Source organism: Neobacillus sp. MER 74 (genome assembly GCF_023714155.1).
Genome location: NZ_JAMAUV010000006.1, coordinates 1 through 57,671, shown reverse-complemented (window position 1 = coordinate 57,671; position 57,671 = coordinate 1). Strand labels below are relative to the sequence as shown.

General features: G+C 38.6%; 61 protein-coding genes and 1 pseudogene. 40 read left to right on the top strand and 22 right to left on the bottom strand.

Annotation, left to right across the window (positions count from 1 at the left end; all coding sequences use genetic code 11):
* Positions 1-107: 107 nt before the first annotated feature.
* The 5 genes from M3610_RS12410 to M3610_RS12390 all read right to left on the bottom strand — a co-directional run bounded on the left by M3610_RS12410 (position 108) and on the right by M3610_RS12390 (position 6,242).
* Positions 108-311, bottom strand: a complete 204-nt coding sequence (locus M3610_RS12410; protein WP_180229964.1) for a hypothetical protein — start codon at positions 309-311, stop codon at positions 108-110.
* Entirely contained in the window at positions 308-3,280 is a 2,973-nt protein-coding gene (locus M3610_RS12405) for a DEAD/DEAH box helicase (RefSeq protein WP_251459475.1), read from the bottom strand. Before M3610_RS12405 ends, M3610_RS12410 begins: the two co-directional genes overlap by 4 nt.
* A gap of 612 nt (positions 3,281-3,892) precedes the next feature.
* On the bottom strand, positions 3,893-4,186 hold the full coding sequence (locus M3610_RS12400) for an RNA polymerase alpha subunit C-terminal domain-containing protein (protein ID WP_251459474.1): 294 nt from the start codon (positions 4,184-4,186) through the stop codon (positions 3,893-3,895).
* 118 nt (positions 4,187-4,304) lie between these two features.
* Complete coding sequence (locus tag M3610_RS12395) at positions 4,305-5,936, bottom strand: SWIM zinc finger family protein (RefSeq protein ID WP_251459473.1); 1,632 nt, start codon at positions 5,934-5,936, stop codon at positions 4,305-4,307.
* Between the two features lie 168 nt (positions 5,937-6,104).
* Positions 6,105-6,242 carry a hypothetical protein gene (locus M3610_RS12390; RefSeq protein ID WP_251459472.1) on the bottom strand — a complete coding sequence of 46 codons (138 nt, stop codon included), beginning with the start codon at positions 6,240-6,242 and terminating at the stop codon, positions 6,105-6,107.
* A 119-nt stretch (positions 6,243-6,361) separates the two neighbouring features.
* Here M3610_RS12390 and M3610_RS12385 point away from each other — a divergent pair, with 119 nt between their 5' ends.
* Positions 6,362-6,781 (top strand): hypothetical protein, encoded by a 420-nt coding sequence (locus M3610_RS12385; RefSeq protein WP_251459471.1) that lies wholly within the window; start codon positions 6,362-6,364, stop codon positions 6,779-6,781.
* 262 nt (positions 6,782-7,043) lie between these two features.
* Here M3610_RS12385 and M3610_RS12380 read toward each other — a convergent pair whose 3' ends face one another.
* Together M3610_RS12380 and M3610_RS12375 are read right to left on the bottom strand one after the other, a co-directional pair.
* Complete coding sequence (locus M3610_RS12380) at positions 7,044-7,475, bottom strand: hypothetical protein (protein ID WP_251459470.1); 432 nt, start codon at positions 7,473-7,475, stop codon at positions 7,044-7,046.
* Between the two features lie 120 nt (positions 7,476-7,595).
* On the bottom strand, positions 7,596-9,131 hold the full coding sequence (locus M3610_RS12375; RefSeq protein ID WP_251459469.1) for a multicopper oxidase family protein: 1,536 nt from the start codon (positions 9,129-9,131) through the stop codon (positions 7,596-7,598).
* A gap of 239 nt (positions 9,132-9,370) precedes the next feature.
* Between M3610_RS12375 and M3610_RS12370 the strand changes: the two genes are divergently transcribed.
* Together M3610_RS12370 and M3610_RS12365 are read left to right on the top strand one after the other, a co-directional pair.
* Positions 9,371-10,234 carry a ParM/StbA family protein gene (locus M3610_RS12370; protein ID WP_098571464.1) on the top strand — a complete coding sequence of 288 codons (864 nt, stop codon included), beginning with the start codon at positions 9,371-9,373 and terminating at the stop codon, positions 10,232-10,234.
* Complete coding sequence (locus M3610_RS12365; protein WP_098571463.1) at positions 10,227-10,457, top strand: hypothetical protein; 231 nt, start codon at positions 10,227-10,229, stop codon at positions 10,455-10,457. The genes M3610_RS12370 and M3610_RS12365 overlap by 8 nt, the downstream gene beginning before the upstream one ends.
* 33 nt (positions 10,458-10,490) lie before the next feature.
* Here M3610_RS12365 and M3610_RS12360 read toward each other — a convergent pair whose 3' ends face one another.
* Positions 10,491-11,111, bottom strand: coding sequence for a DUF47 domain-containing protein (locus M3610_RS12360; protein ID WP_098571462.1), 621 nt, complete (start codon positions 11,109-11,111; stop codon positions 10,491-10,493).
* Between the two features lie 204 nt (positions 11,112-11,315).
* On the opposite strand from M3610_RS12360, the gene M3610_RS12355 reads away from it, so the two are divergent.
* Entirely contained in the window at positions 11,316-11,912 is a 597-nt protein-coding gene (locus M3610_RS12355; RefSeq protein ID WP_251459468.1) for a YitT family protein, read from the top strand.
* Positions 11,913-12,042: 130 nt separating this feature from the next.
* Positions 12,043-12,834, top strand: a complete 792-nt coding sequence (locus M3610_RS12350; RefSeq protein WP_251459467.1) for a hypothetical protein — start codon at positions 12,043-12,045, stop codon at positions 12,832-12,834.
* A 117-nt stretch (positions 12,835-12,951) separates the two neighbouring features.
* Here M3610_RS12350 and M3610_RS12345 read toward each other — a convergent pair.
* Positions 12,952-13,035, bottom strand: a pseudogene (locus tag M3610_RS12345) (YjcZ family sporulation protein); the annotation flags it as partial.
* 887 nt (positions 13,036-13,922) lie between these two features.
* On the opposite strand from M3610_RS12345, the gene M3610_RS12340 reads away from it, so the two are divergent.
* The 4 genes from M3610_RS12340 (at position 13,923) to M3610_RS12325 (ending at position 16,371) form a co-directional block, all read left to right on the top strand.
* Entirely contained in the window at positions 13,923-14,390 is a 468-nt protein-coding gene (locus M3610_RS12340) for a GNAT family N-acetyltransferase (RefSeq protein WP_251459466.1), read from the top strand.
* Between the two features lie 77 nt (positions 14,391-14,467).
* Complete coding sequence (locus M3610_RS12335) at positions 14,468-14,815, top strand: hypothetical protein (protein ID WP_251459465.1); 348 nt, start codon at positions 14,468-14,470, stop codon at positions 14,813-14,815.
* 302 nt (positions 14,816-15,117) lie between these two features.
* Positions 15,118-15,354 (top strand): hypothetical protein, encoded by a 237-nt coding sequence (locus tag M3610_RS12330; protein WP_251459464.1) that lies wholly within the window; start codon positions 15,118-15,120, stop codon positions 15,352-15,354.
* Positions 15,355-15,945: 591 nt separating this feature from the next.
* Positions 15,946-16,371 (top strand): hypothetical protein, encoded by a 426-nt coding sequence (locus M3610_RS12325; RefSeq protein ID WP_251459463.1) that lies wholly within the window; start codon positions 15,946-15,948, stop codon positions 16,369-16,371.
* Between the two features lie 48 nt (positions 16,372-16,419).
* Here the strand turns inward: M3610_RS12325 and M3610_RS12320 are convergent, their stop codons facing one another.
* Positions 16,420-16,932, bottom strand: coding sequence for a GNAT family N-acetyltransferase (locus tag M3610_RS12320; protein WP_251459731.1), 513 nt, complete (start codon positions 16,930-16,932; stop codon positions 16,420-16,422).
* Positions 16,933-17,063: 131 nt separating this feature from the next.
* On the opposite strand from M3610_RS12320, the gene M3610_RS12315 reads away from it, so the two are divergent.
* Positions 17,064-17,585, top strand: coding sequence for a GNAT family N-acetyltransferase (locus M3610_RS12315; RefSeq protein ID WP_251459462.1), 522 nt, complete (start codon positions 17,064-17,066; stop codon positions 17,583-17,585).
* Positions 17,586-17,804: 219 nt separating this feature from the next.
* Here M3610_RS12315 and M3610_RS12310 read toward each other — a convergent pair whose 3' ends face one another.
* Entirely contained in the window at positions 17,805-18,266 is a 462-nt protein-coding gene (locus tag M3610_RS12310) for a DUF3291 domain-containing protein (protein ID WP_251459461.1), read from the bottom strand.
* A gap of 135 nt (positions 18,267-18,401) precedes the next feature.
* Between M3610_RS12310 and M3610_RS12305 the strand changes: the two genes are divergently transcribed.
* Positions 18,402-19,199: a putative protein N(5)-glutamine methyltransferase gene (locus M3610_RS12305; RefSeq protein ID WP_251459729.1), complete on the top strand. Its 798-nt coding sequence runs from the start codon at positions 18,402-18,404 to the stop codon at positions 19,197-19,199.
* Positions 19,200-19,269: 70 nt separating this feature from the next.
* On the opposite strand, the gene M3610_RS12300 is transcribed toward M3610_RS12305, so the two are convergent.
* Complete coding sequence (locus tag M3610_RS12300; protein WP_251459460.1) at positions 19,270-20,481, bottom strand: C40 family peptidase; 1,212 nt, start codon at positions 20,479-20,481, stop codon at positions 19,270-19,272.
* Positions 20,482-20,777: 296 nt separating this feature from the next.
* Between M3610_RS12300 and M3610_RS12295 the strand changes: the two genes are divergently transcribed.
* The 4 genes from M3610_RS12295 (at position 20,778) to M3610_RS12280 (ending at position 22,691) form a co-directional block, all read left to right on the top strand.
* Positions 20,778-20,921: a YwzD family small protein gene (locus M3610_RS12295; RefSeq protein WP_251459459.1), complete on the top strand. Its 144-nt coding sequence runs from the start codon at positions 20,778-20,780 to the stop codon at positions 20,919-20,921.
* A gap of 372 nt (positions 20,922-21,293) precedes the next feature.
* Positions 21,294-21,470 (top strand): hypothetical protein, encoded by a 177-nt coding sequence (locus M3610_RS12290; protein ID WP_180229960.1) that lies wholly within the window; start codon positions 21,294-21,296, stop codon positions 21,468-21,470.
* A gap of 58 nt (positions 21,471-21,528) precedes the next feature.
* Positions 21,529-22,107 (top strand): hypothetical protein, encoded by a 579-nt coding sequence (locus M3610_RS12285; protein ID WP_251459458.1) that lies wholly within the window; start codon positions 21,529-21,531, stop codon positions 22,105-22,107.
* 92 nt (positions 22,108-22,199) lie between these two features.
* A complete protein-coding gene (locus M3610_RS12280) occupies positions 22,200-22,691 on the top strand; it encodes a CBO0543 family protein (protein WP_251459457.1) in 492 nt (163 codons plus the stop codon).
* Positions 22,692-22,909: 218 nt separating this feature from the next.
* Here M3610_RS12280 and M3610_RS12275 read toward each other — a convergent pair whose 3' ends face one another.
* A complete protein-coding gene (locus tag M3610_RS12275; protein WP_251459456.1) occupies positions 22,910-23,836 on the bottom strand; it encodes a substrate-binding domain-containing protein in 927 nt (308 codons plus the stop codon).
* 126 nt (positions 23,837-23,962) lie between these two features.
* Between M3610_RS12275 and modA the strand changes: the two genes are divergently transcribed.
* Together modA and modB are read left to right on the top strand one after the other, a co-directional pair.
* Positions 23,963-24,754: a molybdate ABC transporter substrate-binding protein gene (gene modA / locus M3610_RS12270; RefSeq protein WP_251459455.1), complete on the top strand. Its 792-nt coding sequence runs from the start codon at positions 23,963-23,965 to the stop codon at positions 24,752-24,754.
* Positions 24,755-24,757: 3 nt separating this feature from the next.
* Positions 24,758-25,414, top strand: a complete 657-nt coding sequence (gene modB / locus M3610_RS12265) for a molybdate ABC transporter permease subunit (protein ID WP_251459454.1) — start codon at positions 24,758-24,760, stop codon at positions 25,412-25,414.
* A 51-nt stretch (positions 25,415-25,465) separates the two neighbouring features.
* On the opposite strand, the gene M3610_RS12260 is transcribed toward modB, so the two are convergent.
* On the bottom strand, positions 25,466-26,950 hold the full coding sequence (locus M3610_RS12260; RefSeq protein ID WP_098571445.1) for an aldehyde dehydrogenase family protein: 1,485 nt from the start codon (positions 26,948-26,950) through the stop codon (positions 25,466-25,468).
* Between the two features lie 374 nt (positions 26,951-27,324).
* On the opposite strand from M3610_RS12260, the gene M3610_RS12255 reads away from it, so the two are divergent.
* Entirely contained in the window at positions 27,325-28,473 is a 1,149-nt protein-coding gene (locus M3610_RS12255; RefSeq protein ID WP_251459453.1) for a processed acidic surface protein, read from the top strand.
* Positions 28,473-29,069: a class D sortase gene (locus M3610_RS12250; protein ID WP_251459452.1), complete on the top strand. Its 597-nt coding sequence runs from the start codon at positions 28,473-28,475 to the stop codon at positions 29,067-29,069. The genes M3610_RS12255 and M3610_RS12250 overlap by 1 nt, the downstream gene beginning before the upstream one ends.
* 424 nt (positions 29,070-29,493) lie before the next feature.
* Here M3610_RS12250 and M3610_RS12245 read toward each other — a convergent pair whose 3' ends face one another.
* From M3610_RS12245 to M3610_RS12220, 6 genes are all read right to left on the bottom strand, one after another.
* Positions 29,494-30,216 (bottom strand): DUF421 domain-containing protein, encoded by a 723-nt coding sequence (locus M3610_RS12245; RefSeq protein ID WP_251459451.1) that lies wholly within the window; start codon positions 30,214-30,216, stop codon positions 29,494-29,496.
* A 441-nt stretch (positions 30,217-30,657) separates the two neighbouring features.
* Complete coding sequence (locus M3610_RS12240; protein WP_251459450.1) at positions 30,658-32,040, bottom strand: L-cystine transporter; 1,383 nt, start codon at positions 32,038-32,040, stop codon at positions 30,658-30,660.
* 420 nt (positions 32,041-32,460) lie between these two features.
* The gene (locus M3610_RS12235; protein WP_251459449.1) at positions 32,461-33,228 is read right to left on the bottom strand and encodes an SDR family NAD(P)-dependent oxidoreductase; all 768 of its coding nucleotides are present in this window, start codon (positions 33,226-33,228) and stop codon (positions 32,461-32,463) included.
* Positions 33,229-33,559: 331 nt separating this feature from the next.
* Positions 33,560-33,748 (bottom strand): hypothetical protein, encoded by a 189-nt coding sequence (locus M3610_RS12230; protein ID WP_251459448.1) that lies wholly within the window; start codon positions 33,746-33,748, stop codon positions 33,560-33,562.
* A 232-nt stretch (positions 33,749-33,980) separates the two neighbouring features.
* A complete protein-coding gene (locus M3610_RS12225) occupies positions 33,981-34,166 on the bottom strand; it encodes a hypothetical protein (RefSeq protein ID WP_251459447.1) in 186 nt (61 codons plus the stop codon).
* Positions 34,167-34,320: 154 nt separating this feature from the next.
* Entirely contained in the window at positions 34,321-35,775 is a 1,455-nt protein-coding gene (locus M3610_RS12220; protein ID WP_251459446.1) for an NADP-dependent glyceraldehyde-3-phosphate dehydrogenase, read from the bottom strand.
* Between the two features lie 613 nt (positions 35,776-36,388).
* Between M3610_RS12220 and M3610_RS12215 the strand changes: the two genes are divergently transcribed.
* On the top strand, positions 36,389-37,621 hold the full coding sequence (locus tag M3610_RS12215; protein ID WP_251459445.1) for an SH3 domain-containing protein: 1,233 nt from the start codon (positions 36,389-36,391) through the stop codon (positions 37,619-37,621).
* Positions 37,622-37,885: 264 nt separating this feature from the next.
* On the opposite strand, the gene M3610_RS12210 is transcribed toward M3610_RS12215, so the two are convergent.
* The gene (locus M3610_RS12210; RefSeq protein WP_251459444.1) at positions 37,886-38,404 is read right to left on the bottom strand and encodes a GGDEF domain-containing protein; all 519 of its coding nucleotides are present in this window, start codon (positions 38,402-38,404) and stop codon (positions 37,886-37,888) included.
* Positions 38,405-38,429: 25 nt separating this feature from the next.
* A complete protein-coding gene (locus M3610_RS12205) occupies positions 38,430-39,443 on the bottom strand; it encodes a cache domain-containing protein (RefSeq protein ID WP_251459443.1) in 1,014 nt (337 codons plus the stop codon).
* 284 nt (positions 39,444-39,727) lie between these two features.
* Here M3610_RS12205 and M3610_RS12200 point away from each other — a divergent pair, with 284 nt between their 5' ends.
* The 20 genes from M3610_RS12200 (at position 39,728) to M3610_RS12105 (ending at position 57,547) form a co-directional block, all read left to right on the top strand.
* The gene (locus M3610_RS12200; RefSeq protein WP_251459442.1) at positions 39,728-40,234 is read left to right on the top strand and encodes a CBO0543 family protein; all 507 of its coding nucleotides are present in this window, start codon (positions 39,728-39,730) and stop codon (positions 40,232-40,234) included.
* Between the two features lie 47 nt (positions 40,235-40,281).
* Positions 40,282-40,776 carry a CBO0543 family protein gene (locus M3610_RS12195; protein WP_251459441.1) on the top strand — a complete coding sequence of 165 codons (495 nt, stop codon included), beginning with the start codon at positions 40,282-40,284 and terminating at the stop codon, positions 40,774-40,776.
* Positions 40,773-41,249, top strand: a complete 477-nt coding sequence (locus M3610_RS12190; RefSeq protein WP_251459440.1) for a CBO0543 family protein — start codon at positions 40,773-40,775, stop codon at positions 41,247-41,249. The genes M3610_RS12195 and M3610_RS12190 overlap by 4 nt, the downstream gene beginning before the upstream one ends.
* A gap of 318 nt (positions 41,250-41,567) precedes the next feature.
* Positions 41,568-42,317 (top strand): YveK family protein, encoded by a 750-nt coding sequence (locus M3610_RS12185; protein WP_251459439.1) that lies wholly within the window; start codon positions 41,568-41,570, stop codon positions 42,315-42,317.
* Complete coding sequence (locus tag M3610_RS12180) at positions 42,307-43,008, top strand: CpsD/CapB family tyrosine-protein kinase (protein WP_285851112.1); 702 nt, start codon at positions 42,307-42,309, stop codon at positions 43,006-43,008. The genes M3610_RS12185 and M3610_RS12180 overlap by 11 nt, the downstream gene beginning before the upstream one ends.
* A gap of 88 nt (positions 43,009-43,096) precedes the next feature.
* On the top strand, positions 43,097-43,861 hold the full coding sequence (locus M3610_RS12175; protein WP_251459438.1) for a tyrosine-protein phosphatase: 765 nt from the start codon (positions 43,097-43,099) through the stop codon (positions 43,859-43,861).
* A 324-nt stretch (positions 43,862-44,185) separates the two neighbouring features.
* A complete protein-coding gene (gene galU, locus M3610_RS12170) occupies positions 44,186-45,079 on the top strand; it encodes a UTP--glucose-1-phosphate uridylyltransferase GalU (protein ID WP_251459437.1) in 894 nt (297 codons plus the stop codon).
* 29 nt (positions 45,080-45,108) lie between these two features.
* Positions 45,109-45,771, top strand: a complete 663-nt coding sequence (locus tag M3610_RS12165) for a sugar transferase (RefSeq protein ID WP_285851136.1) — start codon at positions 45,109-45,111, stop codon at positions 45,769-45,771.
* 459 nt (positions 45,772-46,230) lie between these two features.
* Complete coding sequence (gene pssD / locus M3610_RS12160) at positions 46,231-46,713, top strand: PssD/Cps14F family polysaccharide biosynthesis glycosyltransferase (RefSeq protein WP_251459435.1); 483 nt, start codon at positions 46,231-46,233, stop codon at positions 46,711-46,713.
* A gap of 58 nt (positions 46,714-46,771) precedes the next feature.
* Positions 46,772-47,251 (top strand): PssE/Cps14G family polysaccharide biosynthesis glycosyltransferase, encoded by a 480-nt coding sequence (gene pssE, locus M3610_RS12155; protein ID WP_251459434.1) that lies wholly within the window; start codon positions 46,772-46,774, stop codon positions 47,249-47,251.
* Between the two features lie 12 nt (positions 47,252-47,263).
* On the top strand, positions 47,264-48,046 hold the full coding sequence (locus M3610_RS12150; RefSeq protein WP_251459433.1) for a hypothetical protein: 783 nt from the start codon (positions 47,264-47,266) through the stop codon (positions 48,044-48,046).
* Positions 48,043-49,110 carry a glycosyltransferase family 4 protein gene (locus tag M3610_RS28510; RefSeq protein WP_396953646.1) on the top strand — a complete coding sequence of 356 codons (1,068 nt, stop codon included), beginning with the start codon at positions 48,043-48,045 and terminating at the stop codon, positions 49,108-49,110. The genes M3610_RS12150 and M3610_RS28510 overlap by 4 nt, the downstream gene beginning before the upstream one ends.
* 346 nt (positions 49,111-49,456) lie before the next feature.
* A complete protein-coding gene (locus tag M3610_RS12140) occupies positions 49,457-50,788 on the top strand; it encodes a hypothetical protein (RefSeq protein ID WP_251459431.1) in 1,332 nt (443 codons plus the stop codon).
* A gap of 18 nt (positions 50,789-50,806) precedes the next feature.
* Positions 50,807-51,844, top strand: a complete 1,038-nt coding sequence (locus M3610_RS12135) for a glycosyltransferase family 2 protein (protein WP_251459430.1) — start codon at positions 50,807-50,809, stop codon at positions 51,842-51,844.
* A gap of 21 nt (positions 51,845-51,865) precedes the next feature.
* Entirely contained in the window at positions 51,866-52,429 is a 564-nt protein-coding gene (locus M3610_RS12130) for an LbetaH domain-containing protein (RefSeq protein ID WP_251459429.1), read from the top strand.
* Positions 52,426-53,007, top strand: coding sequence for a serine acetyltransferase (locus M3610_RS12125; protein WP_251459428.1), 582 nt, complete (start codon positions 52,426-52,428; stop codon positions 53,005-53,007). Before M3610_RS12130 ends, M3610_RS12125 begins: the two co-directional genes overlap by 4 nt.
* Before the next feature lie 8 nt (positions 53,008-53,015).
* Entirely contained in the window at positions 53,016-53,732 is a 717-nt protein-coding gene (locus M3610_RS12120; protein WP_251459427.1) for a glycosyltransferase family 32 protein, read from the top strand.
* A 258-nt stretch (positions 53,733-53,990) separates the two neighbouring features.
* A complete protein-coding gene (locus tag M3610_RS12115; RefSeq protein WP_251459426.1) occupies positions 53,991-55,091 on the top strand; it encodes a glycosyltransferase family 4 protein in 1,101 nt (366 codons plus the stop codon).
* A gap of 62 nt (positions 55,092-55,153) precedes the next feature.
* Positions 55,154-56,350, top strand: a complete 1,197-nt coding sequence (locus tag M3610_RS12110) for a glycosyltransferase family 4 protein (RefSeq protein ID WP_251459425.1) — start codon at positions 55,154-55,156, stop codon at positions 56,348-56,350.
* Between the two features lie 177 nt (positions 56,351-56,527).
* Complete coding sequence (locus tag M3610_RS12105; protein ID WP_251459424.1) at positions 56,528-57,547, top strand: glycosyltransferase family 2 protein; 1,020 nt, start codon at positions 56,528-56,530, stop codon at positions 57,545-57,547.
* Positions 57,548-57,671: the final 124 nt, after the last annotated feature.

Below are 57,671 nucleotides of genomic sequence, written 5' to 3'. Positions count from 1 at the left end.
TCTATTATACTTGTGAATCTATTCACATAAAAGCGGTTACAAAATACACGGAATAGCAAAATTATATAGAAAAATGAGAGAGTTTAGGTAAATATCTTACCACCGTTTCAAGCATAAACACCAACAAAAAAAGGACAAAACCATTGCGGCCTTATCCTCTTTATAACATAGTAGTGGTGCCTGACACCAAAATCATTATTGTCACTATCCTCAACAAACAAATGGTGCCTGACACCATCAAGTTGTCCTCCCAGCATGGACAAAAGGGTGGAATGTCCACGAACGGTGCCTGACACTACCACTAACATCACCCCAGATACACCAAGTCCTTAAGTTCATCGGTCGATAATTCGGTGATCCAGTTTTCGCTTTGGATGATCTGGTCATTCAGGAATTGCTTTTTCTCGAGCATTGCGTCGATCTTTTCCTCAAGTGTTCCGGTACAAATCATCTTATGCACGTGGACGAAACGCGATTGCCCGATCCGGTAGGCGCGGTCTGTGGCTTGATTTTCAACGGCTGGATTCCACCAGCGATCATAGTGGATGACATGATTGGCTGCCGTCAAATTCAGACCGGTTCCACCGGCCTTCAGTGACAGCAAGAAAACAGGGAACTCTTGGTTTTGGAACCGCTCAATCATCTCGTCGCGCTTCGCCTTCGCAACACTACCGTTCAAAAATGGCACCTCGATGCCAAACTTCTTCTTTAGCGCGCTTCGAATCATTTCACCCATTTCGATATACTGGGTGAAAATCAAACAGCTCTCTCCCTGTTCTAAAACCGCGTCAATCAGTTCGACAAGCTTCTCCAACTTATTCGAACGCTCAAGCAGTTCGCGCCCGGCCGCCTTTTCCTTCAGATAGAGGGCAGGGTGGTTGCACAACTGCTTCAACCGGCTTAACATTTGTAAAATTAACCCCTTACGCTCAAAACCAGATAGTTTCTCAATTTCTGCAAACGTATCATGGATCAGCTGCTCGTATAGCGACGCCTGTTCAGCCGTAAGCGGACAATATTCCTTTTGCTCCAGCTTGTCAGGGAGATTCAACGCAACTTCCTCATCCTTTTTCGTGCGGCGCAATAAGAATGGCCGAATCAACGATTGCAGCTGCTGCACTTTTTCCTTCTTCTCATCTTTTTCAATCGGAATCACGAACTTTTTCTGAAACTGCCCCAAACTGCCAAGGTAGCCATGATTGGTAAAATCGAAAATCGACCATAGTTCGGATAAACGGTTTTCCATTGGCGTCCCTGTCAATGCAATGTGGTGGCGTCCGCGCAGCTTGCGGACCGCCTTTGACTGCTTAGTCTGGGCATTCTTAATATTCTGTGCCTCATCGATGGCAATCGAACTCCAAATCAGCGATTCAAACTCCGCCAAATCGATATGACTAAGTCCATATGAAGTCAAAACAATATCGGCATCTTTCGCTTTCTCGACAAAAGCTTCCTCCTTCAGACGATTCGACCCGTAATGCAGATACACCTTCATCTCCGGCGCAAACCGCTCAATCTCCTTTTGCCAGTTTCCAAGCACAGAAGTCGGGCAAATAATCAGCGCGGCTTTGGTCGGAACCTTCACCGCTACAGGCGCGGCAGTGGTATCTTCCTCTTTTTTGCGGCGCTTTTTCACCTCTTTTTGGGTGTCAGGCACCAACGTCAACTCATCCCCGACTACTTCTTTCACCTTCAATAAATAGGAGAGGAGCTGGACGGTTTTCCCGAGTCCCATGTCATCCGCAAGGGTGGCACCAAATCCGTACTGGCGCAGGAACCAGAGCCAACTCATACCGAGCTGCTGGTATGGACGGAGTTCACCCTGCAAACCAGACGGCACATCCTCGAGTGGAATTTCGTTCACTTCCGACAGCTGCTTGACCATCTGCTTCCATTGGCGGTTCAACTCAATTTGAATTTTGGCAAAGGCCTTTGGATTCTCGAGCTCATCTTCGGCTGCTTCTGACTCCATCAATTCCTGTTCAAGCAAATCGCGGACATGCAAGCCTTCCTTTTCAGCACGTTTCATCATATCCTGAATTTGTCGAATAAACTGCGGATCCAGCTTCACCCAGCGCCCTCGAATAAAGACAAGCCGTCTTTTTTCCTCGACAAGTTGCCCAAATTCATCTTCGGACAAGTCGACACCATTCATCGAAAAGCGCCAGTTAAAATCAAGCATGGCTTGAAGTCCGACAAAGGATGGCCGGTGGCTCGAGGTACCTTTCAGCGATGCTTTCACCTTCAAGTTAGCATTTTTCATCGCCTGCCACCAAGAAGGGAGGAGGATCTCGACATCCAATGCCACCAGCGTCTCACTCGCCTCCGTCAAAAACATCCACGCCTCTTCATCGCTCAGATGCGTTTTGAAAAAGCCGTCTTCGCCTAACCATGGAATCAAGCGGATCCAGCGTTCCCGCTCACGGTCGACTTTTTCCAAAAATGGCCGCCACTTCGCTGGGATCTTCGCGGAACCCTCAACATCATAAACATCATCAACATTTTTCTTTCCTCGTAAAAATAAATCCAGGCTCCATGCGCCTTCACCATCCAGCGGCTCATCCAGGCGGAGCCCAATGGTAAACGGCGTGTCGCTTTCCTTAATCCCGACCCATTCCAGCCAGCTTTCTTCATCAAAATAACGAGCGAGTTCACTCCCGGAGATATTTTGCTTGCGAAGTAAGTCGAGCTTTGGTCCAAATAGCTCCTTCATCGCGGCATTCCGCGTCAAGTAGCCATCAAGAGCATCATTGTACAAATCGGAAATGTAGTTTTTCGTTGTTCCAAGAGGAGAACCGGCCGTCCCTAGGTTGAGGTCGGTCGATTCATCAGCAATACCGGGTTCTTCAATCATTTGCTCCCAAAACGATGAGTCGAACTCGTCCTTGACGCGCTCAGGAAGTTTCCAGCGGAAATCGCCATGCTCCCAAACCGAAAAGTCTGGCAGCCAATCTTTTTCGAGAATCCCCTCATAAAGCTCAAGGCTGGCTGCAAGACAAATCTCAGATTGTTCATTCCAATCCCATTCGATAAATCGATTAAATGACTCCTTGGCAAAAAGCGAGACCAAATGCCAACTGCTCACAACAACACCTTCGACACCGTTCACAGTCTCGGTTTCAAGGAGCGTACCAAAGAAGCTTTCCTCATGACTGCTGAAAACGAGATTCTTCCACCTAAATGGGCTCATCACACGACCTTGTTCATCTTCAGCAGTAAGAAGAAAACGCCCTTCCCCGATTTTAGTTGTCAGCAATTTCATAAACCTTGTTTTAAGCATCGATACAAAACTCCTTTTAGTGGGGGGGAGAACATCATAGGCTATTTTACTAGCTGTTGGTTTCCAAATAATGTCTAATTGTACAAAACCCCTTAAAAATCGTACAAAACATATAAAAAATTGCACAAAAGCCCCTAAATTTCGTACAAAACCATAATAAAATTGCACTAAATCCAACGGAAACTGCACAAAACAAAAATAATATATAAAGCAATATCCATATACCTAAATAAAATCCATAAAAACCAGAAAACGTCCGTGACATATGGACAAAATTACGAGAAATGTCCACGGGCGGTGCCTGGCACCCACAATGAAATCCACAATGACACCAACAGTGACACCAATAATGTCACAAAGGGGGCACCAATAATTTTCACGGAAAAATCCATATTCCTTTATTATACCCAAAAATGTATGGTTAGAGGAGGGCGATGCCTGAATTATCTTGCAAGCGGGATGTTCAGGATTAAAATAGATCACTTTAAGGTGATACCGAAGCATAGCTCTAGTAAATAAAAACAAAATAAAAGCCCGCAGCACATTGGCGGCGAACTTCATATATACATCAAGGCATGGCGATACGTCACTAATCCAGCACCTGTTGCGATACTAGCCCCTGAATCCTAACCCATGTTCCTTCAAAGCAGCTCTAAGCTTAGGCAAAGAAGCCGACCCCATACCGTGAAATTGCAAAATCTCTTTTTCGGTATACGTTGATAGTTGCTGCAAAGTAGTAATCCCATTGTTTTCTAATGCCCGCCTTGCAGGTGCGGAGAGTACGGAAAGAAATCCATCTGCAGGTTTGCGTTCATTCTCACATGTGGGACAGGTCGGACAGTCACTGCTTTTATAAAATTTGTGTCCTTGATCGCAAGTCCTTAAACTTTTTTCGGAAGTGGCCATTGTAAAATGTCTCCTTTTTCATGAGATATCGGTTGGTTTTTCAAATCATGCGAACCCACAGGACTGAGGAAAACGCCAAAAACAAAAGGTGCCAGCAGGAATCGGCACCTTCTTTCCGCTACCCCTCAATCAACTTGCTCCGCTTACACTCCTCGTGAAACGCCCGCAGCCGTTTCGTCCGCTCCAGTAACGTTTCCAAGAAATACTCCCAATCATCGACCCGCTTCAATTTCTTATAAAGCGTCCGTAGTTTCTTCAAGTGCCGCACGGCCAAGCGGTAACTGGCCCGGTTCTTCTGATCGATTTCCTTCTGCGCCGTCTGATGCAGCATCCCGAGCAGCACCTCGGGCCGCTCCTTCTCAATCAACTTCAACCGGTCCTTCGGCAACTCATAATAATCCAAACCAATAAACGCCTGCAGCTCGCCCCAGCGGTCATACTGCTTCCGCTCAAACAACACATGCTCATAATCGCCAAAACTATAGGGAAGCATCGCCAGCAGTGCCCGTTCATATAAATCCACCCTGTCACTCTCCGCACAATATGGCGCCACCGCCCGCAGCGCACTCCTCACAAACGTCGCGCAACTATGATAACCGCCAAGCCATTCCAAATATCCCTTCACTTTTTGCAAAAATAACTCAACCACCGCGCCGACCCGTTTCCACGCCTTCTGCCCCGATAAATACTCAATCCAATACACCAGATAGGGCGCAATCTCGGCATCACTAAATGGCCGGACCAACTTCAGGGCCGCCTCATCATCCCCCAGCAAGAAATTCAAATGAATCCCCGCCAGCATCATTGGCGCTGGACTCTCCCAATCCTGCAGCTCCTTCAGCCGTGCCTGAATCTTCACCAACTCTTCTTCACGCCACGCCTTCTTTTTGAAAAAATGAATCCACAACAGCCGGTACAAGAAAATCCGCTCATACTCCAACCCCTGTGTACAGGTCAGCAGTTCAAACGTGTCCGCCCGCAATTTGTCCACAAACTCATCAAAATCAAATGGCAGCGACTGCGTGCCAATCTTAATCGATAGCTCCTCGGCATCGTCCATCAAATTATGGAACAAATGCAAATAAGCCCGCTTCACCGTATCATCATCATGATCCAGCTGATCACTCAGCCGAGCCAACTTCCGAAATGACACGACAATCCCGACCAACTCATACAGCAAGCGCCATTCCTGCTCCACTGGGGCACTCGCATGAATCCGGCGCTCATAAATCCCAAACAACTCCGGAATCACATACGGACTCGTGTACTTCTTCGTTGCCAGCAGCGTATCAAAACTGACCTCAAACGAATGAACCCAGCGCCCATAATCTGGCTTTGACGACCCATTCGCTTTAATCAAATCCTTCGCCGTCTGCAAACCCCAGTCAGAAAAGGACTTCGACTCCTGCATCGGCTCGCGCCACTCGGCTACCCAATCAGTCACACTACCAACCCTGGCATACGCACCAAAAAACACCGCCATCTGATGCCGGCAAAAGCCCTCCGCTGGACACGTACACTCACTCTGTGACAAATACTCAAAATTCAACTTCACATAACACGGCGTCACATCCTGAACCATCGCCGTAATCTGCTTCTCCCATATCTGTACCTGCTTCACCAGCCCTTGCCGGTACAACATCAAACCCTTCTGAACCAGCCGGGCATCCTCCGTCACTGTTGGGTGCAGCAATTCCCGCACCTGATCCCCAAAAAGCTCAATCTTCTCACTTGCAGGCGTCGACTCCAAAGCCACAACCCCCTTTACCAAATCCAGTCAATTATAAATAAAAAACCATATTCCACTATTATACCCAAAAAATCGGTGTCAGGCACCATGTGAAAATTTCACATGGTGCCTGACACCAAATGGACATCCAAAAAGAATCATCACCAAAAAAAGAGCCACCCCTCACAATCACGGGGTTGGCTCGGTCTTTGCCACTTCAGTTTTGGATAAACTAGAAAAATATTCAAATAAGTGCGTTATATAGCTGTTAAGTTCGAAACCATCCTCATTGGCAAACTCTGATAATAGTAATTTATTCTCCTTCATCCTCGTTCCCCCTTCGATTTTGAATCTATCATCATTATGGCCAAACTATCATTCTCTTATACCTGGAAAAAATATGGGTTAGCATTGAAATTAATAGTGTTCTACAATGGAGGGAAGGAGTGGTTACATTGAAAGACATCATACTCATGCTTACAGAGCTATTAAATAATATTCATGATTTTATTCAATTATATACAAATGATTATTTAAATCTTGGGTTAAATGATAAAGACTTACACTTTTGGATCATGGGGATCATCGGCATTTTTGTATTTGGGGTTGTCCTTATTTTTTCAAAAATTGTCTCTAAAATGCGGTTTGGGATTACGATTCTATCATTCCTCTATACGTTTACATTTATGGTCGTTTTAGTTTTTGCGATCGAAATACAACAAGCGATCACCAATAGAGGAAACATGGAATTCCAAGATGCGATTGTGGGATTATGGGGATACGTTGTATTTTTCATCGCTTTCGCAGCCATTGCGTGGGTATTCCTGCTGGCGAAGAGATTTTTAAATAAACTTTTTAAAAAATGATTCAGTTTACCTCTAAAAACCCAGGCTCAGAACACCTGGATTTTTAGAGACTCCCACTAATAATATGGATACCCATAATAAGGGTAACCATAACCAAAGGAATACGGACTGCCATACCATCCCCCTATGAAAAAGGGGCTTCCATAGTGGAAAGGATGGTAACCAAAAAGATGAGGCCGTAAAAATATTCGTCTGACATCATTTGCTTGAAATAACAATGGATTCATTCATAACCATTTCCTTTTTACAATATAGTTTAAGGCTAGGGAATGTACTCCTCTTCTTCCGCTTTCCTTATTTCCTCAAGAATGATTTGTGTACCTGCATTTGCTTCCAAAGTAACCCCTAAAGATTGCAGCCAATCCCCGAAATTGGTGACTCGCTGCGCTTCCAACGTGAGCGATTTTTCTTCATCCGTATACAGCTGTTTAGTTGTACCCACACCTTCAAAGAATTGTCCTGCGGTTTGAATCCATGCTCCCAGTAAAATCTGTCTTTCATTGGCATTCTCTCTGACTTCCTCACTAACCAACATGATCTTAGATAAATAAAATGCCTCCATGATTTGACCAATAAATTGAATCCAGACGGCAATGGAAACTTGTTTCTCAAGTTGTGCAATCACTTCTTCATTATCAGATTGACTATTTTCCTTGGCCTTGGCTGCCTTTGCCTTTTCTGATTGAGCATTCAATGTATTTCACTCCATTCACTATATCCTTATGCAAATAACTGGGGGAATGCCCTTAAAAAATTCATCAATTTTGCTTGCAAGCATGCAAAAAGCAGTGTGGAAAATACACACTGCCTCAGCTCAGCGGAGCACAATAAATGGCCGCATCATTTCATAATCCTCATGTTCCAGCATATGACAATGCCAGACATATAACCCGGTAAAAGGACCAAACTTCATCATTATCCGCGTGACCTGATTCGGGTCCGCACGAACCGTATCCTTCCAGCCGCGTTCATGGGGTTCGGGCGGTTTCGCTGGTCCAGTGTAATGGATTATTTTCTCCTTGTTATACCTGTCAACATCAAACCCCCGCCGATCTAAGACCTGAAACTCAACTAAGTGAAGATGGATCGGGTGAGAATCCTGAGTTAAGTTAATCAGGTACCATACTTCGGTGGAGCCCAGCTTCGGATTTTCAGAAATCGGGTCATCCCATGTCTTGTTATCCAATAACATCAATGGACGACCGTACTGGTCCATATTGTCATTTAAAGTTAAGTATCGTGACTTGGAAGCGGACTGTTCATTCATCAACCGATAAGGCATCAGATAAGCCGGAATCACACTCGTATCCACACTAGACAAGGGGAGGGTAACTCGAAACTGCATCACGCTCCCCGTTTGCTCATTGACTGGATGTCCGCTTGGAAAGGCGGCAGGCGCGTCGTTAGTCATGATAATCTTCCTACCCTCCAGATTGGTGAAATCAATGATCACCTCGACCCGTTCGGCAGGGGCTAAGAGGATTTCGTTGACCCCCATCGGCTGCTCCATCAAACCTCGCTCGGCCGCAATCAAATACATGCGCTGGCCCGAATCCAGCTTCAATCGATAGAAGCGGCTGTTAGAGCCGTTGAGAAGCCGAAAGCGATATTTACGGGGCTCTACGTTTAAAAAAGGAGATACTTTGCCATTCACCAAAAGGGTATCGCCAAAAAATTCAGGAACGATCGATGTTTCTACTCCCGGGACGGGTTTTTTCGGCTGCTTTGGATAAAAAAGCGAACCATCGTGATGGAAAGTCTTGTCTTGAATCAGCAGCGGCACGTCAAATTTGCCGCTTGGTAAATTCAATGACCGCTCCCGCTGGCTCCTGACTAAGTAAAATCCGGCCAATCCGGCATAAACATTAAGCCTCGTAATCCCCAGGGTATGGTCATGATACCAAAGCGTACAGGCATGATCGCAATTCGTATAGTGATAGACTTGCTTTTTAAAATAGGGCCCCACTTTTTCGAATCCCTTAGTAAACCAAGCCTCCGGGTAGCCATCGCTTTCCCATTCCACGCAAGCTCCGTGAACATGGACGACCGTGCGGACATCCGGCACATCCTTATGGGCGCCGTGAACCGTGTAGTCGATCGGCAGGAGATGCTTATCTGGGAGATCGTTGATCCATTTGATATACACATTTTCGCCGCTTTCCACCTCAATCGTCGGACCTGGATAGCTGCCCTCATAGCCCCAAACGGTTGTATCATTCAATTCACGATGGAGTGATTGCTTAAATTCCGTCATCTTCACTTCATAATACGTATAGTTCGGCCCTTTCCATCGGGGTCTTAAAATCGGAGGAATTGGGAGTTCGTCGATAAATTTAGAGAGATTTTTCAAAAGATACACTCCCTTCACTTAATCAGGTTGTCATCACAGTAATTTATGACGCAGATTTTGAGAATATATCAAAATTGGCAGAAATGGCCTAATCCAAAAGGGAAAAAGCATATCATGATCAGTTTGTATGACACGAGTGTGTCACATGTGGTACTCCGCACATATACTAGGTTTGAAATTGGGTTAGATATATGACACATATAGGCATCATCACAATATTGTTCAAAGGGGTAGGGAAAATGGAGCACAAATGGATTTTAGCGATCGATGCAGGCGCCTACGAGGTGAAAGGAAGAACGAGGGACCAGGTGTTTAAGTTTAGGTCAACAGTTGGCCCTTACCGCCATCTCCATTTGGTGAATGGGGAAGCCAACCAAATGGAAGCCGGGGACTACATCGTCGAGTATGAAGACGAGAAGTTGTTCTTGGGGAATATTGCTTGGCGGGAATGCCATGCCATAAGAGAGCCGAGAGATATTTCGAAAGCGCATGAAGAAACAAAGATCAGAGTGCTGGTGGCCGTTCATCAATATGGAAGAATAAGAGGGAATTGTATCGTGATTGGGCAGCCAATCCGCGGAATGGTGGATAAGGACAGGGAAATGATGGAGAAAATGCTGAAAGGGACACACACGATCACGGTGAATAATGTAAGGAAAACATTTTTCATCGACGATGTGAAGGTCGCACCTGAAGGGTCGGGGGCATACTTCAGCATGGAGGATCGGCCGGATGACATTGCGAACATTATCGACGCTGGAAGTAGTACCTTTAACTATTTAAGAGTGGAAGATGGTTATTTTATTGACAGAAAAAGCGGGACCCTTGCTTTCGGGGCTGAAACACATATGGACATAACAGAAAAGCAAATGGCAGAGGCGATCTTGGCGGAGATTCGAGGCAAATGGGACTTGTTCGACCCGACCTATCTTTGCGGAGGAATTGCTGAATATCTTTACCCGTATATTAAAAGGCATTTTAAAAATATCGAGCTAATCAAACCCGTCCTCTACCGAGCGAACGGGACCAAAGTATACAGTCCGCAATATGCCAACGCTTTCGGATATTATTCTATGGGGAAAGTGGTCTTTGCCGATGAATGAACTGAATCGCAAGGTCAAGTCAGTCCCTTTCAACCTGGATGATCCCTATGAAAGAGAGCTTCTCGAGCATTGTAACCAGTATATTCAGTTTGCCACATATATCAAACGTCTGATCCAACGGGATATGGAACAAGGTGTTGGTATCATTCGTAAAGAACATGAAAAGGGTATGAAACAGGAAAAGCCAATCGACAAATCGAAGTTGAAAAGTTTCGGTCTATGATCCCCCCCCATAAGGGGTCTTTTTTTTGGGAATCTAAGCATTCTTCATAATGATGGTTTCCAACGTATTTGCCACCGCTTTACAGCTGTTAGCGATTTCTTCTAGACCTTCATAGATTTGTTTGTGTTTAATAATTCGGATCGGGTCCTTCTGGGTGGTAAATAAATGCCTAATGGCATCACGCAGAATGTGGTCGCAATCAGACTCCATTTCTGTAATTTTGATGGTGTGTTCTCTTAAATCCAGCATTTTCTTTGCTGATAGGAGTTCAATAGCTGCATCAATTTCGGTTACACAATTTTTGATCTCATCCACAAATCTAAGCATATATTCGTCTATTTCTATTATAGAGTACATTTCAAATAGAGCCGCTGTATGGTATAAACCGTCCAATATATCATCCATGCTGATGGAAAGAGCTAAAATATCCTCGCGTTCAATAGGAGTGATAAAGGCATTATTTAGTTCACCAATGAGATCATGTACCATGGTATCCCCATAAGTCTCAAATTCTTTCATCTTCTCAGAAAAAATGACAAGATCACTAACATTTTTTAAGTTATAATCCGCAAAGTAGTTCGCACTTGCTTTTAAATTTAAAGACATACGAAGTAAATAGTTAAAGAACTTGTCTTTTCTTTTTGCCCTTGCCATCCATTTACCACCCCAAATTGTCCGATTATTGGTTATAAAACCCTTTAACCAAGTACTTTCAAGCAATTACTATATTAAATGCAGCAATTGGACAAGGCGTTCCGGCTTATGTTCTTTATTTATTCGACAAAAAAAGCGACAAACTTTAGTTTCCTATAACTAAAGGGGAATGATCATCAATTCTGAATTTTTAGATGGCGGCATATGTATAGATTAAAAAGACAGGACAAGGTGATGGATATTTTTCAGAGATTAATGGCTACTATTATTGGCAGCTTGCTGTTAGGAATTGGGGTAAATGGGTTTTTGGTGCCTAACCATTTAATTGACGGGGGAATCCTTGGAATTGCATTAATCCTTCATTACTTTTTTGATTTTCAGGCAGGGATTACAATGGTTGCTTTGAGTCTCCCCATCTGTATATACGCTTCAATGAATAAAAGGGGGTATTTCTTTAGTAGTTTACAAGGATTGTTAGTTTCTTCTTTGTTCATTGATTTGCTTGCTCCACTTCGATTCCAAATTTACCTTTCCCACCTTTTAAGTGCACTAATAGGAGGTGTCATCATTGGAACGGGTGTTGGTTTAATGCTCCGATATCAGACAAGTACTGGAGGGACCGACTTACTCGCTAAAATTATTTCTCGAACTTATTCTGTTAATATAGCTTTTGTCATTATCGCCATTGATGGTCTCATTGTTTTGGCAAGTTTGGTTTTACTATCATTAGACTCCGTTCTTTATTCATGTGTAGCTATTACCACTGTTGGTCTAACAACTTCCTTGATTGGAGGAAAGTAATCATAATTAATCATGTTGTTTTTTTACATATGGGTATATGTCTAAACCCTGGACAATCATGGAACATAGGATGAATTTGTAGTCATGAAAAGCCAGCATAGAAAAAAAGATGTGAGGGGTAAGTGCCGAAATGGAAGATCGAAAACAATACCGTGATGAATTGTTGGAATGGTGTAATAGCTTTAATTCTTATTGGAATAGTGTGAAACCGCATGTTTCAGACTGCTTGGACACGGATCGTGTAGAGGAGTGGGAAGGGGCTTGCCGCCAATTACGAGAGAAATTACAGGAAGATGAAACCGTGGAATTCGAGGACTATCTGACAGCAAAAAGCCTTTATGAACAGTGGGAACAGCAATTCAAAGGTACGGATGCCCCTCAGGAAGTGATGGATGTGGATTCCGGGCATCGTTTGGTAGTGGAGGCGCAGCCAAAAAGCCACGACGTATTATTGGACTTGGACGGTACTCAAGAAGATCTTGAAGTTGTTTATGACCATCGCATGGAAAAAGGGGAGCAAACGGAATTCTACGGTGAACTATGGGAATCGGATGTGACTCAGGAAGAGCTTGCAGTTGGTTCAGACCACCGTTTGGTAGTGGAGGAGCAGCCACAAATCCAGGATGAATTAATGGCAACCAATGCTTCTCAAGAGATCGTTGGGATGGAAAAATCGAAAGGGATGGCGTTGGATGAACAGCTCTATTACCGTGAAGATTTGTTGGAAAGGTGTAATCACATTTACTCCAATTGGGAAAGTATGAAACCCAGTTTTTCAAAACTTTTTGAGAGCTTAGTGGAGTGGGAGGTATCATACCGCCATTTTAAAGAGAAATTAGAGGCAGATATAAAAGCGGACTTCGATGATTATCAGAAAGCTAAACATCTGCTGGAAAATGGTATGCTTTTGGGGAAGAAATAGAGAGGTAACCCCGATTCCAACCATCTGAGGGTGTGCTGAGAATACAAGTTAAGAATAGGAAAAAGGACAGATTACGCCCATCTGTCCTTTTTTCCTTCCATCAAGTATCCTGTTATATTAGCCCCAGAAAGAAGTTCCTACAATGATCAACAAGATGAAAAGCACAACGATTAAAACAAAAGTGCTGCCGCCGCCATAACCACCGCCATAGCCGCCGCCGTAACCGCCGCCGTATCCAAATCCACAACTCATAGATGTTTCACCACCTTTTACTAATAATTTGGATGTAAAAATCATCCTCAAGGTTATTATATTTATTACTGTAGAAGGTGATTGGACAAGTTACTAATCATTCAAAAAATCCGCAAATATACTATATGAAGTTGGGAATAAGGAATGATACAGGAAAACCCACTCAAACTAGGCTATAATTTTTTTATCCCATGGCTCTGTTATTTTTCATTGTTGATTTTCGAGTAGGTCCTGAGATTCAATAGGCGGAGAATTTCCGGCTAATGTATATGGAGGAGGCTTTAGAAGCCGATATAAGCGGAGAATTTCCGCTTAACTGCTCGATATAAGACAAAATCCAAAGTTTTGGATAAGATAAGCGGAAAAACTTCCCTTATTTTTAAGGAAATACGGGTATTTCCCAATTTAACCGGAATTTTTCCGTTTATTTTTCAAACACAGTGAAATCAACATTCAGTTAAAATAGGCTCCTTCTCTTATAAAATTCATTCATTGATCAGCAGGTTTATTAGAAAATGCGGCGACCTTTAAAGAAGATAGCAAAGATGACAAAGAACGGTTAATGACGAAAAACAAAAAGAAGCGTATGTATAGGACATACGCTTCACCCAGAGGTGAAAAAATGTTTAGCTTGGCAGCGGATGAGAGATTCCTGTCTCTCCCTAATAAGCTATGCAAAGTGGATAAAAGAGAACTGGACAAGCGTGTAGAAAGGGTAAAAATTTTTTCAAAATAATAAAATAAAAAAACAACACCCGTTCCCGTTGGGAAAATTTTCAACTGAGGTATTATAATGACTATATAAATAGGGATTTCAATAGAGGGGGGATTCTAGAATGCAATTTTATTTTTATCATGAGCGCTTCAAGGATGCAATCGACCAGTATCAATTAGACGAGGAACAACTTCGTTTTACTGCCGAGCCAAAGGATTGTATTAAACTATCTAACGAAGATTCCGAGCGTTCTTCCATCTTAGCCATGGAAAACAATGAACTTGTCACATTTTTCGTTTTACATAGTAATGAGGGGGTCAAACCCTATTCGGACAATGAACATGCAATTTTGTTAAGAGCTTTTTCAACCGATTTCCGTCACCAAGGCAAGGGCTTTGCGAAAAAAGTATTAACGCGGTTACCTGCATTTGTAAAAGAAAATTATCATGAAATCAATGAAATTGTCTTAGCGGTAAACGTGGGAAACGAAGCAGCACAGGCATTATATGAAAAGTGCGGGTTTATTGACGAAGGCGAACGTCGAATGGGACGAAAAGGTGAGCTGATTATCATGAGTTACTATTTATAAATTTGGGGCATGTATCCACACTTTGATACAGAACGTATCATAGCTTATTTAGAGAGAGGTAGAGAGGAGGAAAATTATTGGAGGATAATGAACGTCAGCGAAAGTCGACAAGAGACAGGGACCATTTTTCAAAGGTAATGTTTGGCGACCGCCAGCCAAGAGGCACATCTCAATCTAAATACAGCTCGAAACCTAGAACAAACCGTTACGATAATTGGTTTTTTGGGCGCGGAAAAAAGCAGGATGAGCACAAGCAGCAGGAACAGTCCTTTCATGATAAAGTGGAAAACATCATGAACAATGTGGATCTAGAATTGTTATTTGATACGTATGACACCATTGTGACAACAACCGAACAATATAAACCATTATTTAAAGAAATGAAGCCATTCTTTAGTAAATTTACTGACAAATTTAAAAAGTAGTGGCGGTACAGCAGCAAATAAAATGGTGAAATATATTGTTGCAGGATGTTAAGAATTTATTAAGAATAATAAATTATGATAAAGACATCTTTTTCAAGACCCCCTTTGATATATTACTTGATGCCCTCGAGGATTGTTTTCCAACAGTCTGGAGGGCTATTTTTTTGCAAATCTTTAATGAAGATGAAATTTCACTGGAAACGATTAAACCATAGGGTTATGTAATTATTTTAAACTTCTTTGACTAATCACTTTCTTTTTTAGAAATAATTAACATATTGAAAAAAGTTGGGGGGGATAATATGCATCTTTTCCTTGCAATCTTATTTTTACTTGCGGCTATAAGATGGGGGGATTGGAGAAATTGGAAGAGGTATTACCCTACCATCCTATTTTTTATCGGCGGCGATCTTTTGAAGAACGCTTTACTTCATGACCATCGTATGTGGGAATATCAAGAAACAGTATTTGCAGAAGAGATATTTTATGGCCATCTAGTGATCAATCTCTCCTTGTCATGGCGGTCATTTATCCCATAACTGTTTGAAATAAGGGGAGTTTATGAGTATATCCGTTATATCATCCATCACTTTACTAATTCTCATTTCTTTTTGTGTGGCACCCAAAAAAATGCACATATTTGAGATCATTTTTAATTGGCTTGTTGTATGGCTTCTCATACACCCGTTATCTTGGATTATATATGTTAATTTAATGTGGTTAAAAGTATCGACAAAATTAGTGGATTTTTGGACGTATGCTTTTGATCGATTAATTCTTATTCCGCTTCTGATAATCATCTTTTTTGAGATATCGTTGAGGTTCGAGCGAAAGACAGCAAAATTTATCACTCTAACCGTGGCGATTTTTATTTTAATGATGGATGAATACGCTCTAATCCAAATGGGAGTTCTTCTTAAATTGAATTGGAATATTTACTATTCTTTTATTGAAAAGGCCTTTATTCTTCTTGTTTCTTATTTTTTATGGACGAAATTTAGGAGAAAATTTTTTTAAGAGGAGTTTAGGGGAGCATGTTTTTATATTTACCAAAACACTTTGATGAAAATGAATGGTTCATAATCATTGCCTTGGTTTTGAGTATTTTTTTGGTGAGGTTGCCCAAAAGAATGCCAACGGAAGTTTCTTACTTAATCGTGCTATTAAGTCTGGCTATTCCTAATATAATCGACCATAGCATTGCTGCCATCTCTCCTTTTGATGCCTATCAAATCACGGATTCGGAGAAGTATGAGGTATTTGATATTCTATTAAGCGGAGTTTATATTCCATTTGGGTATCTTTGTGTGTATTTTTATGAATGGTTTAGACCGAAGAAACTGAAGATTGCACTTTATATTCTTTGCTGGGCACTCTTTGCTCTTTGTTTTGAGTTTGTCCTAGTAAAATTGAATGTCTTTACTTACCGTGGTTGGAAATTGATCTATTCGTTTCCTACCTATTTGCTGGTCATTTCTCTATTCTTAATTTATTATGAGTTCCTGCTTTCTCAGCATAAAAAAAAGATCGAATCTGAATTTAATGAGAATACCTAAATCGTAAAGCGACCGATAAAATTACCTCGAGGGTGAAAAGGGACTGGATTACAACCCAACCCCAAACAACCTCAATTCCTCCGCATCATGCGGCAGCTGAATCATCCCTTCAAACTTCATTCCAATCTTCTCAAGAACCCGCGCGGACCCGACATTGTCCTCAGAAGTGATGGCTACAACCCGCTTCAGACCGAGTCCATCTCTTGCATACCCAAGCGTGGCGGCCGCCGCCTCAAAGCCATACCCCTTTCCCTGGAACCTTGATAAAAAGGCAAAGCCAAGATCCACATCATCCAGCCCATCTCGTTTGATCAATCCGCATATCCCAATCGGCGTCCTAGCTTCATCCTTTAATTCCGTCAAAAATAGCCCAAATCCCAGTCGGGAGTACATTTCCATCGGCCCCGTTACGATGTAGTTTCTAGCATCTTCTATCGTCCGCACCCCGCGATCACCGATGAAACGCACCCACGAGGGATCATTCAACAGCTCGAGAATAAACTCGGCATCATCTGGTGTTAACCAGCGGAGTACTAATTGATCTGTTTCCATCACTTTCATTAAAACGCACCTCATCTCATGTGAATTTCTATCTAAATCATACAATATCATGTATTCTGAAAAGGAAGATAGTGACAAATGATAGGGTCAGTTCCTCCTGATGGGAGGAAACATCAAAGGGGAGATCGCCAATGACAACGACGTTTATAAAATTAACAAAACCTACTGCAAGTATTGTAGAGGCAATGAATCGCTGGGAAAACGATCCGGCCATAATTGCGTTAACGCGCCACAACCAAAACCAAGCCGATTTGGATCGCCGCGAAACCTTGTCCCTTGAGGAGCTAACGAAACGGATGGAAGACCATCACATCTATCTAATTTACCACGATGACCAGCTGATAGGGGAATTGAATTATATGATCGATCCGCCGCACCTCTTCAAAAAAGAGCCGGGAACCGCCTGGCTGGGCATTACGATTGGTGAATCCGCAGGGCAAGGCAAAGGGATTGGTCATGCAGCCATTCGATATTTAGAGGAACAGGTTAAGGCGCAGGGAATGAAGCGAATGGAATTAGGCGTGTTTGAATTCAACGAGCGGGCAAAGAAACTCTATCAAAAGCTGGGTTACACTGAAATTGGCCGCATCGACAATTTTACCTATTGGCAAGGAAAAATGTGGAAGGATATTCGTATGGAGAAGTATCTATGATACATAGCCCGAATGAATCAGAAAAGAAGGCACCAGATAAATTATTTTGGTGCCCCAGGAGGATAGTAATAGGGCGGTAACCGTTTTAATACTTAACCCATTCTATCAGTTTTGTCCCTAAATAAAAACTATGTAGAAAGGGAGGAATCAATTGGAATCTTTGTCTATTATTTTTAATCGAAGAATTCCCAATAAAAAAAGAGCTTTCTTGCTCTTGCATTAGTAGTGGCAATCAGAACTATCCCCATGGTTCCACTTAAAGTCAAACGCAAAAGGGGTTGATCCATGCTGGAGATAATAGTTGTATCTTTTAAAAGCCTCCTCCCAGGATACATCGTCCGCCTTCTCCGTGCACCACACCACATAGGTAGGTTGTTTCTCCTGATGAGATTCAAACCACTTATTCCTGTTTCGTAAGGCTTGCATATGTTGTTTCGAATAGGTGAAACGGGATAAAGATTGAAGGCTTTTCCATACCGTTAGTGTAAGAATAGGAAACCCCTCTCCTTTGATCACTTCCTCAGGGAATGGAACTCCGTCAGAAGAAAACTCCTTTATAAGCTGCCCAGATCGATAAGCCTGTCGCATGACTTCGTATCCCACTTCAAAAAACTCACGAGAGGCAGGATGTTCATACGGATGTTTTAGCCTGCCAACCGTATAAATCGCCACAAAAGACATAATAATCTCTCCTTTTATCCTTTTAACCTACATATATTCAAGAATGACTGGACTAATTCCGGTGCAGGAGTAGAAGAAGGATGTTCTTCTATTTCATCGAATTAGTGATAAACCAAAATTAAAAGGGTGATTGAAATAGAAAAAACAGTAGGCAACAATACGGTCACATATATTGTCAACAAGCTCCGGAGTGCGGGGTGTGTTTTTGCGGAAGAAGAGGCTCAGATACTCGTTTCAGAGGCGCAATCATTAGAGGACCTCTTGAAAAAGGTGGAATGGCGGGCAGATGGTTTCCCGCTTGAATATGTAATTGGATGGGCTCAGTTTTGCGGCCTTCGGATCGAGGTGGAACGAGGAGTGTTCGTACCGCGGCAACGGACCAAATTTCTTGTTCAGCAGGCCCAAGAGCTAGCTTGTTCTGGTGATATCGTCGTTGACCTCTGTTGTGGTTCAGGGGCGATAGGTGCCGCGCTGGCAGCGGCTAGGGGAGAAATTATGTTGTATAGTTCGGACATTGACCCCATTGCCGTACGATGTGCACGAAGAAACGTAACGAAATTCGGCGGTCAAGTTTTTGAAGGGGACTTGTATAAGGCCCTGCCACAATGGATGAAAGGTCACATAAATATCCTTGTTGCTAACGTACCTTATGTTCCCACGAAAGCGATCGAGCTGCTTCCTCTGGAGGCTCGCCTTTATGAACCACATCTGGCTCTGAACGGAGGGGAGGATGGCTTAAATATTTTACGAAGAGTGGTAACAGAAGCCCCTTATTGGCTCGCGCCGGGAGGACATCTATTAATCGAGACGAGCGAAAGGCAGGCACCACAATCATTTGAGATTTTTACAAATATAGGATTGACTACGAAAATAGTGAGAGACGTAGAATGGGACGCTACTGTTGTGATTGGGACTCATACATCATTTGTATGACAAAAACCGCCCATAAAAGGCGGCTTAGTTGAACAGCCTAGAACGTTGTTAAGGAACTGTCCATATCTTATTAGTAAAATCGTTTAAAGCTCTCGAAGTGGTCTTGATAATACTTGCTTTGTAAATTGGAAATCATTACACCGCCATCGTTAGCGTGGATGAATTGGTTGTTTCCTAGGTAGATTCCTAGATGAGAAATACCTTTTTTATATGTATTTTCAAAAAAGACAATGTCGCCGGCTTTCGGTGTGTTGACATAATAGGTGCGGTCATAGAAACCTTCCGCTGAAAAACGGCCAATTTTCATCCCAGCTTGATTAGCCACGTAATAGACGAAGCCGCTGCAGTCAAATCCCTTGGGCGTGCTGCCGCCCCAGACATAAGGAATCCCAATCAGTTTCTTGGCACTTTCGATCATCTTCGCAGAGACATTCGTAGTAACGGTTGGTTCAGTCTTTGTCCCAGGAACTTTTAGCCTTTGGGCGACGAAGATATTGTCGGAAGTAAGTTTATTGAGCGCCTTCAACTCATTGACGGTCAGCTTATATTTGCCAGCGATCTTTCCCAGTGTATCCCCACTTTGAACGACGTAATCTGTCGTCCCCTTGACGTTTGTTGCTGGAGTCATTGTTTTCGGCGGTGTGGTTGCCACAGGTTTCGTTATTGCTTGAGTCACAGCTGCTTTTTGGGCAGGAACCTTCAGTTTTTGACCGACATAAATCATATCGGATTTTAGTTTGTTCAATGACTTTAAGTTCGTCACGGAGGTTGAATGTTTCCCGGCAATCTTGCCAAGATAATCACCTTTTTGGACAGTATACACACTAGTCGCTGTCTTGGTTGTCTGCGGCTTGGCTGGAGTCTTTGTTATCGGTTTGGTTGTTGTCGTGGTTTGTTTCGGTGCGGACACCTTTAGCACTTGCCCGACATAGATAACCGTATTACTCAGTTTGTTCCACTGTTTTAGTTCTGCCACGGTCACATGATAACGGTTGGCAATCTTAATCAAGGCATCCCCTTTTACAACGGTGTAAGTGGTGGGTTGTGATGCTTGGGTCATTTTCCTCGCTACCGTGATCTGGAGCATTTGATTGACAGAGATAAAATCCGATTTCAACCCATTTGCTGTTTTGATTTCTTTGACACTCGTATGGTATTTTTGTGCGATTTTCCCTAAGGTATCGCCTTTTTGAACCTTATATGTATCGGCCATGGCAGTGCCTGCAAATACAGTCGAAAGCAGGGCAGCTGTCGATAAGGCTCGAACAATCGTTTTCTTCACTAGCAAATCACCTCTATTTTTTTCACAGTTTTATTAATTTTACCATAGTTTGCTAGTGTTACGAAGAAAAAAATGTAAATATTTCCTGAATTGTTAGCAAAAATTGATGTATTTCCTGAATTATTAAAATAATCAAGACGGAAACTCGACTATTTCTTCACCAATTAGAACAAATCCTTACAAAATTCATTAAATTATAACAAAATTCGCTGGAAATACATTTACATCTTTCTGCTAATCTAGTAAAATTGTCAATTAGATTAAACTAAAGGAGGAAAAAATAGGTGGATCGGTCGATGGAAGCTAAAAGCTCCAAAATAGATAATTTCTCGGAAATCGTGAGAAGAGCTTACGAAACGGGCGTTAACGAGCATGAAATCACCCTAGAAAAACTAATCGCAGACCTAAAAGCAGACTTGAAAAACTTAATGGTCGGTTAAATATATATAAATATAAGAATGATATAGGCCACCGAGGGTATCTCGGTGGCCATTTGTGTGTTTTCGGGAGAATGGTGCCCGTGAGTCAGAAAAAAAGGGTCCCACGGTAACCAAAGGAGTCGAATGGTGCCCGTGAGCCACCAAAAAAAGCTTCAACAGTAACTAGAGAAATTTATGACATAAATCAGAACTCTTATGACACATTTCTTGAGATTTATAACATAAATCAGAACTCTTATGACCTATTTCAAGAAACTTACGACATTTCCTGGATAAAATTGGGATCGGAATCGAACAAGAATGATTGGTATAAACTATGAAATTATTGTCTATCCTTATACTATAAAACTAGTTTTGTAGGGGTGGAGATCAATGAGTATAGAAGAATTAAATAAAATCATTGCGGTCAAAAAGATGGATTTAGAGGAGTGTGAGCAAGAACTTAATAGTCGTTACTATCCCTCGATAGTCAGAATGGCAATGACGAATTACATATTAATTTTACAAGAACAATTAGAAAGGTATAATAACGATCGGATTAATTTGTAGTAAGGCATATTATCTTTTTTACTGGTAATCATAAACACATTATTACCGATTTAAAAGGATGATAAAATTGTCAGACCCGCGAATAATTCAATTTGATAAAGCCGTAAAACTGAGAGAAGAGTCTACGAATGCTTTTATCGATTATTGGAGAGACCATGCACTATATACCTCTTTAGAATATTGGATAATGGTCGCTTTACTTGTGGTACCACTCATCTTTCTAGTCTTCAAAATTGATAAGAGCAAGCTGTTCTTAATTGGATTTTATGGGTATAGCATTCACGTATTAGCTGCGTACATAGACTTATTTGCGATAAATAGCGGGAAATGGAATTATCCATTTCCACTAATACCGTTTCTTCCTAGTATTTCTATCGATTCAAGTATTGTGCCGGTTACTTTTATGCTTGTCTATCAATGGACGCTAAATCATAAAAAAAATTTCTACGTGTATTCTACAATTACAGCAGTATTTTTCTCACTTGTTTTTAAACCGCTGCTTGCCGGACTAGGCTTGTTCCGGATGTATGGAAATATGAATTACTTTTATCTTTTGATTATATATGTGTTAGGATTTATAGCAGCAAAAATGATTACTAACGTATTTTTATGGCTTCAGAAGAAATTCACCAAATGATGATAAGGATCGCCGTGGCGGTCTTTTTCTATGGCCAAAAACTTGGAAATAATCACCTTATATTGGGAGATAATAAATATGAGGTGATTTGTGTGAGTTCTGTGATAAAGAATCTGGATTTACATGCTCAAGGGAATTGGCTGCCGATCAGTGTATCGTTGCTGTTGTTTTTATTTGCTCTTTTTATGCCCAAGAAAGAAATCGGGTGGAGAGAATGGTATATTACATTTGGAGTCGTTGGATATATTGCCTGGATTGGTGATTCTTTGATTGGAAGAATGTTGGATCTAGTTGATTTTGGCCATCCGAACGTAACAGGAATAGGTGAGTTTTTAAGCTACAGTTTCATTCCTTCGGCGCTGTCTGTTATGTATTTAAACTATTTAAAGAAAACAAATAAATGGACACTAGTGATTATTTTTACCATCATTGCTACGTTAATTGAATGGGGAATGAGGAAAGTGGGATATATAAAGCCTCATGGCTGGAGTTTCTACATCTCAATACCGTTGTATTTTGTGGTATTTAGCTTTTTCCTTCCTTTACACAGGAAAATAATAGAGGACCGAAACCTGGAAAAGTAAAATAACCGGAAATTTTCCGGTTAAGTGCAGAATGGAGCTCGTTTCGGGGTGGAATAAGCGGAGATTTTCCGCTTATGCAAAGAAAAACCCCCCATTTTCACGTTTTCTGATCCAATAGGCGGAATTTCTCCGTCTATTTTTGCCTTTTTTAATAAAAAAAACAAAATAGGCGGAATTTTTCCGTCTATTGATCAGCCCGGGTGCTTAACCTATCTCCATTAAAAGGTTTCATAAATTACTTTCCCTGTCTGGGATGTATCATAGTCTCCTAAAGAGTTAATTTCAGACTGAAAGTGACTCGATGATAAAATTTCCTTGACTGTGTGGATTAGTGGTTCCGTTTTAGGGGTTTTTATGATCACCAGGTCATACTGTTCTGTTATTAATGGAACAAAATCAACTCCAACTATTTTCGCAGCTTTTTCAATTCCCACGCCTAAATCGGCTGCGCCAGTCGAGACAGCGGAAGCCACACTTAAATGATTGCTCTCTTCGTGGTCATAACCTTTTATGTTCCTAGCAGGTATTTCGTTGATTCTAAGTTGTTCATCAAGAAGGATTCGTGCTCCGGACCCTTTCTCGCGATTAATTATTTTCACATCTTCTCGTTTTAAATCCGTCCAAGAGGTGAGATGTAAAGGGTTGCCTTGTTTAACGTAAAAACCTGCTTTTCTCGAAAGGAGGTTGATTAAAATAAAAGGAAAGCCCACTAATATTTTTTTTATATAGGGTAGATTATACCCGCCTGTATCCCCATCAAACAGATGTAAGCTAACGATGTCGCCATCACCATTGTACATGGAGATGAGGCTGTTTAAGCTTCCCGTAAAAGATCTTAATGGATTATAGGCAGAACTTTTCTCGATGTGTTTACCTAAGATATCTAATACGAGGTCTTGTCCGCTAATAACAATGTTAGGGGATTCTTTTTTATGAGAATCGGCACCAGAGGGTGGGAAGGTAGTAGTCTGATTCGTTTTATGATTATTTATATAATTGTCCAGGTCATTTGAATCAATTCTCATCTGTCTGCCTACACGGAATGCAGGTAGCTGCCCTTTTTTCACCAGGTCATAAAGGGTCAATTTCGAAACCTTTAATAGCTGCGATACCTCTTCAATCGTATAGGAATGTTCCTTTGACATTTGCATCCCTCCATCAATTATTTTAACTGAAACTGATAAAAAAACCATTCATTATCTATTTATTTTAGTTATAACTAATTATAATAAGTTATAACTAAATATAATCAATTAAAAAGGAGAGGGAAAGTGAAAAAACCTTTAATTTACTCATTGATTCTATTATTACTGGTCTTATCTGGATGTTCAGCGAAACCAGAAGAGCAGAATCAAAAAGTTTCAGATAAGAAAGTGGAGTTGACGATTTCAGCAGCTGCTAGTTTACAAGATGCCTTAAATGAGATTACAGCCACCTTTGAGAAGGAACACCCTAATGTGAAAGTAAACTATAATTTTGGAGCATCAGGGGCACTCGCGCAGCAAATTTCTCAAGGGGCGCCTGTCGATCTTTTCTTCTCTGCCGCTGAGGATAAATTTGATCAGTTGGTTCAAGACGGGCTAATTGAGGAGTCAAAAGGAACGGATCTAGTTGGAAATGAACTCGTATTAGTGGTGCCGAACGATGCAAAAAAAGAGATTAAAGGATTCGAGGACCTGACCAAATCAGATAAAATTTCCATCGGTACCCCTGAAGCAGTGCCAGCAGGACAATATGCGAAAGAAACATTAGAAAACGTAAATGTGTGGAAAGCGATGGAAGACAAAGTGGTATATGCCAAGGATGTCCGACAGGTGCTTACATATGTAGAGACGAACAATGTGGACGCAGGAATTGTCTATAAAACAGATGCTTTGGTATCTCAAAAAGTAAAAGTGGTAGCAACCGCAGCGGAAGATACTCACGCTCCTATTATTTATCCATTAGGTGTGATTAAGAACAGCAAGCATCTTAAAGAAGCCCAACTATTCTATGATTATCTTCAAAATGAAACAGCGCTGAAAACGTTCGAGAAGTTTGGATTCAAAGGAGTAAAAGAATAGACAATGACAACTGAGTTTTGGTCACCAGTCAAACTATCCATCGAGATCGCAACCGTTTCAGGGGTATGGGTATTAATTTTAGGATTATTTTTTGGGAAGGTGATGGCTCATACGAAGTTTAAAGGGAAGACCTTAGTGGAAACGGTATTCCTTTTACCCTTGGTATTGCCGCCATCTGTCGTTGGCTTCTTGTTAATTGTGATATTTGGAAGGAATAGTCCCATCGGACAAATCATAGAAGACTTGTTTAACCAACCTGTGATGTTTACGTGGGGGGCGGCTGTCATTGCCTCTTCTGTTGTCGCTTTTCCTCTGATGTATCAATCGGCTAAGACAGGATTTGAAGCGATTGATGGAGAAATTGAGCATGCAGCTCGGGTGGACGGGGCAACTGAGTTCAAATTATTTATGCTTATTTCGATGCCGCTTGCACGGAAAGCAATCCTTTCGGGTGCCATATTGAGTTTTGCGAGAGCGTTAGGGGAGTTTGGCGCGACTTTAATGTTTGCTGGAAACATCCCAGGCAAAACCCAAACCATTCCAACCGCTATTTATGTAGCCATTGATTCCGGCAATATGGAATTGGCTTGGCTATGGGTATTGAGTATGATCGGTATTTCATTTTTCATGCTGCTATTCGTCCACAGCATGAAATCTTAAACGTAAAAAAAGAAGGTGACTGAACTCAGCACCTTCTTTTTGTGTAACTAATTACTGCATAGAAATCCAGACACTCTTAACTTCTGTGTAGTTATTAAGGGCATAGGATCCCATTTCGCGTCCAATACCGGATTGCTTATATCCGCCAAATGGTGAAGCGGCATCAAATGCATTATAGCAGTTGACCCAAACCGTTCCAGCCCGGAGTTTGTTGGCAATATAATGGGCATTCGCAACATCGCGTGTCCACACGCCAGCTGCTAGTCCGTATTCACTATTGTTCGCACGATTAATTAATTCATCCAAATCGTCATATGGCATAGCGGAAATAACAGGTCCAAAGATTTCTTCCTTGGCAATCGTCATTTCATCGCGTACATCAGCAAAAATAGTAGGGGAGACAAAGTAACCCTGCTCTTGCGGACGATCACCGCCCACTACAAGCTGTGCGCCTTCGTTTAGTCCCTTTTCAATATAGCTAAGGACACGGTTTTGCTGCTCGGATGAAACAAGCGGTCCAATTTCTGTATCCGCATGGATTCCAGCACCTTGTCTAATGGATTTCGCATGGGAAGCCATATCAGCAACCACATTATCAAATTGTTTCTTTTGAATGAACACGCGGGAACCGGCACAGCAAACCTGTCCTTGGTTGAACATAACACCGTTAAGCGCACCTGGAATGGCCTTGGTTAAATCGGCATCAGGAAGGATGATGTTTGGTGATTTTCCTCCAAGCTCAAGTGTCACGCGCTTCAATGTTTTTGAAGCATTGGACATGATTGCTTTTCCGACCTCAGTGGAACCAGTGAAAGCAATTTTATCCACTAAAGGATGGTCAACGAGCGGTTGACCTGCCGTTTCGCCAAATCCAGGAACGATGTTGACCACACCTGCAGGGAATCCGGCTTCCTGAATCAATTCAGCCAGGTATAGCGCTGATAGCGGCGTTTGTTCCGCTGGCTTTAGAACAATGGTACAGCCAGTTGCAAGTGCAGCTCCGAGCTTCCACATGGCCATTAAGAGAGGGAAGTTCCAAGGGATAATTTGCCCAACTACGCCCACAGCCTCATGGCGAGTATAGTTTAAGAATGGTCCATTAACAGGAATGGTTTGTCCAACAATCTTCGTAGACCAGCCTGCATAATAGCGCATATGCTCGACTGCTAGAGGAATATCTGCATTAGTCGTTTCTCGAATCGGCTTGCCGTTATCCAACGTCTCTAACTGGGCTAGCTCTTCACTGTTTTCTTCCATCAAATCAGCAAGCTTGTACATAAGGCGGCTTCGATTTGCAGCGCTCATTTTCGACCATGGGCCTTCATCAAATGCTTTACGTGCCGCTTTTACAGCAAGATCAATATCCGCTGCACCTGCTTCATAAACATTTGCTAGTACTTCACCGGTGGCCGGGTTATATGTATCGAAGGTTTTTTGTGACTGACTCTCAACAAATTCACCATTAATAAATAATTTTTTCTTCCCGCGTAGGAACTTTTCTACCTTTTCTTTTAAAGCTACTGCTAATTGAGTCATATAATTCCTCCTTAAAAATAAGTTTTTTTCGCTTAACGGATGGAATGGAAAGCGTTTCCATGGAAAATGATAACACTATGAAAATATGAAAACAACTATTAATTACATAAATATTCTGATAATTTTTGATAAAAACAGTCAATTGGGCCGTATTTTATCGCCAAAACTCTCCATATTTGGATAAATATCAACAAAACTTTACAGAACTAAACAAAAAAACATAATAGATTCAGAAAGTGAGGAAACCTCTTTTACAATCTTCTACTTTAATTCCCTATATTTCATCAAAAAAACTCTATTTTTCCCCTCATCTTTCCTCTAAAATACAAAGTTGGAACACTTTTTTTCTAAAAAATATAGGGGGAAATAAAAAAGTGAAGAAATTTCAAAGGATTTTATTGGCAGTCGTCCTTCTGTTTGGTTGTTTTCCAGCTGTTGGTAATGCGGTCGCATCAGACCAGCTAAATGCATTTCTAACTGAAAATAATTGGACAGAAGAAGATTTAGACTCCTATCTGGAATACTACTATGATATGAGCTTGAATGATTTTTCTACTATTGATGAATTAAAAGAAACACTAGGTGAGCCAATTACGGAAGAAAATCTACAAAAATTTATAAAAGATTACGAGTTTCAAAATGAAGCAGACCTTGTTGCATTCCTTATTGAAAATGGGGAAATGGAAAAAGGTGAAACGATCAAGGATGTCTTTCGATATATGAATGCCCTTGAGGATACTATTTATTATTATACAGAAGACATCGGCACCCCGATTACTGATGAAAACCTCAATGAGCTGCTTGAAGATTATGATCTGACCCTTCAGGAATTGAAGGATTTATTGAAAAAGAATGACGATTCACTGGACGATTATGAAACGATTGAAGATCTGGATATGGCTGTAGCTTTGTATTTGGGCGGCGGAAATGGAATAGAGGATATTGTTTCCGAAATAGGCATTACAGAAACCGAAGTCACGGCATTGATGGCCCATTTTGAAAGCCTCAAACTAGATGAAGCGGCGGTTCAAGAAAAAATGGAATCATTTCAGAAACGTCTTGAACCATTTATTGAGTTAGAAACGGCCAGCGAGCTGACAAATGAACAGGCTGCCGAGTTGGCCAGCATTGTAGACGAAATCTTTAACATCGTTGAATTAAAGCCGAAGTTTTATCTAGTAAAGGACAGTAAAAAGAAACCCGTTACCATGAATGAGCTTGTTCAAATGGAAGATGCTCAAGGTTATGGCTTGCTGATCGAGCTTTATAATAATAAGGGTAAGTTTCTTGCAGATGTATTATTCCCTACAGACATGCTTAATTCGGAATTAATTGATGAAACGGTAAAGGATGTTAAAAAGATCGAGACCGCTGTAAAAGGTACAAAGGTAAAGCAGCCACGAACGATTAAAGGTGGTAAACTTCCGAATACAGCCGGCCATTATATCGAGTGGGCCCTGTTTGGTTCATTATTGGTTCTAGTAGGTGCCGCTTTTTACCGTCAGAGGAAAGAGCAAGCCTAATGAAAAGGAAAATCACGGCTCGAAAGTGGATGAGCATCATCCTAGTCCTAGTAGGATTAGGGATAGTGTTATCAAACATCAAGCCCTTTTTTCAACAAACAAATGAGGGTCAATTCCAATATAAACAGGAAAAAATGGCACCCAAAGTAGTAAAAGAAAAAGTTGGTTCGAAGCCTCTTTATTCCATCCGTTACAACATAGGGGATCGGATTGGAGACTTGGACATCCCAAAGCTTTCTAAGACCTTGCCGATTTTTCATGGGGCAAATGAAGATGAACTGGAAAAAGGAGTCGGCCATTTTGCAGGTAGCGTGCTGCCTGGGGAAAAGGATAATTCCGTTCTTTCAGGACACAGGGATACGGTGTTTAGACAATTAGGAAAGATCGGAAAAGGTGATTTACTCATTGTAAGGACATCTGCGGGCAAGTTTACCTATAAAGTAAGAAGAACACGAATTGTTGATGCCGATGATCGGACTGTGATTGTCCCTAAACCGAGAGCTACTTTGACGGTAACGACCTGTTATCCATTTTCATACATTGGAGACGCACCGCAGCGCTATATTTTAATAGCGGATTTAATTAGCTCTATGTAATTGTTCCCATACTTGAGGACGGACAATATAAGGTCAATGATAGCATGCAATAGGGTTCCGCCCAGTCGTATGGGGATATAAAAAGGTTAAACTCGCCATTGAAATAAATTGGCGAGTTTCTTTATTAGGAATGCAAAAACCTCACTCTCTTTTAAATAAAATGTTCTGTCTTTTATCGAGTAGCCAGCAAAAGGAAAATAAGCGGAAAATTTCCGGCTAAATGCAAAATGGAGCTCGTTTCAGGGGGAATAAGCGGAGATTTTCCGGTTATGGAAAGAAAAATTCCCCATTTTAGAACTTTTCGAGTAAATAGGCGGAATTTCTCCGTCTATTTATGCCTTTTTTAATCGAAATTACAAAATAAGCGGAATTTCTCCTTCTATTTACCCAGCCCGCGAGCTCAACCTGACCCCCCAACCGCTTCTTAGTTCTCGTTCCCTGGCTTATATGTATTAATACTCTTATCATGTTCCTTTTTAATATCAAACTCAACGTCACCTTTTTGATTATAGGTAGCTAAAGTGATTTTATGTAGATCTTCTTTCCCGAGTTGATGATTCATCATTTGAGAGTACAGCCAATCTAGGCTTTTATGCACAAACTTTAAATTATGCTGGATGATATCCCCGTCCATAATTAAGGGAATCGATATAAAAGTAGGGCTTGGTTGAATATTTAGGTCGCTGGGCTGTAAGGGTCTTTTATCCGACATTGGGATAATACTTACCTGTCCAGACTCCTCCATCACCGCTATCTCCACATCTAGTATATCGGTATATCCCTTTGTCCGGAGAATACCCTGAAGTTCATCCACTGTTAATCGAACTCTGGCTAACCCATGTTCGTCGATATCCCCCTTGCGAATCAAAACGGTAGGGCTGTGTGAAATCCAATACTTCAACTTATTGACTAAAGCCAGTCTCGATAAAATGATATATAAAAGTGCAATTGCAAAAGAATACCAAGCAGCGGACCAGTTGTTTTTTGAAACAATTGGCTCAGTTATAGCAGTTCCCATGATCTGTATAAACATCAGGTCGAAGGCTGTCATTTGTGCGACTGACCTCTTTCCAGCAAATTTAACCAATAAAAATCCTAAAGAAAACACCATAAAAGGTGTCCATAAATAATCATTTAAAAATGTCACTTTTTAATGCTAGCCTCCTCCCTTAATCCTTATTACCATTATTCCTAGTCTAAGCGAGAATAAACTTAGAAATTATATGAAGGAGGGTCCGCGTAGGATGAGGGATTCGCTGATATATTTCTATATTCGCTGATAAAAGTGTATTTCCCGCTGATATATTGCGTAGGTAACTTAATATCACCGCTTTTAGCCCTCATATTCGTAAATATTTGCGAATCCATGGAAATTAATAGTTTAGTATAACCTCCCCGCTAAAAATTACTGTCCAAAAAACCATGGGGACGGACATCGTACCCTATAAACAAAAAAAGGATAGCCCTGTTAAGGCTATCCAGTCTTCTTAATGAGCGAATTATTGCACTCAATGAGCGAATCTATCAATTCAATGGGCGAATCTTCGCATTCAATGAGCGAATCTATCAATCCAATGAGCGAATTCTATTAAGCTTCAATTGCTCGAGGCTGTTGGTAGACTTCATTCTCTAATTCACCTGTGATTTTACCAGTTAACACGCCGGCAGTCATGCTTCCGCTGACATTCAAGGCAGTACGGCCCATATCAATTAGAGGTTCGACAGAGATTAATAGTCCGACAATGGCGATTGGCAGGTTTAATACGGATAGAACGATCAGTGCGGCAAATGTAGCGCCGCCGCCAACACCTGCAACCCCAAATGAACTAATTGCGACTACTAGAATAAGCGTAATAATAAACGATGGGCTGAACGGATTGATGCCTGCAGAAGGCGCAACCATCACGGCTAGCATTGCTGGGTAAATACCAGCACATCCGTTTTGGCCGATGGAAAGTCCGAAAGAGGCAGCGAAGTTAGCAATCCCTTCCGATACACCAAAGTCCTTTGTTTGTGTTTTAATATTTAAAGGTAATGTTCCCGCACTTGTACGAGAAGTAAAGGCAAACGTTAGTGCCGGCAATGCTTTTTGCACGTAGTTTACAGGACTTAATTTAGCAAGGGAGAGGAGCAGTAAATGCACGATAAACATCGCAATTAACGCCACATAGGATGCAATCACAAACTTCCCTAATTTGGCGATCGCTGCATAATCACTCATCGCCATCACTTTTGTAATTAACGCAAGAACCCCATATGGAGTAAGACGAAGAATCAGGGTGACGACTCGCATGATAATCGCGTAAAACGTATCAATAATTTTAGCAAAAAATTCTCCATGTTCCGGATCTTTTCTCTTTACTCCAAGGTAAGCCATCCCCACAATCGCGGCAAAAATAACAACGGCGATCGTAGAAGTTGGACGAGCACCCGTTAAATCCGCAAATGGATTACTTGGAAGCAACTCGATGATTTGCTGTGGAATCGTCATATCTTGAACGCCAACCACTTTTTGTTCCAATTCAGCATTTCGAGCGGTTTCGGCATCCCCTTGATTTAATTGAATTCCATCCAGGCCAAATCCTAGCGCGGACCCAATTCCGATCGCTGCTGAAATAGCGGTCGTTCCAAGAAGAATAGCAATCACAAGAAAACTAATTTTCCCGATGTTTTTAGTCAATTTTAATTTCGTAAACGCTCCAACAATCGAGATAAACACAAGCGGCATAACAACCATTTGCAATAGTTTTACATACCCGGTTCCAACGATCGCAAACCAATCAATAGACTTTACCGTAACGTCGGAAGTTGTCCCATAAATCAAATGAATGATAAATCCAAAAACAATCCCTAAACCCAGTGCAGTAAAGACACGTTTAGAAAAAGACACATGCTTTTTCTGCATCGCGAACAATCCAAGAACAAGCAGTAGGAAAACTGCGATATTAATGATAATCAGGATAGTATCCATTTTTAATCCCCCTATAACGATTATTTATATTTAAAAAATACTATAATACTATTATTCCAATCGGTCAAGTCGGAATTATAAAAAAATAGAAGAACCACAAAATAACGGGTTCCGCTTCCTATCGCAAAACCCGAAAATGCAATCAAAAATATAATAAATTTTGTAACGCTGTTTGTATCTGTTTTTGTAATCAAAATAAAATGGCTCAGTTCGCTAAACTGAGCCATTCCTACTATCAATTTTCGATAGCTTCTTGAACTTACCTAACCTGTTAGTTGAACAAATATAGGAAAGGTTCTCCTAATGGAAGAACCTCTTTTTGATAGGATAATACAATTAGTAAAGAACTTCTTATATACGTAAAAGTATAAAGATAATAATCCAGAAAAATCCTTGAATATCGCTGATAAATCAACCTTATTAGCTTCTCATTCTTACTGCATAAGGATAAATTGGATCTTTTAATTGAAATTCATAAGTAAGACCATCTACAATTCCAACTATTTTTTCGCTATCGTAAAGATCAAGCATAAATCCTGCCATTTCTTTGGCTGTATGGTATTTAGGAAGAAGTCCTTCAAACTTAACATTTTCTTCTAAATCATACGATACTTTTGCAAATTCAGTTTCAGTTGCAGCAGGAGCTAATACTTTTGCTTGCATGCTTGCCCCTTTTTCTTTTAATTCATGTGCAAGCCCTTCAGTAAAGGCACTTACATAGAATTTAGAAGCACAGTATGTGATTGCATTTCCAATAATCGTATAACCCCCACCTGATGAAACGTTAATTAATTGTGTTCCTTCAACTGTTGAATAGTCACGCACATAAAGAGAAGTTAAAATAGTTAAAGCCTCGATATTTAAATTAAGCATTCTCTCAATTTTAGTTAAATCTTGATCTCCAACTGATGCAAAATTGCCAAATCCTGCGTTATTAATCCACGTTTCAATTTCATATTCCTTTAAATCTTCATATAATGTATAAGCATTTTTTATATTTGATAAATCAACTGTTTTTATAACGACATCTAATTCTGCATTTACTTTCACGATCTCTGATTTTAGTTTTTCAAGCTCCTCAGTTCTACGTGCCACAATGACTAAATTTTTACCACGAGCAGCAAAAGCAAGTGCTGTTTCATATCCAATACCAGAACTTGCACCTGTAATAACTGTATATTTTTTCATTTTATTGCCTCCTAATATTTTGTTATACTAACAAAAATTGATTGTTAACTTTTACGGATTTATTATAGTGGTTAGAGCAAACTCTAAGTCAAACCTATTTTTTACACTTGATTAGCATTGGTTAAAAATGGAGGGTTTTATGTATACAATTGGCGAAGTGGCACAACTAGTAGGAGTTAGCACAGGGTAAATCACGTAAACACATAAAAAAAGGAACGCACATATTAGATGTGTATAATATGTGCGTTCCTTAATTAATTGTTATTGAACTAACGCCCCCGTTACTTTGGTACTCAGGAAGAATAAACATTGGACTTATCCAATGCTCCTTCTATGTAGAAAAAAACTTTAATCCAGTTTGATTGACGACTTCAGGCCAGCTTAACTTTAACCTGCGACAAATGGTGGTACTATATACTTGTCCTTTCCTCTTCAACAAATCATAATCCCTTTGGTTGGTTGAACCAATCCGCAGCAATTCTGTTTTCAACTCTCCAAGTGTCTCTTGTCTTGTTTTCAATCTACTCACCTCTTTTTGATTTACAAAAAACGAGCCAGAAAGATTGATAATGCATGTCTCCGCTTTAAAATGTTTTTTAGGAGCGGATTATATTTGTAATACAAAATATTGAGATGTCTAACCATTTTCATCTATATAATCAATTACCAGCCTATTCTTTTTAAGATCAATGAATAAAGTACTTTAAGGGGTAAATCAATTTTCTGAATACTAAGCCCTGCTTTCTGTAACGCTACTTGACTGGCAGGTACCGACCCCATTCCGATGATAAACACTCTTTTGCGTTTTTTAGTTCCCTTAACCTTTCTTTGATCAACTCAATTTGTTCCTCGGTAATAATAAAATCCTTAAGACGATCCTCAAAATGAGCAATTCGTCTTTCTAATTCCTCTATAGTAAAGCTATTAGTATTCTTCATAAATCTTCCAACTCCTTTTATTTGGTGGAACCCCTGGAATTTCTGGTGCCAATGCAACGTATATTGCTTTTAAAGCTTCCAAGGGAAATTAACAAAGAAGGGCCAACAAGGCCCCCTCTATTAGGAATTAAAGTTACAATTTTACAACTTTAGATTAATAAGTAAGATTTAATACAGTTACTTTTTCACGCGTCATCGATTCAATGCTCTTGCGGATACCTTGCGCACCCATTCCGGATCCTTTTACACCGATAAATGGGAAATGATCCGGGCCGCGTTCGGTACGTCCGTTTATTTGAACTGAGCCTGTTTCAATTTTATTCGCAATCGCAAATGCTTTATTAATATCTTTGGTAAAGACACTTGCCTGTAAGCCAAATTCAGATTCATTCGCAATTTTGATCGCTTCTTCATCAGAGGATACACGGATTATTGGAAGCACAGGTCCGAACGGTTCCTCCCAAGCTACGGTCATGTCTTCTGTCACATGATCAAGAAGAGTAGGGTAAATTAAATTGTGTTCACGCTTATTTCCTGTTACAAGGTTTGCGCCTTTTTCAATGGCATCCTCAATTAATCCTTGAACAAAGTCAGCAGACTGTTTATCAATTAACGGTACAACCGTGCTGCCGTCTTCCGGGGAACCTACCACCAGTTTTTCAATTTCTTCTTTTAAAATCGAAGCAAGCTCGTCCGCAACACTGTCATGAACTAATACGCGTTTAATCGCTGTGCAACGTTGACCGGAATAAGAAAATGCACCGCTGATAATATGTTTCGCCGCTTCATTTAAATCAGCATCTTCACGCACAATACCAGGATCTTTCCCACCAAGCTCAAGTACAAGTGGAATCATGCCCGCTATTTTCGCTAAGCGAGTTCCGGTATTTGTTCCGCCTGTAAAGGAAATCATATTAATTCCTTTATGCTCCACCAAGTAATCACCAATAACTGAACCACGACCTGTCACGATATTGACAAGACCTTTTGGAAAGTTTGCTTTGTGAAGAGCCTCAATCATTTTTATCCCGCTGATCGCGCCTTGTGTAGCAGGTTTAAAGATGACTGCATTCCCGGAAATAAGTGCAGGTGCCAGTTTAGCAGCAGCTAAATTGACCGGATAGTTAAATGGAGGGATGGCTAGGACTATTCCAAGTGGAACACGATCAACAATCGCAATCTTAGACTTAGAACCGCCCGGGAAGCTATCTCCCTTTAAACTCTCTCCTTTCATATGCATCGCTTCTTCTACCGTGTATCGAATGAAACCGGCAGTACGTACGACTTCACTCTTTGCATCATTAAAACTTTTCCCAACTTCTTTCATAATGATTTCAGCAATTTCCTCTTGCATGTTTTCTAATTCATCTGCCCATTGATACAAAAATCTTGCCCGGTCTTGAAGTGAAGTATCTGCCCAATTTTTTTGGGCTATTTGAGCATAATAAATTGCCTCATCTACCTCTTCAGTTGTAATCGCCGGTACTTCTCCAAGCACTTCATTAAGATAAGGTGACGTGATTTTAATTGTTTCACCAGACTTACTTTCTCTCCATTCCCCATTTATATAAAAAGGATAAGCTGTTAAGGATAATACGTTTGTTGGCATAATAAATCCTCCTTGAATTTTTTAATATATTTTGAATATATTGCAACAAAATGGATAGGGACATAATTTATCCCACAATGACATAAAATGTCCCGGTTGGTGTAAAAAAATATTCTTGTTACTATTTTATTCTTGCAAGATCAGTCATTCCTTCATTGGGACCATTTTAGATTATATTTTTTTAATCTTTCAATTTTCCCATTTCCATAAAAGATTGGAATCTTACCAAAAGTATTATGGATTATATTTAGAAAAATAAAAATAGTTTCTACAAAAGATATCAAAACATTACAAAAATAGACAAAATTCAATTATTGTAAATCCTAACTATCCATAGATCAAAAATTCTAAGAAAACTAATAGTATGCCCTTCAAATTCATATAGCCATTTTATATTACATTTTCGGTGTTTTATATAAAGAATAGATTTAAGAAAGAATTGTCGGTTCTATTATTTTTAGTCCAAAATTTTCATGTATCGCTAAAATATGGACAGAAAATGTTGGATATTGTCGAATCTTACAGAGGGGGTAAATGGTCATAGGCCACATTCAGTGTCAGACATGATCTTCCCGTTAAGACAGCGACAGAGGGAATAGGAGAAATAGTGAATATGACGAACGATTTATTTGTGAATGGTGAATTAGCTCGTAACAGGAAAGAGACTCATGGAAAAAGCAAGCAGACAAAAAGTGCACCAGAGTTCACTTCGAGGATGGAAAAACGCGAATATGATCAGCGAGTCAATTATTTTGATATTCGCAATGTATTAGATATTAAAGGATTCCTAAAAGATATTCGTGACAATTGGAATACATATGTGTCACAGGTGAACCAAATGATTCAAAAAAGTCCTGTAAAAAATCTCGTCGTGACCGGAATTTTTACCATTGTCCTTAGCTTTATGGCCAGCACTGCCAATGCGGCATTTATAGGGGAATATACCTATCAGGTGAAAAGTGGGGAAAAAATTGAAGCGATTGCGGCTGCACATGGAGTAACCCCGCAAGAAATTTTAGAAGCCAATGGGCTGAAATCCATTAACGGGAAAAAGATTCTATTACCAAAAGTACATAATCGAACGGTGAATGCTACAACCCTAAATGTTCGGTCACATCCGACGACAGCAAGCAGTATCATAGGAACCTATAAAAAAGGGGAAGTGGTCAAGGTTTCATTCGTCGAAAACGGTTGGGCAGGCATTCTGATCAAAGGAAGAGTATGTTTTGTGAGTGCTGCGTATCTCACCACACCAGGGGAAACGACGAAGCCAGCTGTTACGCAAGCCAAAACCATGTATGTCAATGCGACAACATTAAAAGTGAGAGACGCTGCCTCTATAAGTGGTACGGTCATAGGAATGCTAAAGGTAAACGATCGAGTGGCGGTGAGATCGTCTAGTAAAGGGTGGGCTCAGATTGAATTCAACGGCAGGGCAGCATATGTTAGTGAAACCTACTTAACTATGAACAAACCAGCCACAGCCATTCCAAGTTCAGAGGTGTATGTGATCAAGCCCGGGGATACGTTTGTAAAAATCAGTAAAGCCTTGAATATCTCAGTCGCATCCATTCAAGCACTCAATCCAACCGTAGACCCAGCCAAGTTGAAAATCGGGCAAAAAATTAACATCCCTGCCACTACGAATCAAATAACAGTATCAGCACAACTTCAAGCCGTAGACACGAATGGGACATTTCGTTTTAGTACGGACAATGGAAACACGTATACGGCCAAAGCATCAGGTAAGTTGATAAAGGAATTAGCAGGCCATTTTGGGCAAAAAGTATCCCTAACCCTTGAAGGGAAACGGGGTCAACAAATGACTTTACTTTCTGTTCAATAAATAAAGTTGAAATTAATAGGCGGAGAATTTCCGGTTATTGTTGAATGAGGATGCTCAAGAAGCTGATATAAGCGGAGAAATTCCGCTTATCTGCTCAAAATAAGGAAAAATCCAAGGGTTTGAAACAAATAACAGGAAAAACTCCCCTTATTCTTAAGGAAATATAGGTATTTCCCAATTTAGGCGGAAATTCTCCGCTTATTTTTCCTATGGGTCTGTTGATCTCCGCCGCCGCTCCACCAGCCCCGAACCCGCCACCGTCCCTCACTCCCGCCGCCTAGCCATAACAACCCGATTTCTCCCCAGTTGTTTCGCACGATATAACGCTTCATCAGTGACCTTAACCAATTCTGAGAACTGCTGGGCGTTCGTGGGGAAATGACCAATCCCGATCGACACGGTCAGTGGTTCTCCAATCGGACTACTGGCATCCTCGGCTGTTCTTCGGATACGTTCGGCAATCGTTTGAGCGACCGCTGGATCCGTTTCGGGAAGAACGATTAAAAATTCATCTCCGCCTAAACGGAAACACCAATCACTCTCCCTAGTCGCTTTTTTCACTAATTCGGAAAGGTATATTAACACTTCATCTCCCATTTGATGCCCGTTTTGGTCATTCACCGTTTTAAAATAATCAACATCAAACAAAATAATCGAGTACATGTCCAACTCACTGACCCTTTTTTCTAACGAGCGCCGATTATAAAAACCTGTCAATGGATCGAGATTCGATTCACTCTCCGCAGAAGTAAGTTTCTTCTGGTAAAAATCAACAGCTACCAAAAGTGCCCGTTTTAACTCCTTTAACTCAAAATACCAATTCGGAATACGAGGGGGGAGGGGTGGACGGATGGCTGGTCATTTCTTTTGCGTAGACCGCTAAATTTCGGATCGGATTCACAATTTTATTCAAGATGAAGAAGGATAGGGCAAATACTAAAATGAAAATGGGAACAGCATTGATACCTACTTGTTTGGCCATATGAATCGTTGGTTCGATAACGGCTGTTTTAGGCGTTTGGGAGATAATGCCCCACTTACTCGTGGATGTAGAGGAAGCGTAGCCCGCTAGCATCGGAATGCCTTGTGTATTCGTCACCTCTTGACTGCCGTTTTTCCCCTCCAGGACTTGCTGCACCACTTTGTTTTCTTTTACGTTTTCATTTATTCGATCCTGATCGGGGTGATAAATGATATTCCCTTCCGAATCAACGACATAGACATAGGAATCGTTTTCGTGTTTGGGATGCTGACCAAGAACTCTTTTCAGGCTGTTTTCCTTTTGTAAATGGATGGTTCCGGACAGAAAGCCCTTATACGACCCATGATCATCAAAGACAGGGGCAGAGATAAGCAAAATTAAATTCCCCGACACACCCACATAAGGTTTCGAGATAAACGGTGCCTTCTGTTTCAACGCCTCCTTTGAGCCAATGCTCTCCAATCGTTTCCCCTCTAATGTCCGATCGGGTGCGGAGGCTACGATTAGTCCGGTATCATCCACAAAGATTGTCGAATTAAAAAAGGTGGTTGAATCCAATATCCGCTTGATCTCATGGTAAATGAGTTCAGAATCTGCCGTTTCATATTCTTTTCTATGGGACTCCGTCGTTAGGATTTGAAGCATATTGGTAAAAAGATGATCTGTGGTAGTCGCCAATTTTTGAGCGTAATATTGATTCTCGGTTAAATAATTTTCCTCTAAGTTGTTTTTACTGACAATCACACTCGAAATCACACTGGCGGCGATGGTGCCAATCATCGCAAACGCCAGTAAGCTTAAAAAAAGAAGTTTTATACTTAATCGAAACGGTTTCCTCATATCTCTTCACCACTATATAAAGTGTCATTTATCGTCAAAACAACCGACTAAAATATAGCATATTGTCTTTATCATTCCGGTAAGGGGAATTTGTATACACGAATTATTTTTATAACAAAATAACCGAGTTTCTTCTATTATAAATGTGATCAACTGGTATCGTTTTCATCCGCGAATTTTCCTCACTAGTCCGGATAACGTATTCCTTTCACACAGCTGGAATCATTTTGCACGACGATGGGGAAAATATAACCTAAATTCGTCGATTGGATGGGAGGGAAGCTATGCACGCACTATTAACGGTTGTCCTAATTAGTATGGCCTTTTGGAAGGGCGATTGGAGACATTGGCAGAAATACATGACCACCATTTATTATGTGAGTGTATGCAACCTCCTTTACAATGTATTGTGCAAAGATCATATGCTCTGGGTTCACCAACCGGATCTAATCCCGGACTCACATACAATGGTTGATTTAATTTACACCTTTATCATTCTCCCGGCGATTACCTTGTTATTCCTAAGCCATTACCCATTTAAAAGAGAAATAGGAAAGCAAGTTCGCTATATTTTTTTCTGGGTCGTTGGTTCGCTGATGGTTGAATTTCTATTTCATAAAATGAACCGGATTATTTTGCAAAATGGCTACCGTTATTGGATGGAGCCGTTCTTTTATACCGTGATGTACTCGATGATTCGTCTTCACTATTCCCGGCCGTTTCTTACATATGGTATCTCAATTGTTATCATTGTATTTCTCCTTCGTTACTTTCACATTTCGATTAAATAAGGGCAAAATCAAACTTGCAGTAACTACGATAAGAGAGGTCATAGGGAATGTCAGTCGATTACACGGTAATAATTCTTATGTGGGTCATTGGGATCTTTATGTATATTTTCTTTACTCCAAAAAAACGGTACAGAAAAGTGGCAGTTACCGCCCTGATCTGTCAGTCGCTGCTGTGGCTGAATTCACTGGTCCATGTCGAATTCAATCTGATTGCCTTTCCGGTTCGTGAGTTTCCGAAAGCGACAGACCTGCTAATTACGACGGAGTATTTCTTCTACCCGCTCCTTTGTGGGTTCTATATCGCTTTTGAGCCCAAACATTCACTCCGGATTCGGCTCATCTATTTGTGCAGTTGGATTTCGATCATCACGCTTTATGATTATATCCTAGTGAAGTATACAAATCTGATTGAATACGTGCACTACGCCTGGTATTTTACCTGGATGGATTTCTTTTGTATCTTTGCGGTCACGAATTTCGTCTATCAATGGTTTTTTAAGAATAAGAAGCTTTTTCAAATGGAACAGGAGGCAGTGGAATGAAACTGGAATGGTGGATTTTACTTGGTGTTTGGCTGCTTTCCAGTGGTCTGCTCTTTCTGATTCCGAAACAGAAACTCCGCCTGGCCGTAACCTCCTTTGTATTTATGCAGGCGGTCACCTGGATGTTTGGACTCATCGTGGTGGAATATGGTCTGCTAACGTATCCCGTCAGATTATTTGCAAAGGCCAACCGTGCGAGTTTTACGTATGAGTTCTTTGCCTATCCAGCGGTTGCGGTCATCTTTAATGTGTTTTACCCACACCTCAGCAGGAAGGTCTTAAAGTTCTTTTATTATGGTGCCTATTGCACGGCCTTGACCATACCTGAGGTTCTGATTGAAAAATATACAGACTTACTTGAGTATCACCATTGGACATGGTTTTGGACATGGATTACGTTGTTTCTCACCTTTATGATCTCGCGCGGGTTTTGTGTATGGTTTTTCAAGGGGATTGTAAAGGAAATGGAGTAGGTACGATCGCACTTTAAGGTGTCTTTCCCAAAAAGAACACTCGATGGGTCCGGGAGATAGGAACGGTTGGCCAACTGAATCAAACGCAGATCGGCTCTAAATTGATAAATAGTAGATATTTACTTATTTGTGTTGTAATTCCTACCAATTATCTATTTCCTCTTCAATTTTTTGTAAAAAGGGTGTTTAATAGTATAGGTAATCGTTCATTAGACATAAAAACAAAATAACTGACAAAATACTGATATATTCACCAAGTTTTTGTAATAAATATGATATAATGGAAAATGTTTTGTAACACATATTTAGGAGGACGAAATGGAAGAGACTATTAGTTTAAAAGAGTTGCTCGAGACATTGAAAAAACGATTAGTGTTAATCGTGTCGATAACTGTAATTGCTGCCATCATTAGTGGAGTGGTTAGTTATTATTTCTTAACCCCGATTTACCAGGCTTCTACACAAATTCTTGTGAACCAAAAGAAAAATGAACAATCCTTATACCAATCGAATGAAGTACAAACAAACCTTCAATTAATTAATACCTATAACGTCATCATCACAAGCCCAGCCATCTTAGATATTGTTTCCAAAGAACTTGATTTAGACATGACCGCTTCTCAATTAAAAGCGAAGATTACCGTTGGAAGTGAAAAGGATTCCCAAGTAGTAAACTTATCTGTGCAGGATCCAGATGCGACCGTAGCTGCACAAATTGCCAATAAAACGGCTGAAGTTTTTAAAAGAGAAATTAAAGATATCATGAGTGTCGATAATGTGAGCATTCTGGCAAAAGCAGACGTTTCAGAAAATCCATCTCCAATTAAACCAAGACCATTATTAAACGTGGCGATCGCACTTGTTGTTGGTTTAATGGCGGGTGTTGGCCTTGCGTTCTTACTAGAGTACTTTAATAATACGATTAAAAACGAACAAGATGTGGATAAGATCTTAGGTCTTCCAATCCTAGGTGTTATTGCAACCATTGATGATCAAAAGATGGATGAGGCGGCGGCACGCCGTGCAGTGAGAAATTCTACAGGAAGAGGTGGAAACATTGGCGCTTAAAAAGAAGAAATTGAACAGTAAAGACGCAAGCCGTAAGCTAGTCACGGCGATCGATCCCAAGTCACCGATTTCTGAGCAATACCGGACGATTCGAACAAATATCCAATACTCTTCTGTAGATGAAGAATTAAAAGCGATCATGGTTACTTCTTCCGGACCTGCGGAAGGGAAGTCGACGACAGCGGCAAACCTTGCTGTAACGTTTGCTCAGTTGGGCAAAAGGGTTTTATTAGTCGATGCGGACTTACGTAAGCCAACCGTGCACCATACATTTGGAATGAATAACTTATTTGGTTTTACGACTGTATTAACAAAGCAAAGAGAACTGGAAAAAACCGTTCTTGAAACACAGGAAAAGGACTTATTCATTTTAACGAGCGGCCCGATTCCACCGAATCCTGCTGAACTATTAAGCTCAAAATCAATGGAACTATTCATTGAAGAGGCGAAGTCTCAGTTCGAATATATTATCTTTGATACCCCGCCATTGTTAGCGGTAGCTGATCCGCAAATCCTTGCCAATCAGGTAGATGGATCAATTTTGGTTATATTTAGTGAGAAAACAGAGATCGATCAAGCGAAAAAAGGTAAAGAATTACTTGAGCATGCTCAAAGTAAATTACTTGGTGTCGTCTTGAATCATAAAGAAGTACAGAACGGTGACTACTACTATTATTATGGTTCTAAGTAACAAATTTCGACAAATTCCGCCTCAAATCTATGTTACTATGAAAAATGTCGGTGGAAAATAACAGTTTATTGGAAAGTGCGTGTGACCAATGATTGATTTGCATAGTCATATATTACCGGGCTTAGATGATGGGGCAAAGAATTTGTCGGAAAGTGTCAATATGGCCAAGAAGGCTGTTGAACAAGGAATTCATACAATAGTAGCTACACCGCATCATTTGAACAACCGTTATGAAAACCCAAAACAGACCATTATAGATAGAGTTAGAGAATTAAATAAGGCGTTACTAGAAGAAAAGATAGATTTGTATGTACTTCCAGGGCAAGAAACCCGGATCCATGGCGAAATGGTGGAAGGCTATGAAATAGGCGAAATCTTACCAATAGATAACACACAATATGTATTGGTAGAGTTTTCGTCTGGCCATGTCCCGAGATACACGGAGAAGTTGTTTTATGATTTGCAGACAAAGGGACTCATTCCGGTGATCGTTCATCCGGAACGAAACCAGGAAATCATCGAACGACCGGAAGTTCTTTATCAGCTTGTGAAAAAGGGAGCACTGTCTCAAGTCACGGCTTCAAGTATTTGCGGAGATTTTGGAAAAAAGATTAAGAGTTTTTCAATGAAATTAATCGATGCAAACCTTACTCATTTCATTGCATCGGATGCTCATAATACGAGTAATCGTACGTTTAAGATGAGAGAAGCTTTCGATATCGTTCAAGGTAAGTACGGAATTGATATGGTGTATTTATTCCAAGAGAATGCCGAGCTAGTAATTGAAGATAGTCATATCTATAAAGAAGTTCCTGAACGAATTAAAAAGAAGAAGTTCTTTAATATATTTTAGCCAACTAAGCCGATGAGAGTTTACAGATTATTAGGTTACAACTTTATCAGGCTAAATCGCCTGATCGGCGACGCCTCCTGTCCGATATCAATGGGGGCACTCGATTGTGCTGTGGGTTCCTTGGGGGACCTTAGACGCCTGTCGTCAAGAGCATGATGTGAGGCCGGGTTAGATGCCCGATTACTAATAAAACAATAAATATCTAATGAAAGAATAAGTGTGAAAGCACTTGCAATTCCATTAGATATTTATTTTTTTGCCTCTTTGCTTTAGTAGAGGAAAGAGTTCAGTAGATAAACAAATGAATTATTGGGGGAATTAACAGTGAAAAGAGTCAGAAAGGCCATTATTCCAGCTGCAGGGCTGGGGACGAGATTTTTACCTGCAACAAAAGCAATGCCGAAAGAGATGCTTCCCATCGTTGATAAGCCGACCATTCAGTACATAGTGGAAGAGGCTGTGGCATCTGGGATTGAAGATATTATCATTGTAACCGGTAAAGGGAAACGTGCGATTGAAGATCATTTCGATAATGCCGTGGAATTGGAACAAAACTTAATCGAGAAAGAAAAGTATGAAATCTTAGAAAGAGTTCAGTATGCGACAAATCTTGCGGATATCCATTATATTCGCCAAAAAGAGCCAAAGGGGCTTGGTCATGCTGTCTGGTCAGCACGCAACTTTATTGGTGATGAACCATTCGCAGTCCTTTTGGGAGATGATATTGTACAAAGTGAAACTCCTTGCCTAAGACAGTTGATTAATCAATATGAAGAAACATTTTCATCAGTAATTGGTGTGCAACAAGTAGCTGATCATGAAACAAATCGTTATGGAATTATTGATCCGTCAAAAAAGGATGGAAGACGCTATCAGGTTAATAATTTTGTCGAAAAGCCAAAACTAGGTACGGCACCATCTAATTTAGCAATCATGGGCCGCTATATCTTAACTCCGGAAATCTTTATGTTCCTTGACCGTCAGGAAAAAGGGGCAGGCGGCGAGATTCAATTAACAGATGCGATTCAACGCTTAAATGAAATCCAACGAGTATTTGCGTATGACTTTGAAGGCCAACGATATGATGTTGGTGAAAAGTTTGGTTTTGTGAAGACAACGATTGAATTTGCTTTGCAGCATGATGACCTCCATGACGACATGCTAGATTACCTAAAAAATCTAGTTTCTTCATTAGATAAAGAAAAAGTAATGTTATAGAGAGAAGGAAGGGGTCGCGGTTGTCGAATCTGGCAAATCAAGAAGTATCTTATTTAGAAAACCAGGAATTACTTGTTAATAACGGAAAAACATATTTATTAACAAAAAGATTAATAGATATTGTTGGTTCTTCATTTGGAATTATTCTTTTAGGTTTCCTTTTTATTATTATTGCTATATTAATTAAAATCGAAGATCCAAAGGGAGCAATTCTGTTTTCACAGAAAAGAGTTGGACTGAATGGAAAAGAATTTAAAATGTATAAATTCCGTTCGATGATATCCAATGCTGAGGAAAAGTTACAAGAGCTATTAAAGCATAATGAAGTATCTGGTGCCATGTTTAAAATGAAGGATGACCCAAGGATCACTAAAATTGGTAAGTTCATTAGAAAAACCAGCATTGATGAATTGCCCCAACTATTCAATGTTTTAAAAGGGGATATGAGTTTGGTTGGTCCCCGTCCACCGCTTCCTAGAGAAGTTGCTGTTTACTCTGACTATGACAAGCAGCGCTTATTAGTCACACCAGGTTGTACAGGACTCTGGCAAGTAAGTGGGAGAAACAGTGTAGGGTTTGAAGAAATGGTGGAATTGGATCTTCAATATATCCGTGAACGTTCCTTCATATATGATTTAAAAATCATATTAAAAACCGTCCTAGTATTATTTGGATCAAAGGATGCATTCTAATATCAGTTAATGCAATCTGAACACAGATTAGAGGATTGCATTCAGGCAGGAACTAATTTAATTTAGTTGTATCATAGATTTTAGAAGACTGAAAAAAGGGGATATCTTTATAGTTTAAAGAAAAACTTTCTTTATTTAGCGAAGGCATATGGAGTCACCTTCTTTTTATTCTTGGTATGTTTCTAACTTACTTAATACAAGGATTTGGGAGGTACTCCTTTTTTAATGTCTTAAAACACATTAATCTGTGTCATCTAATGTAAGGGGTAAAAGTTACTAAATTGCATTGTGTGGCCAGGACTTTTGGATGTGTAGAAGAGAAGACTATAAATGAAATTAATAATAGTAGAAATTAAACGTTTTATACCAGTAGATAAATAAGTTTTACAGTATTACTGAAAAATATTAAATCATTTTGTTTTTATTATTTCTTTTAATACAAGAAAGGATTAATGAAGAATGGAAAGTGTATCAAGTAACAAAAGGATGAAGATCTGTTTTGCAGCATCGTCTGGTGGACATTACGAACAATTGATGATGCTTAAGCCTTTGATGAGTAAATACGATAGTTTTGTGATTACAGAGAAAACAACATATGCAGCACAGGCCGAAGGGGTAAAGACTTATTATGTGAAACAGGTGAACCGAAAAGAGAAGATGTGTATTCCGAACCTTTTTCTGAACTCTATAATTTCTTTCTATATTTTTATTAAAGAAAGACCAAACGCAGTTATATGTACTGGTGTGCTTGCCATGATACCAATGTGTCTATTCGCGAAGCTGTTTAGAAAGAAGCTTATTTATATAGAGTCCTTTGCAAAAGTAACATCACCAACTGAAACTGGTATGCTTATGTACCGGTATGCTGATCAGTTCTATGTACAGTGGGAAGAAATGTTAAAGATATATCCAAATGCCATATATCTTGGTGGAATTTATTAATCTTTCACTCATTTAAGAGATGAATTCACGAAAATACATTCTGCGAGGAGGAAAGTAAATGATATTTGTGACTTTAGGTTCACAAAAGTTTCAATTCAACCGTTTATTGATTAAGCTAGATGAGTTGGTAGGAGACGGGATAATTCGAGAAGATGTGTTTTCTCAGATTGGGTATAGCGATTATAAGCCCCAACATTTTAAATATAAAGAATTTCTAGATAGAAACGAGTTTGTTACTAAGATGGATGAGTGCAATGTTGCAATAACACATGGAGGTACCGGGGCCATTATTGGTGCCATGAAAAAAGGAAAGAAGGTAATTGCAGTTCCTCGATTAGCACAGTTTGGAGAGCATGTGGATGACCATCAAACGCAGATTCTTAAACAATTTGATGGCATGGGGATGATTTCCGCCTGCTATGAAGTCGAAAATTTGGAGAAGCATTATAAAAATTTACAGAAAACTGAATTTAATGGATATCAGTCTAATACGAATACAATTATCAAGAGCATTGATAATTTTTTAAGATTTGAGTAAGGAAGTGCTCGAGTGAAGAAATTAAATAAATATATTGAATTTATTACAACAAAGTTTAGAACTTTTTTTAAGCAAAGTTATTTCAACGCTGAAGGTGTTACTCTCAAGTATATGTTTGATAAATGTTCTTCTTCAAAAGATATAGTTGTAATTTTTAGCGCATGTACAAGAAAAGGTATTAAGGCTAGGTACAATTATGTTAGAACATTGAAAGATGTTGAGGTAAATAAGCTATTTATTCTAGATGATTTTGGAGTTGATAGTAGAGGGTGTTATTACTTAGGTGTAGCTCCAGAATATCAAGTTGAAAAGGCCACTAAACATTTGATTGAAATGATAACTAAAAAGGTCAATGCTGAAAAGGTGATCTTTTGTGGATCTAGTAAAGGCGGATGGGCAGCATTAAATTTCGGAATAGAGGTAGAAAATTCGGTTATTATAGCTGGGGCTCCTCAGTACTTGCTTGGGAATTATCTGAATTGTAATGCTAATATGCATATATTGGATTATATTAACGGTAAAGGAAATATTGAAGAAAGTGTAAATGATTTGAATAAATGGTTGAAATATAAAATTGAGAATAAGGAGATAGTGAAAAATCAGACCATATATTTACATTATTCTGAACATGAACACACTTATGAAGAGCATATAAAATTTTTGATTAGTGATCTCGATAAAAGTGGGCTCTCGATGTCGAAAGATGTTAAAAATTATACAGACCACTGGGATGTAAGCAAATACTTTCCTGAGTTCTTAATTAAATCAATAGATATGGAATTGATAAATAAATGAAAGTCTTAATGATAGGGAATCATCCAAATGTTAAGGGTGGCATTACCAGTGTAGTTTCGCAGTTGTTAAAACATGATTGGAAAATAGACGGAGTGAATATGAGATTCATTCCAACATATATTGAAGCTAGCTCAGCCAAGAAATCACTATACTTTGTTCTGGCTTATGTGAAAATACTGTGTTCACTTTTAATCTTTAAACCAGAAGTGCTTCATATTCATATGTCTTACAAGGGCAGTTTCCACAGAAAGTATTTAGTTCACAAACTTTGTAAAATATTTTGCAAGAAGGATATTATCCATCTTCATGGGTCGGAGTTCAAAAAGTTCTATGATGAATCGGAGGACAAGGTTAAAACTAAGATTAGGACACTGCTTCGAGAATGTGATTCTATGATTGTACTTGGTGACGAGTGGAATAAGAGAATAAAAGAAATTGAGCCATCTACTAAGACGGTTGTTATTAGTAATACAGTAAGAATTCCACAGGATACAGTTCACTGGAGTGATGAGTGTTTCCAAGTATTGTTCCTTGGTGTTCTAATCAAGAGAAAAGGTGTCCATGATTTGTTGAATGCTATCTCACTTATGAAAAAGTGTGGAATTAATAATATCAACTTCGTTATTGCAGGTACAGGTACCGAAGAAGAAAACCTCAAGAGACAATGTAATGAAATGCAACTATGTGACCGCGTCGAGTTCGCAGGATGGACTGTTGATCAGAAAAAGATTGACCTATTAAAGCAGAGTCATTTGTTAGTTCTACCTTCATATAATGAGGGCTTACCGATTGCTATTCTTGAAGCTATTAGTTACGGCCTTCCTGTTGTCAGTACAAAGGTCGGCGATATCGCTTCAGCTGTTGTTGATGGTAAGAATGGTTATCTAGTTGAGCCAGGTGATGTAAGTGGTTTGGCAAAAGCAATGAGTAATATTGTAGCTGATAAAGAACATTATAAAGCGATGGTAAAGACTTCTAAAGGATTAGCTGAAGATAAGTTTTCTGCTGGGAAGTATTTTGATCTAATAAAAAAACTGTATTTTGATTTATCCGAGAAGGATTGAACATGGGAAATAAAACAATAATTGATAAAATGACTAAATAATTAGAATAAAAACTGACTCATAATTGGAAGTAAACTTTAGTTAGAACGTGGAGTAGAGCAGAATTGGTTCATTATTTCTTATTATTATTCAGAATTAGACGTAGTTGTTTATAGATATACAATAAAAAATAATACTGCCTTGATAAAAGAATAGTAGATAGTCAGTTTAATGTGGAAATTGAAGCAGACATTTTTAAGTTAAATCCTAAGAAGAATATACTAGTAAAAAAATTATACAGGTAAGATAGAGTTTAAATTAAGCAAAAAATATGTAGTCATTATGACTTCAGAAAGTGAACAAAAGGATGAGTATGGATTTAAAAATTAAGATTTCAAAGAAAAAGACTAATATAATATATTTTATTATTGCTTTTTTTATGGTTAGCGGTTTCTTGATTAACGATTTAAGATTTCCTAGATTTATAATTTATATCGCGGATATTTTAAATATTTGGTTATTTATTAATGCGTTCCATTACTATGAGAAAAAAAAAGGATATGTATGTGATAGAGAGGTAATAAAGCCACTTACAATAATTGCTCTGTTCTTAATGCTCTCTATTATTAGCCTGATTTATAATACGTCTTCAATTGTAACGTATTTATGGGGGTTTAGAAATTACTTTAGATTCTTTATGTTTTTCTTTAGCTGCGCAGTGTATATTACAAAGAATGACTTCGATAAAATTGTAAAAATGTTATATTACCTAATTCTCCCTAATATTGTGGTTGCTTCATATCAATACTTTGTATTAAAAGCTGATGGAGATCACACGGGTGGATTGTTTGGATTTGTATCTGGTAGTAGTGCGTCACTAAATATTTATCTAATTATTATGTGCATATATTTTGCACTTAAATATTTACGAAATGAGTGTAAACTTAGTCAATTTGCTTATATTGTAAGTGCAGCATTTTATTTGGCTGTTATAGGCGAATTGAAGGTGTTTTTTATTGAGTTTATCATAATAATTGCATTGGCGTTTTTACTAAGTAAAAAAGCGTCGTTTAAATCAGTTATTTTGGTAGCAGGTGCATCTTTTATTTTAATATATGCTAATACTTCTCTAAATTCAATACATGAATATACATTCAGATCGGATAAGTCGGGTGGCATTCTATCTATTACCAATTTAATGGAATACTTATCAAGAGATTCTGGCTATGTAGGTGATGGAGATCTGAATAGATTTACAGCAGTTCAAATTTTGCATAAAATGTTCTTTTCAAATGATCTAATTGGCTCGTTATTTGGATTTGGATTGGGATCGGCAGATTATTCTTCATCAATTTCATTTTTGCAAAGTCAGTTCTATCTAAATTACAATTCATTACATTATCAGTGGTTCTCATCTTCTTTTTTGTTTATAGAATTGGGGTATATTGGAGTTGTACTTTATTTATTGTTTTTTATTTTAATTTTATGTAAAGGAATTAAATGCTTTACAAGAGATAATGATAATAGATTTTATGGTGCTTTTATTATTATTATGATACCCATGTGTTTCGTTAATTTTATATATAATATCTCGTTGCGAACAGAGAGTTCAGGATACTTAATATTCTGTATTTTATCGGTAATGTATGTTCTTCAAAAGGAGAATAACGTGTTTACGAATGAAAAAGTAGGTTTATAAATTTAATAGGGGTAAGATATGAAACCATTAATAAGTGTAATAGTACCAGTGTACAATGTAGAAAAATATGTTGGAAATTGTTTGAATTCAATATTAGCTCAAACATATGAGAATATCGAAGTAATTGTTGTTAATGACGGAACAAAAGACAATAGTGCTGTTATTTGCGAAGAAATAGCAAAAAGAGATTCTAGAGTTAAAGTACTTCATAAAATAAATGCCGGATTAGGCTTTGCTAGAAATACTGGTCTTGATGCGGCAAATGGTGAATATGTAGTTTTTATAGATTCGGATGACTTCATAGATAAAAATATGATAGAAAAATTGTATACTGCACTAAGTGAAAATAATGCTGATACTTGTTATTGCGGGTATAGGCGTTTTTATTCCAGTGATAAAATTATTGACTTTCCAGCGTATTACAATAATGAATTATTTGTTGGAGAAGAAATCATTGAAAAAGTATTGTTGGAAATGATTGCTTCTGAACCACATGTAAAAACTGAAAGATTATTATCTATGTCAGTATGGCATGCTTTATACTCTATGAAACTTATAAAGAAATACAATCTGCGTTTTCCATCTGAGAGAGAGTTTATTTCAGAGGATATAATTTTCCATATAGCATATTTACAGAAAGCAAATAGAGTTTATTTTATCCAGGATTCATTATATTTTTATAGATGTAATGAGGGTTCGTTAACACAAGTATATTTAAAGGATGAATTCGAAAGACATAAAAAATTGATCAATGAAATTAATTTTCGTCTAAAAGAATTTCTTCCTTCTAAGAAGTTCATGTTGAGAACACAAAGATACTTTTTAGGACGTGTTAGAAGTTGTCTGGCAAAGGAAATTGCTTTCAATGAGAAAGAAAAGTCGAGAGATTTTAAGAGTAATATGAATTTAATATTAAACGACGATATGGTACGAAGTACTATCGACGCCTATCCATATAACCGAAATAAATTTGTCCTTAGAGTGTACAACCACATGATTAAAACTAAGAATATTACATTGATTACACTCTTGACAAAAATACGTGAAAAAGTATAAGTCAGAAAAGTGGTGAAATTGATGATCAGTACCAGAAAAGAGTTAAGAGATGTACTTAATTATGAAAGGAATATTTACTGTTCCAATCGTTATAGTAAACATGATTATTTAAGAAAAAGGATTCTAAGTGATCCTTTTTTGCAAATATGGAAGTTCGTGAAACTTCTCAGAAAATCAGAATACCATTACAATAACAGAAATAAAAATGTTTGGCATTGTATTTGGTGGTTGTTTTATGGCAGAGAGAAGAATAAGTTGGGCACTAAACTTGGAATTGAAATCCCAGAAAACACATTTGATAAAGGATTATTGATTTGGCATAGTGGAAATATCGTTGTTAATGCGAGAGTTAGAGTGGGAAAGAATTGTGTATTACATGGTGATAATTGTATAGGTAATGGTGGAGAAAACAAATCTGCTCCAATACTAGGAGATAATGTTGATGTAGGGGTTGGTGCCAAAATAATTGGTGATGTGCAGCTGGGTAATAACATTAAAATAGGAGCAGGGGCTGTTGTTGTAAAAACCTACAACAGTGATGGAGTTACTTTAATTGGTATACCTGCACAGGTGAAAAAGCAATGAAGTTAAAAAGGATATTTACGATCTTAAACTTTTACAGAACGATATTTGCCGTAATTTGGTTTCACGTGTCATCGAATAAAAAAAATATTATAGAGGATATGTATGCTTATGACTTCTATAGTAAAGGAATCAATAATTTAAATAATAAATTGTCGTATTTATTGATTAACAGTAGAACTTTTAGAACTATTTTTATTTATCGGATTAAAAATATATTTATCCAACAACTATTTAAAATACTTTTTCCACCAATGAAAGATTTAGAAATAGGTGGAAGTATAGAAGGCGGGCTTTGCATTTACCATGGTTATGCTACTGTAATACAACCACACAAAATTGGAAAGAACTGTAGTATATGGCAGAACGTTACGATTGGTAGAAGACCTAGAGAAGGTAGGGATATTGATAGCCCCACAATAGGTAATAACGTAAATATTTACACAGGTGCAATTGTCATAGGTGGCATTAACATTGGAAATAATGTTGATATAGGTGCTGGTTCAGTAGTGACAAAAGATATTCCAGATAATTGCTCTGTAATTGGAAATCCATTTAGGGTGATAAAAAAGGAGAGTTAAGTAGTAGTATGATTCCTAAGAAAATTCATTACTGTTGGTTTGGTGGTAAAGAACTGCCTAAAAAAGATAGAATGTGTATTGAAACCTGGAAAAAGTATTGTCCAGATTATGAAATAATTGAATGGAATGAGTCTAATTATGACATAAATAATTCCGAATATATGGCTGCAGCGTATAAAGAAAAAAAATGGGGCTTTATTCCAGATTATGCGAGATTCGATATTATTTATCGTGAAGGCGGTATTTATATGGATACTGATGTTGAATTGATAAAGCCTTTAGATGAATTGCTAGAAAATAAAGGCTTCATGGGTTTCGAGGGAGGTATGTGGATAAATGGAGGTATGGGATTTGGAGCGGAGCCAGGGAATCTCGTTATGAAGACTTTAAGAGACATGTATAACGATTTCCAGTTTTATTACGAAGATGGAAGCTTAAATCTTACTCCAAGTCCTTTCTATATAACTGAACAATTAGTGCAAATGGGTTTGAAAAAAGATGATTCTATGCAAGATATTGATGGCGTGAAAATTTATCCGACTGAATATTTCTCTCCCAAAAATTATGAAACTGGGAAAATTAAAATTACACCAAATACTATAAGTGTCCACCATTATAATGCTTCATGGACATCTCTTGGATATAGAATTAAATTGAGGATTGCTAGATTAATTGGAACTTCAAAGTTTGAAAAATTGGTTGATCTTAAAAATAAATTAAAATGAGGAAGTTCTAAGACTCATTAAATGATGTAAAAGAAATTGCACTGTCTTTTTATAACTTTTCAAAAAATCCCCAATCAAAATGCTGATACATGCTTTTTATTGGCTATCTGATTCAGGAGCTATGGAAATAAGTTCTCTATTTATTCCTATAAGTTAGAAAAATTTTTATAATGGCAGCATAACCAAATACTAATACTAAGTAATTGAAAAAGATGGTAAAATTTTTTTGCTTTCATCAAAGTGAAAATGGAGAATGACATGGAAGAGATAAAAAAGAAAAAAATTTGTTTTGTAAGTGGAGATATTTCTCGCTCTGGTGGAACTGAAAGAGTAGCTTTGCTGATAGCTAATGAGTTATCAAAAAGAGGATATGATATTTGTTTTTTAAGTTTTTGGGGAGGAGAAGAAACATTTTTCTATAAAGAACCTTCTATTAAATTATTTACATTGTTAGATAAAAAGATAGAGGGAAAATTGTATAGAACATATGCATATCCAATTTGGAAACTCCATCGGTTTATTAAAAAAAATCATATTGATTTAATGATAGATGTAGATCTGCTTCTTGCAAATTATACAACGTATGCAAAAAGGGGAACAAATTGTAAATTAATATCGTGGGAACATTTTAATTATCAGCACACACTTAAAGAAAAAAAAAGAGTTAATGCTTTAAAATTGGCTAAAAAGCATGCAGATAAAATTGTTGTGTTAACGCAATACGATTACAACTCGCATATTGCAAAGGGTGGGATTAATAAAGAACAAATACAATATATTTATAATCCAACACCTCTTAATATTGAAAAGCATAAACAACATGGAAATAATTTAGTTTTATGTGTTGGAAGGTTAACACATCAAAAAGGCTTTGATTTAATGCTTAAAGCATGGGAACAAATTGAAAAAAATATAAGGAATTGGACACTTGCTATTGTTGGTTCAGGTGAGGATGAAATGATGTTAAAGAATCTTGCGAAATCATTGGATCTTCAAAATGTTAAATTTGTACCACGTACACAGAATATTAGTGAATGGTATGAAAAAGCGAATATTTACGCAATGTCCTCTAGATATGAAGGCTTTCCGATGGTACTGTTAGAAGCTAAGTCTAAAGGTCTTCCAATTGTTTCGTTTGACTGCAAAACCGGGCCAAGAGAATTAGTACGCGACACTATTGATGGATTATTGGCTAAAGATGGAGATGTCATCGACTTATCAGTAAAACTCCAATTAATAATGAAGCAAAAGAATTTAAGAGAAAAATATAGTTCCGAGGCTACAGATGATATAAAAAAATATTCAGTAGCAAGAATTACCGATATATGGGAAGTGTTACTTGATGAATTACTTTCATAGTATATCTTTTAAGAAGAAATAAACGTGGTATCGTTAGCTAGGTATAGGAAGTGGTGGTTAACATGAATATTGCAATTATTAGTCCTGGTTTTTTACCAGTACCTGCTATAGAGGGGGGGGCTGTAGAAGTACTTACAACGGACATTATTGAAGGAAATGAAAAATCTGAAGGTATAATCTTCGATGTATATACTGTAGCATCCAGTAAGTTAGATGACATAAAGTACGAGCATTGTAATATAATTCAATTAAAACTGGGAATGTCAATTAAATACTTATGTAAAGTTGTCAATTGGCTGTTTAGATTGAATAGGAAAAAGGAAAGATTTAATCCTTTACAAACTAAGCTTCTTATTGAATTAAGAAAAAGAGATTATGATTTGGTACTGGTAGAAAATAGTATGCAATTTTATGAGGTTATTTATAAATTTACAAAGAATAAAAATAATTTAATATATCATATGCATAACGATATAGATGGTATTTCAAAGACTGAGGCACTTTGTGAAATGATTATCGATACTTCAAAAAAAATATTAGTGGTCAGTGATTATTTAAAAAGACGTGTAAAGGCTGTAAAAGAACACGGTGAAATACAGGTTTTATATAACAGTGTAGATTTAAGCCAATTTAATTTAGATAATTTTACAATAGAAAGCAGAAATAAATTGCGTCAAAAGTACAGCATTAGTGAAAATGATATTGTCTGTATGTATTCTGGCAGAATCAATAAGGATAAAGGTGTTAAAGAGTTATTAGAGGCATATAAGCATGTCTGTAAAAAGAATAAGAATGTAAAATTGGTTATTGTAGGAAGTTCGTGGTTCAATCAAGTTGATAGTGATGCTTATCTTGATTCACTAAGAGAAATAGCTAAAGAAATGCCGAATATAATATTTACTGGTTATGTTTTTCCTGAAAAAATGCCAGAGATACTATCAATAGCAGATATTATCATTATACCATCTAAATGGGAAGAACCATTTGGAGTCGTCGCCTTGGAGGCAATGGCAATGAAAATACCAATGATTGTAACTAAATCTGGTGGGTTAATTGAGGTTGTAAATGAACAATGTGCTTTACTAATAAGTAAGAATGAGAATATGATTTCTGAACTGACCGTTGCTTTAGATAGATATATAAATTGTCCTGAATTAAGAAAAAGAATGGGATTCAATGGATATAAATATCTTATTGAAAGAAGAGAATTTCACAAGAATAACTATTACTATAATTTTAAAAAAAAAATGGATATCTGAATGTAAAAGCACCTTTGACGTGCTTCATTTTTTTGTCTTTTTTGAAGGAGCCTGTAAATTTCTATTTCAATGTGTGATTTACCGAAATTTATTGGCAGCTGTTATAAAAGCCTGGACTTTGGCAAAATGTAAAGAAATATAAAAAGATTAATTTAAGAAATAAGTAGTGAGGTAATCATGAATAAAAAAGTTTCAATTATTATTCCTGTTTATAATTCTGAAGATACTTTAAAACAATGTGTTAACAGTGTTTTACAACAAACATATCAAAATATTCAGGTTATTTTGGTTGATGATGGTTCAAATGATTCAAGTGCAGAAATCTGTGATCATTTTGCGAAAACCGACAAACGTGTTGAAGTGATTCATATGAAAAACAGTGGAGTATCTTCCGCGAGGAATATAGGAATAAAGTGTGCTACCGGAGAATATATGCTTTTTTTAGATAGCGATGACTATTATGATGAATGTGCATTAGAAAAGATATTGAATTTTAACGGAGCAAAGGAAGTTGATTTAGTAATATTTGGATACTCAGAAATCAGTGAAAATAGTTGTAAACGTGTTATATTCCAATCAGATGATAAGGTATGCTCTAAAAAAGAATTCTTAATTAAAACCCTTGATATTAATTGGGAAATGTATTTTAATGTGCCGTGGAATAAGATGTACAAAACAAGAATTATTAAAGAAAATAACATTATATTTGATTCATCTATGACTCTTGGGGAAGATGCTGTATTTAATAATAATGTGTATATGTATGCTAATAGAATAGTTCTGGCAGATATGTCATTATATAATTATGTGACTACAAACGAAGGATCACTTTCAAGAAATAAAAAGCCTACTATAGATCTATGGGAAGTATATTATCGAATTTTTGAAACTTATGTTTTAATTTTTAAGGCTCAAAATTTGTATGAGAAATATGAAAATGAAATAAATTTTCGTTATCAATTATATATTTTAGGAATGTTGAAAAATTTTCAATATAATATGTTAAATAAAAGAAATAGAGAGAGTATTAGTGATTTGAGAATAATTGGCAATTGCCTAGATAAAAAACGTTTAGGTCAACTACTTAATGTTGATATTACATCGAAGATTTTATTAACCTTAATTAGGTACTCACAATATAAAGTAGTTATACCTATACTTTGGATTAGGATTAAAAAAAGATTATATATTAATTGAGTTAATTTCATAATTGTTTTTTTGAATTATTAGGCTGACCGAATTATCAAATGCAATTTTTTATAAAATTAGGCAGCCAATTTCATTTCTCTCATTTGCTTGTTGATTCGATCTACAGCCAGTT

What these genes read in the sequence shown, in the direction of transcription:
- M3610_RS12130 (WP_251459429.1), top strand. Translation starts at nt 51,866, where the DNA reads ATGATCAGTACCAGAAAAGAGTTAAGAGATGTACTTAATTATGAAAGG.
- M3610_RS12110 (WP_251459425.1), top strand. Translation starts at nt 55,154, where the DNA reads ATGAATATTGCAATTATTAGTCCTGGTTTTTTACCAGTACCTGCTATA.
- M3610_RS12355 (WP_251459468.1), top strand. Translation starts at nt 11,316, where the DNA reads ATGTATAGATTAAAAAGACAGGACAAGGTGATGGATATTTTTCAGAGA.
- M3610_RS12135 (WP_251459430.1), top strand. Translation starts at nt 50,807, where the DNA reads ATGAAACCATTAATAAGTGTAATAGTACCAGTGTACAATGTAGAAAAA.
- M3610_RS12195 (WP_251459441.1), top strand. Translation starts at nt 40,282, where the DNA reads ATGTCAGTCGATTACACGGTAATAATTCTTATGTGGGTCATTGGGATC.
- M3610_RS12320 (WP_251459731.1), bottom strand. Translation starts at nt 16,932, where the DNA reads ATGAAAGTGATGGAAACAGATCAATTAGTACTCCGCTGGTTAACACCA.
- M3610_RS12325 (WP_251459463.1), top strand. Translation starts at nt 15,946, where the DNA reads ATGCCAACGGAAGTTTCTTACTTAATCGTGCTATTAAGTCTGGCTATT.
- M3610_RS12220 (WP_251459446.1), bottom strand. Translation starts at nt 35,775, where the DNA reads ATGCCAACAAACGTATTATCCTTAACAGCTTATCCTTTTTATATAAAT.
- M3610_RS12240 (WP_251459450.1), bottom strand. Translation starts at nt 32,040, where the DNA reads ATGGATACTATCCTGATTATCATTAATATCGCAGTTTTCCTACTGCTT.
- M3610_RS12275 (WP_251459456.1), bottom strand. Translation starts at nt 23,836, where the DNA reads ATGTCAAAGGAACATTCCTATACGATTGAAGAGGTATCGCAGCTATTA.
- pssD (WP_251459435.1), top strand. Translation starts at nt 46,231, where the DNA reads ATGGAAAGTGTATCAAGTAACAAAAGGATGAAGATCTGTTTTGCAGCA.
- M3610_RS12200 (WP_251459442.1), top strand. Translation starts at nt 39,728, where the DNA reads ATGCACGCACTATTAACGGTTGTCCTAATTAGTATGGCCTTTTGGAAG.
- M3610_RS12140 (WP_251459431.1), top strand. Translation starts at nt 49,457, where the DNA reads ATGAGTATGGATTTAAAAATTAAGATTTCAAAGAAAAAGACTAATATA.
- M3610_RS12360 (WP_098571462.1), bottom strand. Translation starts at nt 11,111, where the DNA reads ATGGCAAGGGCAAAAAGAAAAGACAAGTTCTTTAACTATTTACTTCGT.
- M3610_RS12285 (WP_251459458.1), top strand. Translation starts at nt 21,529, where the DNA reads ATGATAAAATTGTCAGACCCGCGAATAATTCAATTTGATAAAGCCGTA.
- M3610_RS12330 (WP_251459464.1), top strand. Translation starts at nt 15,118, where the DNA reads ATGCATCTTTTCCTTGCAATCTTATTTTTACTTGCGGCTATAAGATGG.
- M3610_RS12370 (WP_098571464.1), top strand. Translation starts at nt 9,371, where the DNA reads ATGGAGCACAAATGGATTTTAGCGATCGATGCAGGCGCCTACGAGGTG.
- modB (WP_251459454.1), top strand. Translation starts at nt 24,758, where the DNA reads ATGACAACTGAGTTTTGGTCACCAGTCAAACTATCCATCGAGATCGCA.
- M3610_RS12120 (WP_251459427.1), top strand. Translation starts at nt 53,016, where the DNA reads ATGATTCCTAAGAAAATTCATTACTGTTGGTTTGGTGGTAAAGAACTG.
- M3610_RS12225 (WP_251459447.1), bottom strand. Translation starts at nt 34,166, where the DNA reads ATGAAGAATACTAATAGCTTTACTATAGAGGAATTAGAAAGACGAATT.
- M3610_RS12115 (WP_251459426.1), top strand. Translation starts at nt 53,991, where the DNA reads ATGGAAGAGATAAAAAAGAAAAAAATTTGTTTTGTAAGTGGAGATATT.
- M3610_RS12260 (WP_098571445.1), bottom strand. Translation starts at nt 26,950, where the DNA reads ATGACTCAATTAGCAGTAGCTTTAAAAGAAAAGGTAGAAAAGTTCCTA.
- M3610_RS12190 (WP_251459440.1), top strand. Translation starts at nt 40,773, where the DNA reads ATGAAACTGGAATGGTGGATTTTACTTGGTGTTTGGCTGCTTTCCAGT.
- M3610_RS12125 (WP_251459428.1), top strand. Translation starts at nt 52,426, where the DNA reads ATGAAGTTAAAAAGGATATTTACGATCTTAAACTTTTACAGAACGATA.
- M3610_RS12400 (WP_251459474.1), bottom strand. Translation starts at nt 4,186, where the DNA reads ATGGCCACTTCCGAAAAAAGTTTAAGGACTTGCGATCAAGGACACAAA.
- M3610_RS12315 (WP_251459462.1), top strand. Translation starts at nt 17,064, where the DNA reads ATGACAACGACGTTTATAAAATTAACAAAACCTACTGCAAGTATTGTA.
- M3610_RS12250 (WP_251459452.1), top strand. Translation starts at nt 28,473, where the DNA reads ATGAAAAGGAAAATCACGGCTCGAAAGTGGATGAGCATCATCCTAGTC.
- M3610_RS12295 (WP_251459459.1), top strand. Translation starts at nt 20,778, where the DNA reads ATGGAAGCTAAAAGCTCCAAAATAGATAATTTCTCGGAAATCGTGAGA.
- M3610_RS12340 (WP_251459466.1), top strand. Translation starts at nt 13,923, where the DNA reads ATGCAATTTTATTTTTATCATGAGCGCTTCAAGGATGCAATCGACCAG.
- M3610_RS12405 (WP_251459475.1), bottom strand. Translation starts at nt 3,280, where the DNA reads ATGCTTAAAACAAGGTTTATGAAATTGCTGACAACTAAAATCGGGGAA.
- M3610_RS12365 (WP_098571463.1), top strand. Translation starts at nt 10,227, where the DNA reads ATGAATGAACTGAATCGCAAGGTCAAGTCAGTCCCTTTCAACCTGGAT.
- M3610_RS12105 (WP_251459424.1), top strand. Translation starts at nt 56,528, where the DNA reads ATGAATAAAAAAGTTTCAATTATTATTCCTGTTTATAATTCTGAAGAT.
- M3610_RS12350 (WP_251459467.1), top strand. Translation starts at nt 12,043, where the DNA reads ATGGAAGATCGAAAACAATACCGTGATGAATTGTTGGAATGGTGTAAT.
- M3610_RS12290 (WP_180229960.1), top strand. Translation starts at nt 21,294, where the DNA reads ATGAGTATAGAAGAATTAAATAAAATCATTGCGGTCAAAAAGATGGAT.
- M3610_RS12310 (WP_251459461.1), bottom strand. Translation starts at nt 18,266, where the DNA reads ATGTCTTTTGTGGCGATTTATACGGTTGGCAGGCTAAAACATCCGTAT.
- M3610_RS12185 (WP_251459439.1), top strand. Translation starts at nt 41,568, where the DNA reads ATGGAAGAGACTATTAGTTTAAAAGAGTTGCTCGAGACATTGAAAAAA.
- M3610_RS12390 (WP_251459472.1), bottom strand. Translation starts at nt 6,242, where the DNA reads ATGAAGGAGAATAAATTACTATTATCAGAGTTTGCCAATGAGGATGGT.
- M3610_RS28510 (WP_396953646.1), top strand. Translation starts at nt 48,043, where the DNA reads ATGAAAGTCTTAATGATAGGGAATCATCCAAATGTTAAGGGTGGCATT.
- M3610_RS12235 (WP_251459449.1), bottom strand. Translation starts at nt 33,228, where the DNA reads ATGAAAAAATATACAGTTATTACAGGTGCAAGTTCTGGTATTGGATAT.
- M3610_RS12175 (WP_251459438.1), top strand. Translation starts at nt 43,097, where the DNA reads ATGATTGATTTGCATAGTCATATATTACCGGGCTTAGATGATGGGGCA.
- pssE (WP_251459434.1), top strand. Translation starts at nt 46,772, where the DNA reads ATGATATTTGTGACTTTAGGTTCACAAAAGTTTCAATTCAACCGTTTA.
- M3610_RS12215 (WP_251459445.1), top strand. Translation starts at nt 36,389, where the DNA reads ATGACGAACGATTTATTTGTGAATGGTGAATTAGCTCGTAACAGGAAA.
- M3610_RS12205 (WP_251459443.1), bottom strand. Translation starts at nt 39,443, where the DNA reads ATGAGGAAACCGTTTCGATTAAGTATAAAACTTCTTTTTTTAAGCTTA.